Annotated in this window: 45 protein-coding genes, 1 tRNA gene and 1 CRISPR repeat array (2 of these 47 only partly in view); of the genes, 25 read left to right on the top strand and 21 right to left on the bottom strand. The window is 68.5% G+C overall.

What is annotated here, in order from left to right; genetic code table 11:
* On the top strand, positions 1-2043 hold the 3' portion of the coding sequence (locus C7443_RS08320; protein ID WP_170123546.1) for a bifunctional diguanylate cyclase/phosphodiesterase. 384 nt of this gene lie to the left of the window's left edge; only the last 2043 of its 2427 coding nucleotides appear in the window; the start codon falls outside the window, past its left edge; its stop codon occupies positions 2041-2043.
* Here C7443_RS08320 and C7443_RS08315 read toward each other — a convergent pair.
* A complete protein-coding gene (locus tag C7443_RS08315) occupies positions 1989-2660 on the bottom strand; it encodes a sensor histidine kinase (protein ID WP_110018137.1) in 672 nt (223 codons plus the stop codon). The genes C7443_RS08320 and C7443_RS08315 overlap by 55 nt on opposite strands.
* 19 nt (positions 2661-2679) lie before the next feature.
* Positions 2680-3354 carry a response regulator transcription factor gene (locus tag C7443_RS08310; RefSeq protein ID WP_110018136.1) on the bottom strand — a complete coding sequence of 225 codons (675 nt, stop codon included), beginning with the start codon at positions 3352-3354 and terminating at the stop codon, positions 2680-2682.
* Positions 3355-3476: 122 nt separating this feature from the next.
* Between C7443_RS08310 and C7443_RS08305 the strand changes: the two genes are divergently transcribed.
* Positions 3477-5003, top strand: coding sequence for a potassium transporter TrkG (locus tag C7443_RS08305; protein ID WP_110018135.1), 1527 nt, complete (start codon positions 3477-3479; stop codon positions 5001-5003).
* 6 nt (positions 5004-5009) lie between these two features.
* Here C7443_RS08305 and C7443_RS08300 read toward each other — a convergent pair whose 3' ends face one another.
* Genes C7443_RS08300 through moaB form a run of 3 tightly spaced genes read right to left on the bottom strand, consistent with a single transcriptional unit; the run spans position 5010 to position 7190 of the window.
* Entirely contained in the window at positions 5010-5711 is a 702-nt protein-coding gene (locus C7443_RS08300; RefSeq protein ID WP_110018134.1) for a sulfite exporter TauE/SafE family protein, read from the bottom strand.
* Complete coding sequence (rssA, locus tag C7443_RS08295; RefSeq protein ID WP_110018133.1) at positions 5708-6658, bottom strand: patatin-like phospholipase RssA; 951 nt, start codon at positions 6656-6658, stop codon at positions 5708-5710. Before rssA ends, C7443_RS08300 begins: the two co-directional genes overlap by 4 nt.
* A 10-nt stretch (positions 6659-6668) precedes the next feature.
* A complete protein-coding gene (moaB, locus tag C7443_RS08290; protein WP_110018132.1) occupies positions 6669-7190 on the bottom strand; it encodes a molybdenum cofactor biosynthesis protein B in 522 nt (173 codons plus the stop codon).
* A gap of 161 nt (positions 7191-7351) precedes the next feature.
* Here moaB and C7443_RS08285 point away from each other — a divergent pair, with 161 nt between their 5' ends.
* The 3 genes from C7443_RS08285 to C7443_RS08275 are packed head-to-tail and all read left to right on the top strand — an operon-like array spanning position 7352 to position 10238.
* Positions 7352-7801 (top strand): Hsp20/alpha crystallin family protein, encoded by a 450-nt coding sequence (locus C7443_RS08285; protein ID WP_110018131.1) that lies wholly within the window; start codon positions 7352-7354, stop codon positions 7799-7801.
* A gap of 60 nt (positions 7802-7861) precedes the next feature.
* A complete protein-coding gene (locus tag C7443_RS08280; RefSeq protein ID WP_110018130.1) occupies positions 7862-8824 on the top strand; it encodes a DnaJ C-terminal domain-containing protein in 963 nt (320 codons plus the stop codon).
* Between the two features lie 31 nt (positions 8825-8855).
* On the top strand, positions 8856-10238 hold the full coding sequence (locus C7443_RS08275; RefSeq protein ID WP_110018129.1) for a DegQ family serine endoprotease: 1383 nt from the start codon (positions 8856-8858) through the stop codon (positions 10236-10238).
* Between the two features lie 74 nt (positions 10239-10312).
* Here C7443_RS08275 and C7443_RS08270 read toward each other — a convergent pair whose 3' ends face one another.
* From C7443_RS08270 to hemC, 3 genes are read right to left on the bottom strand one after another with little or no spacing between them, the layout of a single operon-like run.
* Positions 10313-11551: a heme biosynthesis HemY N-terminal domain-containing protein gene (locus tag C7443_RS08270; protein ID WP_110018128.1), complete on the bottom strand. Its 1239-nt coding sequence runs from the start codon at positions 11549-11551 to the stop codon at positions 10313-10315.
* Positions 11548-13626 (bottom strand): uroporphyrinogen-III C-methyltransferase, encoded by a 2079-nt coding sequence (locus tag C7443_RS08265; RefSeq protein ID WP_110018127.1) that lies wholly within the window; start codon positions 13624-13626, stop codon positions 11548-11550. The genes C7443_RS08270 and C7443_RS08265 overlap by 4 nt, the downstream gene beginning before the upstream one ends.
* 8 nt (positions 13627-13634) lie before the next feature.
* Positions 13635-14567: a hydroxymethylbilane synthase gene (hemC, locus tag C7443_RS08260; protein ID WP_110018126.1), complete on the bottom strand. Its 933-nt coding sequence runs from the start codon at positions 14565-14567 to the stop codon at positions 13635-13637.
* Positions 14568-14691: 124 nt separating this feature from the next.
* On the opposite strand from hemC, the gene C7443_RS08255 reads away from it, so the two are divergent.
* The 10 genes from C7443_RS08255 to cas2 all read left to right on the top strand — a co-directional run bounded on the left by C7443_RS08255 (position 14692) and on the right by cas2 (position 29308).
* Positions 14692-15663: an LpxL/LpxP family acyltransferase gene (locus C7443_RS08255; protein WP_110018125.1), complete on the top strand. Its 972-nt coding sequence runs from the start codon at positions 14692-14694 to the stop codon at positions 15661-15663.
* A gap of 19 nt (positions 15664-15682) precedes the next feature.
* Positions 15683-16144 (top strand): YbaY family lipoprotein, encoded by a 462-nt coding sequence (locus tag C7443_RS08250; protein ID WP_110018124.1) that lies wholly within the window; start codon positions 15683-15685, stop codon positions 16142-16144.
* A 54-nt stretch (positions 16145-16198) separates the two neighbouring features.
* The gene (gene argH / locus C7443_RS08245; protein ID WP_110018123.1) at positions 16199-17587 is read left to right on the top strand and encodes an argininosuccinate lyase; all 1389 of its coding nucleotides are present in this window, start codon (positions 16199-16201) and stop codon (positions 17585-17587) included.
* A gap of 136 nt (positions 17588-17723) precedes the next feature.
* On the top strand, positions 17724-18740 hold the full coding sequence (locus C7443_RS08240; protein WP_110018122.1) for a helix-turn-helix transcriptional regulator: 1017 nt from the start codon (positions 17724-17726) through the stop codon (positions 18738-18740).
* Positions 18741-19010: 270 nt separating this feature from the next.
* Complete coding sequence (gene cas7g / locus C7443_RS08235; protein WP_110018121.1) at positions 19011-20231, top strand: type I-G CRISPR-associated RAMP protein Csb1/Cas7g; 1221 nt, start codon at positions 19011-19013, stop codon at positions 20229-20231.
* Between the two features lie 16 nt (positions 20232-20247).
* Complete coding sequence (gene csb2 / locus C7443_RS08230; RefSeq protein ID WP_110018120.1) at positions 20248-21726, top strand: type I-G CRISPR-associated protein Csb2; 1479 nt, start codon at positions 20248-20250, stop codon at positions 21724-21726.
* A 335-nt stretch (positions 21727-22061) separates the two neighbouring features.
* A complete protein-coding gene (cas3g, locus tag C7443_RS08225; protein WP_110018119.1) occupies positions 22062-25067 on the top strand; it encodes a type I-G CRISPR-associated helicase/endonuclease Cas3g in 3006 nt (1001 codons plus the stop codon).
* Complete coding sequence (locus C7443_RS08220; RefSeq protein WP_110018118.1) at positions 25060-26085, top strand: type I-G CRISPR-associated protein, Cas3-extension family; 1026 nt, start codon at positions 25060-25062, stop codon at positions 26083-26085. The genes cas3g and C7443_RS08220 overlap by 8 nt, the downstream gene beginning before the upstream one ends.
* Positions 26086-27317: 1232 nt before the next feature.
* The gene (cas4g/cas1g, locus tag C7443_RS08215) at positions 27318-29009 is read left to right on the top strand and encodes a CRISPR-associated endonuclease Cas4g/Cas1g (protein WP_110018117.1); all 1692 of its coding nucleotides are present in this window, start codon (positions 27318-27320) and stop codon (positions 29007-29009) included.
* Positions 29010-29014: 5 nt separating this feature from the next.
* Positions 29015-29308 carry a CRISPR-associated endonuclease Cas2 gene (gene cas2 / locus C7443_RS08210; RefSeq protein WP_110018116.1) on the top strand — a complete coding sequence of 98 codons (294 nt, stop codon included), beginning with the start codon at positions 29015-29017 and terminating at the stop codon, positions 29306-29308.
* A gap of 197 nt (positions 29309-29505) precedes the next feature.
* Positions 29506-32744: direct repeats of the CRISPR family, unit length 36 nt; unit sequence GTTATCCGCGGCGTAATGCCGCGGCCTTATTGAAGC.
* A gap of 45 nt (positions 32745-32789) precedes the next feature.
* Here cas2 and C7443_RS08205 read toward each other — a convergent pair.
* The 5 genes from C7443_RS08205 to betI form a co-directional block, all read right to left on the bottom strand.
* Positions 32790-34505, bottom strand: coding sequence for an AAA family ATPase (locus tag C7443_RS08205; protein ID WP_110018115.1), 1716 nt, complete (start codon positions 34503-34505; stop codon positions 32790-32792).
* Between the two features lie 159 nt (positions 34506-34664).
* Positions 34665-35186: a GNAT family N-acetyltransferase gene (locus tag C7443_RS08200; RefSeq protein ID WP_110018114.1), complete on the bottom strand. Its 522-nt coding sequence runs from the start codon at positions 35184-35186 to the stop codon at positions 34665-34667.
* Between the two features lie 273 nt (positions 35187-35459).
* A complete protein-coding gene (gene betA, locus C7443_RS08195) occupies positions 35460-37139 on the bottom strand; it encodes a choline dehydrogenase (RefSeq protein ID WP_110018113.1) in 1680 nt (559 codons plus the stop codon).
* A gap of 58 nt (positions 37140-37197) precedes the next feature.
* Positions 37198-38664: a betaine-aldehyde dehydrogenase gene (betB, locus tag C7443_RS08190; protein ID WP_110018112.1), complete on the bottom strand. Its 1467-nt coding sequence runs from the start codon at positions 38662-38664 to the stop codon at positions 37198-37200.
* A 5-nt stretch (positions 38665-38669) separates the two neighbouring features.
* Positions 38670-39257: a transcriptional regulator BetI gene (gene betI, locus C7443_RS08185; RefSeq protein WP_110018111.1), complete on the bottom strand. Its 588-nt coding sequence runs from the start codon at positions 39255-39257 to the stop codon at positions 38670-38672.
* Between the two features lie 166 nt (positions 39258-39423).
* Here betI and C7443_RS08180 point away from each other — a divergent pair, with 166 nt between their 5' ends.
* From C7443_RS08180 to C7443_RS08165, 4 genes are all read left to right on the top strand, one after another.
* Entirely contained in the window at positions 39424-40371 is a 948-nt protein-coding gene (locus tag C7443_RS08180; RefSeq protein ID WP_110018110.1) for a choline ABC transporter substrate-binding protein, read from the top strand.
* Between the two features lie 68 nt (positions 40372-40439).
* A tRNA-Arg gene (locus tag C7443_RS08175) sits at positions 40440-40516 on the top strand.
* Positions 40517-40672: 156 nt separating this feature from the next.
* Positions 40673-40801, top strand: a complete 129-nt coding sequence (locus C7443_RS20610) for an SEC-C metal-binding domain-containing protein (protein WP_425467075.1) — start codon at positions 40673-40675, stop codon at positions 40799-40801.
* Entirely contained in the window at positions 40798-41943 is a 1146-nt protein-coding gene (locus C7443_RS08165; RefSeq protein WP_110018108.1) for a DUF3800 domain-containing protein, read from the top strand. The genes C7443_RS20610 and C7443_RS08165 overlap by 4 nt, the downstream gene beginning before the upstream one ends.
* A gap of 21 nt (positions 41944-41964) precedes the next feature.
* On the opposite strand, the gene C7443_RS20105 is transcribed toward C7443_RS08165, so the two are convergent.
* Positions 41965-42105, bottom strand: coding sequence for a hypothetical protein (locus C7443_RS20105; RefSeq protein ID WP_170123545.1), 141 nt, complete (start codon positions 42103-42105; stop codon positions 41965-41967).
* Between the two features lie 235 nt (positions 42106-42340).
* The gene (locus C7443_RS08160; protein ID WP_110018107.1) at positions 42341-42970 is read right to left on the bottom strand and encodes a TetR/AcrR family transcriptional regulator; all 630 of its coding nucleotides are present in this window, start codon (positions 42968-42970) and stop codon (positions 42341-42343) included.
* 111 nt (positions 42971-43081) lie between these two features.
* Here C7443_RS08160 and C7443_RS08155 point away from each other — a divergent pair, with 111 nt between their 5' ends.
* Positions 43082-44263 (top strand): FAD-binding domain, encoded by a 1182-nt coding sequence (locus C7443_RS08155; RefSeq protein WP_110018106.1) that lies wholly within the window; start codon positions 43082-43084, stop codon positions 44261-44263.
* Positions 44264-44532: 269 nt separating this feature from the next.
* Here the strand turns inward: C7443_RS08155 and C7443_RS08150 are convergent, their stop codons facing one another.
* From C7443_RS08150 to C7443_RS08130, 5 genes are all read right to left on the bottom strand, one after another.
* Entirely contained in the window at positions 44533-45285 is a 753-nt protein-coding gene (locus C7443_RS08150) for an ABC transporter ATP-binding protein (protein ID WP_110018105.1), read from the bottom strand.
* Between the two features lie 3 nt (positions 45286-45288).
* Positions 45289-46071, bottom strand: coding sequence for an ABC transporter ATP-binding protein (locus C7443_RS08145; protein WP_110018104.1), 783 nt, complete (start codon positions 46069-46071; stop codon positions 45289-45291).
* Positions 46068-47252 carry a branched-chain amino acid ABC transporter permease gene (locus C7443_RS08140; protein ID WP_110018103.1) on the bottom strand — a complete coding sequence of 395 codons (1185 nt, stop codon included), beginning with the start codon at positions 47250-47252 and terminating at the stop codon, positions 46068-46070. Before C7443_RS08140 ends, C7443_RS08145 begins: the two co-directional genes overlap by 4 nt.
* Positions 47253-47254: 2 nt before the next feature.
* On the bottom strand, positions 47255-48175 hold the full coding sequence (locus C7443_RS08135) for a branched-chain amino acid ABC transporter permease (protein ID WP_425467073.1): 921 nt from the start codon (positions 48173-48175) through the stop codon (positions 47255-47257).
* A gap of 258 nt (positions 48176-48433) precedes the next feature.
* Positions 48434-49603 carry a branched-chain amino acid ABC transporter substrate-binding protein gene (locus C7443_RS08130; RefSeq protein ID WP_110018102.1) on the bottom strand — a complete coding sequence of 390 codons (1170 nt, stop codon included), beginning with the start codon at positions 49601-49603 and terminating at the stop codon, positions 48434-48436.
* 337 nt (positions 49604-49940) lie between these two features.
* Between C7443_RS08130 and C7443_RS08125 the strand changes: the two genes are divergently transcribed.
* The 4 genes from C7443_RS08125 (at position 49941) to C7443_RS08110 (ending at position 55837) form a co-directional block, all read left to right on the top strand.
* Positions 49941-50831, top strand: coding sequence for a LysR family transcriptional regulator (locus C7443_RS08125; protein WP_110018101.1), 891 nt, complete (start codon positions 49941-49943; stop codon positions 50829-50831).
* A gap of 276 nt (positions 50832-51107) precedes the next feature.
* Entirely contained in the window at positions 51108-52304 is a 1197-nt protein-coding gene (locus C7443_RS08120) for a hypothetical protein (protein ID WP_146213266.1), read from the top strand.
* A 928-nt stretch (positions 52305-53232) separates the two neighbouring features.
* Positions 53233-54042 carry a formate/nitrite transporter family protein gene (locus C7443_RS08115; RefSeq protein WP_110018099.1) on the top strand — a complete coding sequence of 270 codons (810 nt, stop codon included), beginning with the start codon at positions 53233-53235 and terminating at the stop codon, positions 54040-54042.
* A gap of 61 nt (positions 54043-54103) precedes the next feature.
* On the top strand, positions 54104-55837 hold the full coding sequence (locus tag C7443_RS08110; RefSeq protein ID WP_110018098.1) for a bifunctional protein-serine/threonine kinase/phosphatase: 1734 nt from the start codon (positions 54104-54106) through the stop codon (positions 55835-55837).
* A gap of 6 nt (positions 55838-55843) precedes the next feature.
* On the opposite strand, the gene C7443_RS08105 is transcribed toward C7443_RS08110, so the two are convergent.
* Positions 55844-56641: an AraC family transcriptional regulator gene (locus C7443_RS08105; RefSeq protein WP_110018097.1), complete on the bottom strand. Its 798-nt coding sequence runs from the start codon at positions 56639-56641 to the stop codon at positions 55844-55846.
* Positions 56642-56740: 99 nt separating this feature from the next.
* On the opposite strand from C7443_RS08105, the gene C7443_RS08100 reads away from it, so the two are divergent.
* A protein-coding gene (locus C7443_RS08100; protein WP_110018096.1) for a DMT family transporter crosses the window boundary here: on the top strand, positions 56741-57671 show its 5' portion. The gene runs 11 nt beyond the window's last position; 931 of the gene's 942 nt are visible here — the first part of the coding sequence; the start codon lies at positions 56741-56743; the stop codon falls past the right edge of the window.

The raw sequence follows: 57671 nt of genomic DNA, 5'->3' as shown, positions 1-57671 counted from the left end.
GGCAACCGCAACGTCGGCCTGCTGCGCCTTGAGCTGAGCCGGCCTGACAACAGCAATAATCTGCTGCTGTTGCAGAGCCTGCTGTTCGTCCTGAGCGGCGGCACGCTGACTGCGGCCTCCGCGCTGCATCTGATGCACCGGCGCCGCCAGGCCCTGGCGAATGTCCAGAGTGCACTCGAAGCACTCGGTCGCGACGATTTCAGCACACGCCTCGGCCCACTGCCCGGCGAACTCACCGCCCTCGGCGAAGCCACCAACCGCCTGGCGACGCGTTTCGGCGAACGCTTCAGCAATACCAGCAATCAGCAGCTGCACCTGCAGCAACGGGCACGCCGTCTCGGCCTGATGCTGCGCGGCATCGGCGCGGCCGTCTGGGAAGCCGACCCACGCAGCGGCCGCTTCATCGATGTCAGCAGCGAAGCCATCGTTCTGCTGTCACGACCGGCACGCGACTGGCTGAGTGCGGACTTCATCGATACCGTCTGCCACCCCGAAGACCGGTCCTGGGCACACAGTTTCCTCAGCGACACCGGCCACTCGGTGCGCAGCCATGTGCTCGACCTGCGCCTGCTGCACAGCAGCGGTGGCTACCGCTGGCTGCGCCTGATCGCTTCAACTGAGCAGACGGAGGATGGCCCGATCCTGACCGGGCTGGCGCTGGACGTCACCGAGGAAAAGCTCGGCGAGGAACGTGTCGCCTGGCTTGCCGATCACGACTCCCTGACCGGGCTGATCAACCGCCATCGCTTCCAGAACGTGCTGCAGACCGACATCGAAAATGCCCGGGTACAGGACTCGCACGGCGCGCTGCTCTACCTCGATCTCGATCAGTTCAAATACATCAACGACACCTACGGCCATCTGACCGGTGACGAATACCTGCGTCAGGTGACACAGCACTTGAAGGATGCACTGCTCGACGGGCAGACCCTCGGCCGCCTGGGAGGCGACGAGTTTGGCATCATCGCGCGCAACGTCGATCTGGGGGCGGCGCAGGCCTTGTGCCGTCAGCTGCTGAGCACGCTCAATCATCACGAGTTCTTCCACCAGGGGCAGAGCACGCCGTTCTCGGCCAGCATCGGCGTAGCGCTGTTTCCACGCCACGGGGTCGAAACCGGCGATCTGCTGGCTAACGCCGATGCGGCGATGTACGAGGCCAAGGCCCAGGGGCGCAACACCTATCGCCTGTTCGGCGGCGGCGATGAAATGGCGCGCATGCGCGACAAGATCCACTGGGAAGACCGCATCCGCTCGGCCCTCAAGGAAAACCGCTTCAAGCTGGTATTCCAGCCGATCGTCGATCTGCGCAGCCGCCACATCCACCACTACGAGACCCTGTTGCGGATGGTCGATGAGAATGGCCAGCTGATCGGTCCCGGCGCGTTCATGGCCGTCGCCGAGCGTTTCGGTCTGATCCGCGATCTCGACCGCTGGGTCGTCGAGCACGCCATTGCCACGCAGGGCCGCAGCCGCCAGGAGGGTCGCCCGGTCAGTCTGACGATCAATCTGTCGGGTGGTCACCTCGGCAGCCCGGAGCTGCTGGCACTGATCCACGAGGCCTGCAGCCGCTATCAGGCCGATCCAGCCTGCATCGTCTTCGAAGTGACAGAAACCGCCGCCGTCGAGAACTTCTCCGTCGCCCGGCAGTTCATCACCACACTGCGCAACGCCGGCTACCGCTTCGCGCTCGATGACTTCGGTTCCGGTTTTTCCTCGTTCCACTATCTGAAGAATCTGGTCGTCGATTACGTCAAGATCGACGGCAGCTTCATCCGCCACCTCACCAGTGACCGCAGCGATCGCATCTTCGTCAAAGCCATCAGTGAGATGGCTCACGGCCTCGGCATTGGTACGATCGCCGAGTTCGTCGAGAACCGCGAGACCGTCGGCCTGCTGCTCGAACTCGACGTCGGCTTCGGCCAGGGTATCTATTTCTCCGAGCCGAGGGAGAAGTTCTTCAGTGGCGACATGCCGCAGATCGCCGGCACTCAGGCCGGTGCTGGAAAGCTCAGCAGCACGCACAGCCCGCTGCCGGAGACCTGATCACCGAGCCTCAGCTGAATGCCGTGGGCGCGCACCACCGCGCGCACCAGGGCGAGGCCGAGGCCGTGTCCAGGCAGCGCCTCGGTCGCCGGCAGGCGCACAAAGCGCTCGAACACCCGCTCGCGCTCCGCTTCGGGAATACCAGGACCACTGTCGTCGATCTGCAACTGCCAGCCCTGCTCCGCATGCCGCAGCCGCAGACCTACGCGGCCCCCTGTCGGCGTGAACTTCAGGGCGTTATCGAGCAGATTGGCGATAGCCTGCGCCAGCAGGCGCTGCACGCCGAGCATGCTGACCCCGGTTTCGATCTCGACGACAAAGGCGATACCGCGCTCATCGGCCAGCGCTGCATAGACCTCGGCGACCTCGGCCACCAGCTCGCTCAGATCGACCGGCTGGATGTCGCGCAGCGGTTCACCGGTCTGTGCCCGAGCGATGTCGAGCAGGGCATTACACGTCGCCACCAGCACGTCGACATCCGCGGCCAGCGCGTCCAGCGTCGCCCGCCACGCCTGCTCCTCGAAAGGCCCGCGCCGGGCCTGTTCGATCCGACTGCGCAGCCGCGACAGCGGTGCGCGCAGATCGTGCGCCACGGCTTCGGACCAGTGTCCCGGCATGCCCGACACACCCCTGCGCCTAGGGCGCATCACCGAGCATGTAGCCGCGTCCGCGCAGGGTATGGATCAAGGGCTGGGCGGCACCTCGATCGATCTTCGAGCGCAGCCGGCTGATGTGCACGTCGATGACATTGGTCTGCGGGTCGAAGCCACAGGCCCAGACGTTTTCGAGCAACATCGAGCGGGTCACCACTTGTCCGGCATGGCGGGCCAGGAACTCCAGCAGGCGAAACTCGCGTGGCTGCAGCCGCACCGGCTCGCCGGCGCGTGTGACCTCGTGTGCGATCAGGTCGAGTTCGAGATCACAGACCCGCAATCGCACCGGCGTTTCCTGATTGCGCCGCGTCAGCGCTTCCAGACGGGCGACCAGCTCGACGAGTTCATAGGGCTTGGTCAGGTAGTCGTCACCGCCACGGCGCAGGCCGCGCACCCGTTCGTCGACATCGACCAGCGCCGACAGCACCATGATCGGCAGATCGAAACCCTCGACGCGCAGGCGATCGATCAGTTCCAGGCCGTCATGACCTCCCGGTAACATGCGATCGACGATCAGGGCATCGTACCAGCCGCGGCGCACCCGTTCGTAAGCTTCATCGATATCCGTGACATGCTCGGCAGCATGTCCGTTTGCTTTCAGCCCTTCCACCAGCATTCCTGCGGCGGCGGCATCGTCTTCAATGACGAGAATGAGCATGGTCAACGCAACTCCGCGTCAAACAACAAAGATGGTCCATCAACTCTGATGCACGTCGCCGGATGATAGTTGACTAGCGCGCTCTTGTAATGTCCGCCGCCGCCCACGCCCGAGGTCGCCCGATGAGTTCCCTGCCGCCGCGCAGCACTGCACGCACGCTAGACCCTCATCCGCACAAGGGGGCGGGGCTGCCGCTGCCGCTCGCGCCGCTGAAGGCGAGCCTGCAGTTATTCGGCCTGCTGCTGGTGATGTTCAGCATGACCATGCTGCCGCCGCTGCTGGTGGCGCTGTACTACGACGACGGCGCCCTCGAACCGTTCGCCGACAGCTTCGCGATCACGCTGCTCAGCGGCCTGGTGTTCTGGCTGCCGCTGCGCAGGCACAAGGTCGATCTGCGCAACCGTGACGGCTTTCTCGTCGTCGTCGCCTTCTGGTTCACGCTGTCGCTGCTCTCGGCGATCCCCTTCATGCTGGCCAAAAACCCGCACATGCCGCTGGTCGATGCCGTGTTCGAAGCGGTTTCCGGGCTGACCACCACCGGCGCCACGGTGCTCTCCAACATCGACGCCCTGCCGCATGCGATCGTCTACTACCGCGCCCAGCTCAACTTCTTCGGCGGCATGGGTATCGTCGTGCTGGCCGTGGCGCTGCTGCCCATGCTCGGGGTCGGTGGCATGCAGCTCTATCGCGCCGAGACGCCCGGCCCGATGAAAGACGAAAAACTCACGCCACGCATCACCGAGACGGCGAAAAACCTGTGGATGCTCTACGTCGGCATCAATGTGATCTGCACGCTGTCATTCTGGCTGGCGGGCATGGAGCCGTTCGATGCGATCTGCCACAGCTTCGCGACCATCGCACTCGGCGGCTTTTCCACCCATGACGCCTCGATCGGCTACTTCAAGAGCCCGGCGATCGAACTGGTCGCCGGGCTTTTTTCGATCATCGCGGCGGTCAACTTCGCGCTGTTTTTCTTCGCCTGGCGACAGAAGAGCCTGCGGGCGATCTTTGCCGACGAGGAATTCCGCTTCTTCCTGCGCGCGATCGGCGCAATCATCGTCTTCGCCATCGGCTGGCTGTACTGGAGCGGGACCTTCCCGCTGTGGGAAGCGATCTACCACGGTTTCTGCCAGACCGCCTCGATCGTCACCGACAACGGCCTAGTCACCGCCAACTACCCGGACTGGCCGCTGCCGGTCACCCTGCTGCTGCTGCTCGGCAGCTTCCTCGGCGGCTGCGTCGGTTCGACCTGCGGCGGCATCAAGGCGATGCGCTTCCTGCTGCTGTACCGCCAGAGCGTGCGTGAAATGAAGCTGCTGATCCGGCCGACGGCGCAGATCCCGGTCAAGCTCGCAAACCGCACGGTCCCCGAGCGGGTGATGCAGGCGGTGCTGGCGTTTTACTTCCTCTACATCTTCGCCTACTGCGCCTGCTCGGTCGGCGTCGCCGCCACCGGCGTCGATCTGGTCACCGCCTTCGGCTCAGTCGCCGGCTGCATCAACAACATGGGCGTCGGCCTTGGCGATACCGCCGGCAACTTCGCCCCGCTCAACGACGCCGCGACCTGGATCCTGACGCTGTCGATGCTGATCGGCCGCCTCGAAGTCTTTCCGCTGGTGCTGCTGTTCGTACCGGCGTTCTGGCGCTAGCGCTGCTCAGAGCAGCGCCCGCAGCGCCCAGCCGAGCTGCAGCGCGCCGAAGGCGACCACCAGCGCCCCGGCCAGCCGGCGCACGCCGGGGCGACGCACGAAGCCGCCAAGCGCCGCCGCCGCAGTCCCCATCGCCAGCAGCACCGGCAAGGTACCGAGGCCGAAGGCCAGCAGCAGCAGAGCGCCCTCACGGGCGCTGCCGGCCGCGATGGCCCACACCACCACGCTGTAGACCAGACCGCAGGGCAGCCAGCCCCACAGCAGGCCGCAGGCCAGCGCCTGCAGCGGCGTGCGCACCGGCAGCAGGCGGCGGGCGACGGGCTCGATGCGCCGCCAGACGACGCCACCGACGCGCTCGATGCGGGTGATCCCCGCCCACCAGCCGGCGAGATACAGCCCGAGCGCGAGCATGAAGGCCCCGGCCAGCGCCTGCAGACCGAGCTGGGCATAGCGCACCGAGAGCAGATGCGCCGCCCAGGCGCCGACACCGCCGGCCAGCGCGCCGGCCAGCGTATAGCTGACGATGCGCCCGCTGTTGTAGGCCAGCAGATACGGCAGCAGCCGGGCGCCGGTGCGCTGCTCGGCCGGCAGGCCAAGCGTCAGTACGCCGACGATGCCGCCGCACATGCCCACGCAGTGCACACCGCCGAGCAGCGCGACGACAGCGGCGGCGAGATAGGGCGGCAGATCGGCTGCGAGTTCCATCATTCCTCCTCCAGCGGCCGGCCGACCAGGTCGAGCAGCGCCGCACGGTTGTGCTCCACGGCCAGGCGGCCGATGGCGATGGCCTCCTCGGCACGGTGGAAATCGAGCAGTGCCAGATGACCGAGCCGCGGCGCCAGCAGCACATCGGGCGGATCGCCGGCCATGCGCGAACGGGTGATGCGATCCTGCATCACGTTCATCGAGCTGACGACGATCTCGAACAGGCTTGGTGGCGACGCCGGCGGTGCATCGCCGTCCTCGTCCGTGTCATCGCGACCGAGCAGCCCCTGCAGGCGCTGGGCGAACGGTTCGAGCAGCCGTGGCGCGCGGGCGCGGCGGCGCAGCAGATAACGGCCGACCAGGTCGCCGTTGAGATTGACGGCGATGACGCGTGTCGCGCCCTGCGCGCGCGCCAGCGAGACCGGCACCGGGTTGACCAGGCCGCCGTCGACCAGCCAGCCGCTGCCGCCCGCCACCGGATGCAGGATGCCGGGCAGCGCGATTGAGGCCCGCACCGCGGCGAGCAGACTGCCTTCCTGAAACCAGACCTCGCGCCCCTGCGCCAGATCGGTGGCGACGCAGGCAAAGCGCCGCGGCAGATCCTCGATGCGCGGGTTGCCGATGCGCTCGGCAAAGGCCTGCAGCAGGCGATCCCCGGCGACCAGCGCTCCGGCGCGGAAATCGACGAAGCGCAGGATCTGCCACCAGTCCATGTCGCGCGCCCATTCCTCCAGCGCATCGAGCCGCTGCGCCGCCCAGGCGGCGCCGACCAGCGCGCCGATCGAACAGCCGGCGACGAAGTGCGGCTCGATGTCGAGCTCCTCCAGCGCGCGCAGCACGCCGATGTGCGCCCAGCCGCGCGCCGAGCCGCTGCCCAGCGCAATGCCCAGCCCGGGCACATGGCCATCGGCCGTCGCCGCCGCCTCGGCAGATATCGGTTCATCGGTCATCGCCGCGCGCTCAGCGTTCGAGCAGGCGCGGCATCAGCTCGACGAAATTGCACGGCCGGTGCCGGTAGTCGAGCTGCTCCTGCAGGATGCGGTCCCAGGCGGTGCGGCAGGCGCCGCTCGAACCCGGCAGCACGAACAGATAGGTGCCGTTGGCGACACCGCCCAGCGCCCGCGACTGCACCGTCGAGGTGCGGATCTCCTCCCAGGAGAGCATGCGGAACAGCTCGCCGAAGCCTTCGATTTCCTTGTCGAGCAGCGGCTTGATCGCCTCCGGCGTGCCGTCGCGCCCGGTGACGCCGGTGCCGCCGGTGCTGATCACCACCTGCACCGCCGCATCGGCGATCCAGCGCGAGACGACGGCGCGGATCTGATAGACGTCGTCGCGGCAGATCGCCTTTTCGATGCAGCGGTGACCGGCCTCCTGCAGGCGCTCGACCAGCGTGCGGCCGGAGACGTCGTCGGCCTCGCTGCGCGTGTCGGAGACGGTCAGCACGGCGATGTCGAGGGGAATGAACTGGCGCTCGGCACTCATCGGCGATTCCTTTTGAACGGGGCGGACGGGAGGCCGCTAGATACCCCATCCGCGGCAGCAGAACCAGCCTGCAGGCCCTTGAAACGGCAGCGGCCACCCCTATCTAGCGGACAACGGCGACAGCAAGCGCCGCCGGCCACAACCCGATGGAGGAACCGACCATGAGCATCACCCGCTACGATCCGTGGAACCGTTTCAACCAAATGCAGAAAGAACTCGAACGTTTGCTCGACCCGCGCCTCGGTGGCGCCAGCGATGACAGCTCCAGCGTCGCCACCTGCGACTGGGTGCCGGCGGTCGACATCAAAGAAGAAGCCGACCGCTTCGTCATCCATGCCGACATCCCCGGCGTCGATCCGCAGAACATCGACATCACGATGGAGAACGGCGTACTGACGCTCAAGGGCCAGCGCATGTCCGAGCAGAAGGAAGCCGGTGAGGGCTACAAGCGCGTCGAACGCGCGCGCGGCACCTTCTACCGCCGCTTCGGCCTGCCCGACACCGCCGATGCCAGCCGCATCAGCGCGCACGGCCAGCACGGCGTACTGGAAATCGTGATTCCGAAGCAGGAGCGCGCAGCGCCCCGCAAGATCACGGTCGAAACCCGGTAAGCTCTCGGGGACGGCGGCCACACAGGCCGCCGTCCTGTTTCCGGAATCGGACCTCAGGCGATGGAATTCAAGGATTACTACGAAGTCCTCGGCGTGTCGCGCACGGCCACCGCGGACGAAATCAAAAAGGCTTATCGCCGCCTGGCGCACAAGTACCATCCCGACGTCAGCAAGGAGCGGGATGCCGAAGAGCGCTTCAAGGCGGTGTCGGAAGCCTATGAGGTGCTGCACGACGCCGAAAAGCGCCGGGCCTACGACCAGTTCGGCCACGACTACCGTGCCGGCGACGAATTCCGTCCGCCGCCCGGCTGGCAGTGGCAGCCGCACACCGGCGCCCACGCCCGCAGCCATCGCGGCCCGAACCCGGCCGAAGGCTTCTCGCAGACCGATTTCAGCGAGTTCTTCAGCAGTCTGTTCGGCGAGGGCGGCTTTGCCGGCTTCGGCGAGCGCGCGCAGCAGCACGCCCGCGGCCGCCACAGCCACGCCCGCCACGGCGAGGATGTCACCCGTCCGCTGGAGATCACGCTGGAAGAAGCCTTCGCCGGCGGCAACCGCGCGCTCAGCGTCGACAACGGCAGCGAACGGCGCACGCTCAACGTGCGCATTCCGGCCGGCATCGCGCCGGGGCAGAAGATCCGCCTCGCCGGCCAGGGTACGCCCGGCAGCAACGGTGCCACGGCTGGAGACCTGTACCTGGAAGTGGCCTACCGGCCGCACCCGCTGTACCAGGTCGACGGCCGCGACCTGACGCTCGAACTGCCGCTCGCACCGTGGGAAGCCGCCCTCGGTGCCAAGGTCGAGGTGCCGACGCTCGGCGGCCGGGTCACGCTCGCCGTGCCCGCCGGTGCGCAGAGCGGGCAGAAGCTGCGGCTGCGCGGTCGCGGTCTGCCGGGCAAACCGGCCGGCGACCAGTTCGTGCGCCTGAAGATCGTCAATCCGCCGGCGGACACACCGGCTGCCCGCGAGCTGTTCCAGAAAATGGCCGATACACTGCCCTTCGATCCGCGCGCCGGGCTCGGCTGAGCCCGCCCGCCCCCGCTGACCGGAGCCGCCGATGAAGACGACACCCCGCCTCGCCCCGCTGTTCGCCGCCCTGCTCGCCGCCAGCCTGCTGGCGCCACCGGCGCAGGCGGCGCTGCCGTGGGCAGTCGACGGTCAGGAACTGCCGACGCTGGCGCCGATGCTCGAAAAAGCCACGCCGGCGGTGGTCAACATCAGCACCGAAAGCCGCGTGCGCGTGCAGCGCAACCCGCTGCTCGACGACCCGGTGTTCCGCCATTTCTTCAATATCCCCAAGCGCCAGCGCGAGCGCACCACGCAGTCGCTCGGCTCCGGCGTCATCGTCGACGCCGCCCGCGGTTACGTGCTGACCAATCACCACGTCATCGACGGGGCCGACAAGATCAGCGTCACGCTGCGCGACGGTCGCCAGCTGCAGGCCAGGCTGATCGGCTCCGATGCCGATTCCGACGTCGCCGTGATCCAGATCGAGGCGAAGAACCTCACCGCGCTGCCGCTCGCCGACTCCGACCGCCTGCGCGTTGGTGACTTCGTCGTCGCCATCGGCAATCCCTTCGGTCTCGGCCAGACGGTGACTTCCGGCATCGTCTCCGCGCTCGGCCGCAGCGGTCTCGGCATCGAGGGCTACGAGGACTTCATCCAGACCGACGCCTCGATCAATCCCGGCAATTCCGGCGGCGCGCTGGTCAACCTGCGCGGCGAGCTGGTCGGCATCAACACCGCGATCCTGGCGCCGAGCGGCGGCAACGTCGGCATCGGCTTTGCGATCCCCAGCAACATGGCCCACCAGCTGATGGAGCAGCTGGTGCGCTACGGCGCGATCCGCCGCGGCCTGCTCGGCGTCTCCACCCAGGACCTGACGCCGGAACTGGCACAGGCCTTCGCGCTGGAGCGCAGCGGCGGCGCCGTCGTCGCCCAGGTCAGCCCGCGCTCGGCGGCCGAGCGCGCCGGCATCCGCCAGGGTGATGTCATCACTGCGATCAACGACCGTCCGGTGCGCGACTCGTCCTCGCTGCGCAACAACATCGGCGTACTGCGCGCCGGTGACGCGGTGCGCGTCGAGCTGATCCGCGACGGCAAACCGCTGACGATCAGCGCCACCCTCGGCGATAACCAGGGCGGCAGCCGCAGCGCCCTGCCGGGCGGGGCATTGAACCGCCGCCTCGACGGCGCGAGCTTCACCGAACTGCCCGCCAATCATCCGCTGGCCGGGGAAATCGACGGCGTGCTGGTGGCCGGAGTCGACGCCGGCTCGGCGGCGGCACGCGGCGGCCTGCGCCCGGGCGATGTGATCGTCGCCGTCAACCGCCAGCCGGTCGGCGACCTCGACAGCCTGCGCACCGCCACCGACGGCGCCCGCTCGCTGCTGCTGCAGATCGTGCGCGGCAACGGTTCGCTGTTCCTGATGCTGCGCTGACCGCACCACCGCAGAAAGACCATAAAAAAGGCCGGGCAGCGAGCCCGGCCTGATGATACGTGCGGTGTCAGCGCTCAGGCGCTGAGCGCCTTCTCCGCCGGCAGTGCGACACCTTCCTTGACGGTCTCGTGGCCGCTCAGCAGGTGCAGGCCGGCGCGGTAGCAGGCAATCGCGGCACTGGCGTCGTTGGCGCCTTCGAGCAGCTCGCCGAGCACCTGATAGGTATCGCCCATCGGCATCAGCTTCAGGCTCTGCTCCAGATAGCCGCGGGCCTTGTCCGCCTTGCGCGCACGCACCGCCAGACGGCCGAGCGTCAGCAGCAGGTAGGGATTGTCCTTCTGCGCCGCCAGCCAGCTTTCGGCGCTCGCCAGCTGGGCGTTGGCATCGCCGCGCGCGAGCTGGCCGTAGGCGACGCACAGCGCGTTGCTCCAGTGCTGGCCGATGGCCTGCTTGAGCAGTGCCTCGGCCGGCTCGGCGGCATCGAGCTCGCGCAGCTGGCCGACGTAGTCGATCAGCAGCGACTCGTCGCTGCGCAGCGCCTTCGGCACCTCGCCCCACAGCCGCTGCAGATCGGCCAGTTTGCCCTGACGCGCACAGGCGGCCAGACGCTCGCGGTGCACCTGCAGCTGGGCGTCGCGGAAACCGTCATCGTCGAGCAGCTTGCGCTTGCGCAGCTGCGGCAGCAGGCGCAGCGCGTGTTCCCAGTCGCCGAGGCGGCTGGCGATGTCGAGCTGCAGTTCGAGCACGCGCGGCTGGTTCGGCGCCAGGATCTGCACGTCGTGCAGCACCTTGGCCGCCTGCTCGGCGTCATCGTCTTCGAGCAGCAGCTCGGCGCGGGCGATGCCGACCACGGCGACCGTGTCGCGCGGCAGTTTGGCGGCCTGCTCCAGATAGCGGTCACGACGATCCTTGGCACCCTGGCGATGCGCGGCGCGGGCGGCGCCGACCAGATACAGCGCCTGATTGTGCGTACTCAGCGCCAGCCCCTTCTGGAAGGCGGCTTCGGCGGCGGCCGGTCGGCCTTCGGCCAGCGACTTGGTGGCGGTGGCCAGCAGACGGCTGGCGCGGCGCTCGCGGCGGCGGCGGCCCAGCTCACCGAGCGTGCGCGGCATGCGCAGCAGGCGGCCGGTGTAGCGCAGCAGCTTGTAGCCGACGAAGAAGCCGAGGATGACGATCACCAGCGCTGCGGCAACCGAGGTTTCGATCGTCCACGAGCCGACGGTGACCAGCACGTAGCCGGCGTCCTGGCGCACCAGCCAGGCCAGGCCGACGGCGGAAAACAGGGCAACGACGAGACCGATCAGGATCTTCACTGCGAAGCCTCCCCGGTGACGGCGCCGGCGCGCTGCTCGTCAGTGACGGTGGCCGAGCGCACCGGCTGACGCCGCGAAAGGATCTCGCCGAAGGCCTTCACCGTGCCGTGGATGTCCGGCACGTAGGGCTTGAGCTGCACCGCGGCGAGCGCCTGCACGTCCTTGGTCAGCTGCTGCACGTCGGCGTCGGACTGATCGAAGTACTGGCCGAGCCAGGCAACCACCAGCTGCGCCGATTCCTGGTAGGCGACGGCATCGTCACGCAGCAGCGCCAGGCGCATCGCTTCGAGGTTCAGGCGCAGGTTCTGATGCAGGAAGAAGGATTCCTTCGGCGTCATCAGCGGCTGCGTGTGAGTGCGCTCGTGGCGGATGACGACGATGTCCTTGACCTGATTCCAGGCATTCTCGGCCATGCGCTCGTACCACGGCGCCTCGCCCTCCGGCACGGCGCTGTCGAGCTGCGGCTTGACGCGGGCCTTGAGGTTTTCGACCTGGATGTCGGGCTTGACGGCGAGCACGTCGACGCGGCCTTCCAGCTCGATGATGCGGTGCGCGATGCCGGCGTAGTCCGGCAGCTTGACGCCGCGCACCGTGGCGATGTTCTCGGCGAGCATCTTCTGCACGCCGGCAAAAGCCAGCTCATTGGCCGCGGCCAGCCGCTGCTCGGCCACCTGCAACGCCTCCAGCGCGCCGGCGGGGTCGGCCTCGAAATGCAGCTTGTGGTCGGCCACGCGCAGCAGGTAGCTGACTTCGGAGAGCGTCAGCGCATTGAGATCGCCCTTCGCCGCCGCCGTCTTCGCCGCTTCGACCTCGGCCAGCAGGCCGCGCTGACCGAGCACCAGACCTTCGACCTTGTCTCCCATGTCCTTGAGCTTGCCGGCCTGGGCGTCCGCAGCGCGCTGCGCCTGCGCCGCCAGCTCGCTGCGCGCGGCATCGAGTTCCGACTGCAGCTTGGCGACCGCCGACGAGGTGTCGGCCGCGCCCTTCTGCAGAGCCGCGGCGATGCGCGCGTCGATGTCGGCGACCTGCTGCTGCTGCGCCGCGCGCCCCTGGTACCACTGGTAACCGAGGAAGCCCGCGCCGCCGGCCGCCGCCAGCGCCACCAGCAGCGCCAGCCCGCCGAGCGCTCCGCCACCACCCGCGGCCGGCTTGGCCGGCGGCGGGGCAGCCGGTGCCGCCGGCTTCTTTGCCGCGGGCGCCGGCGGCTGCTTCGGCGGTTCCTTGTCGGGTTGGGCTTGATCGCGCGTCTTATCCGTCATGACGGGTCCTCTGGTGCGGTTTGGAGTATCGGCCGCGGCGCCGGCGCGCCACTCGACGAGCGCCGCGACGACTGCAGCGTCGGCCGCCCCCGTAGCGATGATGGGGGGATGATGAAAACCGAGTTTGACGGCCAGCTCGGCGCCTCGCGGGCTGACCACGAGCAGCCGGGTCGAGAGCAGGGATTCTCGCCCCGCCTTGCCGAGCAGTTCAAAGAGATTCGTCAGACTGGCGTTGCTGGTGGTGGTGATGACATCGATCTGCCCGGCTTCGAGCCGCGCCCGCACCGGGGCGAGGTGGGCATCCGGCGGCAGCGCACGGCGATAGCTCTCGGCCAGCATCACCCGCGCACCGCGCTCGGTGAGCGTCTCGGCGAGCAGTTCACGGCCGCCTTCGCCGTGCACGATCAGGATCTGCTGATCGTCGACGTCCTGCAGCGCCGGCAGGCCGAGCAGCGCCTCGCTGCGTTCGTCGTCGGCCGGCGGCTGCAGGTCGACCGGTACACCGATGCTCTGCAGCGCCCGCGCCGTCGCCGCACCGACCGCCACCACCCGCACCCCCTGCGGCCAGCCGCCGAGCGCGGCCAGCGGATCGGCGATGCCGTACACGGCATTGGCGCTGGTGAAGATCGCCAGCTCGCAGCCGGGCAGCGCGGCGAGCGCTTCTTCGAGGCGCTCAGGCGAACGCGGCGGCAGGATCGCCAGCGTCGGGAAGCGCAGCGCGATGCCGTCTTCGGCCTCGATCGCGGCGACCAGTCCCTCGGCCTGCGCCTCGGGGCGGGTCACCAGAATGTGCAGTCCTGCCAGCGGTCCGGCCATTGCGCGCCTCAGTTCCGGTTGCCGAAAACGCGGGCGAGAATCGCGTCCGCACCGCGTGCCAGCAGCTCCTCGGCCAGCTGCACGCCGAGCGCCTCGGCCTCGCTGGCGGCACCGCGCCGCTCGCCGCAGATGACGCGGCTGCCGTCCGGCTCGCCGACCAGGCCGCGCAGCCACAGGGCATCACCGTCGAGGATCGCGTGGCCGCCGATCGGCACCTGGCAGCCCCCCTGCAGGCGGGTGTTCAGCGCCCGTTCGGCGCGCAGCCGGGTATGCGTCGCGGCGTCGTCGAGGACATCGATCAGCGCCCGCACGCGGGTATCGCCGCTGCGGCATTCGATGCCGATCGCGCCCTGACCGATCGCCGGCAGGCTTTCTTCCGGGCTCAGCACGCAGCGGATGCGCGCAGCAAAGCCGAGCCGCTTGAGGCCGGCGGCGGCAAGGATCACCGCGTCGAACTCACCGCTGTCGAGCTTCGCCAGCCGCGAATTGACGTTGCCGCGCAGACTGCCGATGAGCAGATGCGGATAACGCGCGGCGAGCTGGCACTGGCGGCGCAGGCTGGAAGTGCCGACGCGGGCGCCGGGCGGCAGCTCTGAGGGATGGGCGTAGCGGGTACTGACGAAGGCATCGTGCGGGTCCTCGCGTTCGAGGATCACCGGCAGGCACAGGCCGTCGGGGAAGTCGACCGGCACGTCCTTCATCGAGTGCACGGCGATATCGGCCCGCCCGTCGATCATCGCCAGTTCGAGCTCCTTGACGAACAGGCCCTTGCCGCCGACTTTGGCCAGCGGCGCATCGAGGATGCGATCACCCTGCGTGCTGAGGCCGACCAGCTCGACCTCCAGCCCCGGATGCGCCGCGCGCAGGCGCTCGGCGACGTGTTCGGCCTGCCACAGGGCCAGGGGGCTTTTGCGGGTTGCGATGCGGAGGCGCTCGGTCATGGGTGGGGTTCGCGCAAATAGGCGGCAGGGTAAGGGATAGCCCCTGCGAAGTCATTACCCGAAGTCAAGCCGTCGCGCGGCATTCTGCAAGGTGCAGCATGGCTTTGCGCTAGACTGCGCCGCCATGTCCGCTCCGCCCCCGAAAACCGCCCCCACCGGGCTGCCCCGCTTCCAGCGCGCCTGGCTCGCGCCGCGCCACTGGGGCAGCTGGATCGTCGCCGGCCTCGCCTGGCTGCTGTATCGCGCGCCGCGCCGCTGGCGCGACCGGCTGGCCGCCACCGCGACGCCGCTGGTACAGCGCCACGCGCGCCGCCAGCGCCGCATCGCCGAGATCAACCTCGGTCTGTGCTTCCCCGAGATGCCCGCCGCCGAGCGCGATGCGCTGATCGACGCGCATTTCGCGCTCGCCGTGCGCATCACGCTCGATTACGGCCTGCTCTGGTTCGGCCGCGGCGAAGAAATCCTCGCCGCGGTGCGCAGCCACGGCGAAGAGCACATCGCCGCGGCGCAGGCCCGGGGGCAGCGCGTCATCGTGCTGGTCGCACACGCGCTGGCGCTGGACATGGGCATCTGCGCTTTCGGCGTCAGTTACCGGGCGCTCGGCCCGTACAAGGCGCTGGAGAATCCGGTCATCGACTGGCTGATCGCCCGCGCCCGCACGCGCTTTCGCGGCACCGTGTTCGAACGCGAGGAAGGCATCCGCCCGGTGGTGCGCGGTTTTCGCGACGGTCAGATCCTGGTCTACCTCGCCGACGAGGATCTCGGCCCGCAGAGCGCGGTGTTCGTGCCCTTCTTCGCCGAGCCGAAGGCGACGCTGACCACGCTCGGCCGCCTCAGCCGGCTCGGCAAGGCGGTGGTGATCCCCGCGGTCACGCGCTGGAACGCCGCCGACGGCGTCTACGACTGCTATTACTACCGGCCGCTCGCCGATTTTCCGAGCGGCGACGATGCCCTCGATGCGTGCACGATGAACGCCGCCGTCGAAGCGCTGATCCGCCCGGACCCGGCGCAGTACATGTGGACGCTGCGCCTGTTCAAGACGCGCCCGCCCGGCCAGCGCAAGCTCTACAAGAACCTGCTGGAAAAACGCGACTGATCCGACCGGAGATGCCCCGATGTCCGCTGTCCCGCTGCGCTGCGCTGCCGCTTTCGGCCTGGCCCTGCTGCTTGCCGCCTGCGCCGGCACACCAGACGCCAAACCCGGCGGCCCCGCGCTGCGCCCGCTGCTGACCGCCTACCGCGAAGCCCGCCCCGGCGTCGTCACCGGCAGCGTCAGCTACCTGCAGCGCGTCGCCCTGCCGCCCGATGCCGAACTGCAGGTGCAGCTGGTCGACGACACCCGCGCCGATGCACCGGCCGCCGTGCTCGCCGAACGCCGCTACAGCGAGCTCGGCAAACCGCCGTTCGTCTTCGAGCTGGCCACCGACCCGGCGCGCATCGACCCGCGCCATCATTATTCGGTGCGCGCCGGCATCCGCAGCGGCGGCCAGCTGCATTTCGTCAATCACCTGGTCTATCCGGCGCTGACCCGCGGCGCGCCGGCACACCTCGACCTGATCGTCGAGCCAGTGCGCTGACGTACACCGCTATAATCGCCGCCCCTGTCCTCTTCATCCCCGGCAGACCCGACCATGAGCCAAACCAACCAGCAGTGGGGCGGACGCTTCACCGAATCCACTGACGCCTTCGTGCAGGAATTCACCGCCTCGGTGCAGTTCGACCAGCGCATGTACCGCCAGGACATCGCCGGCTCGATCGCCCACGCGACGATGCTCGCCGAAGTCGGCGTGCTCTCCGCGGCCGACCGCGACGCCATCGTCGCCGGCCTGGAAGCAATCCGCGGCGAGATCGAGCGCGGCGAGTTCACCTGGTCGGTGGCACTCGAAGACGTGCACATGAACATCGAGGCGCGGCTGACCGAGCGCATCGGCCTCGCCGGCAAGCGCCTGCACACCGGACGCTCGCGCAACGACCAGGTCGCCACCGACATCCGCCTGTACATGCGCGACGCCATCGACGCCGTGCTCGCCGAGCTGCGCCGGCTGCAGGGCGGACTGGTCGAGCTCGCCGAGCGCGAAGCGGCGACCATCATGCCCGGCTTCACCCACCTGCAGGTGGCGCAGCCGGTGACCTTCGGCCATCACCTGCTGGCCTGGTTCGAGCAGCTCAAGCGCGACAGCGGCCGCTTCAGCGACTGCCGCGCGCGGCTCAACGTCTCGCCGCTCGGCGCCGCCGCGCTGGCCGGCACCACCTACCCGATCGACCGCCACCGCAGCGCCGAGCTGCTCGGCTTCAGCGCGCCGAGCGAAAACTCGCTCGACTCGGTCAGCGACCGCGACTTCGCCATCGAATTCTGCGCCGCCGGTGCGCTGCTGATGACCCACCTGTCGCGCTTCAGCGAAGAGCTGGTGCTGTGGTCGAGCGCGCAGTTCGGCTTCGTCGACATCCCCGACCGCTTCTGCACCGGCAGCTCGATCATGCCGCAGAAGAAAAACCCCGACGTGCCCGAGCTGGTGCGCGGCAAGGTCGGCCGCGTCAACGGCCACCTGATCGGCCTGCTGACGCTGATGAAGGGCCAGCCGCTGGCCTACAACAAGGACAATCAGGAAGACAAGGAACCGCTGTTCGACACCGTCGACACCGTGCTCGGCAGCCTGCGCGCCTTCGCCGACATGGTGCCGGCGCTGCGCGCCCGCCCCGAGCGCATGCGCGCCGCCGCCCAGCAGGGCTTCGCCACCGCCACCGACCTCGCCGACTACCTGGTGCGCAAGGGCGTGCCCTTCCGCGACGCCCACGAGATCGTCGGCAAGGCCGTGCGCCTCGGCGTCGACACCGGCCGCGACCTCTCGGCCATGTCGCTGGAAGAACTGCGCGGCTTCAGCGCCGCGATCGAGGCCGACGTCTTCGACTGCCTGACGCTGGAAGGCTCGGTCGCCGCCCGCAACCACTTCGGCGGCACCGCGCCGCATCAGGTGCTCACCGCCTGCGCCCGCGCCCGCGCCTGGCTCGGCCTGAGCTGAGGCAACCGCGCCGGCGGCCCGGCCGCCGGCGTGATCCAGCGCACACAATTCCCCGCCGCCCCCGCGCCGGCCCAGCCGGCGCCTGCACTAAGCTGCCCTGCGTATCGCCGGTGATCACGCCACGCAGAGGCCACGGATGTCGCGCTGGGACAAGGTCTGTCAGCTGCACCGCCTGCTCGACAGGCGTCGCCAGCCGCTCGACCGCAACACGCTCTGCAGCGAACTCGACTGCTCGCCAGCCACCCTGACCCGCCTCATCGCCACCCTGCGCGATGAATTCGGCGCCCCGATCGAAAACCTTCCCGGCGCCGGCTGGCGCTACGGCGCCGACGTGCGCGGCCGTTTCGAGCTGCCGGGTCTGTGGCTGTCCGACGACGAACTGCACGCACTGGCCCTGCTCGACCAGCTGCTCGGACAGATCGGTCCCGAACTGCTCGGCCGCGCGCTGGCACCGGTGCGTGAACGCATCGCCCAGATGAAAGCCCTGCTGCCCGATGACGGTCACGGGCTGGAGCGCCTGCGCCTGCTGCCGCAGGGCCGGCGCGAGGTGCGCGGCACCATTCTCGGCACCCTCGCCCGCGCCGTCGTCGAACGCCGCCGGCTGCACTTCGAGTACCACTCACGCGGCAAAGACGAGCACACCCAGCGCGAGGTCTCACCGCAGCGCCTCGCCTACTACCGCGACAATTGGTACCTCGACGCCTGGTGCCACAAACGCCGCAGCCTGCGCCGCTTCGCCGTCGACCGCGTGCGTCGCGTCACCCTGCGCGACAAAGCCGCCAGAATCGTCAGCCCCGACGAACTGCAACGCCACCTCAACGCCGCCTACGGCATCTTCGCCGGCCTCGCCCGCCACACTGCCATCCTGCGTTTCAGCGCCGCCCGCGCCCGCTGGGTCGCCGAAGAACTCTGGCACACCCGCCAGCACGGCCAGTGGCTGCTCGACGGCCGCTACGAACTGCACGTCCCCTACGGCGACCCGACCGAACTGCTGATGGACCTGCTGCGCCACGCCCCCGAAGTCGAGGTCGTCGCCCCGGCGGCATTGCGCGCGGCATATGTGGAGCGGCTGCAGGCGGGGCTGGGCGTGCACGAGATCACCAACGCCGAGCAGGCTGGTATTCAACACCCCGATGAAATAGCGCCCCCATGAAAGACCCGACGCCCCGGGACGCGCCCGCGCACGCCATCGAATGAGCATCCACGTTCGGGCATGCGGGGCACCGAGCGCCCGGCGCTGTACCGCCGTGCAGGAAAGCCCTTTCGTCAGCGTTTGGCTCAACACGGCAGCCCACCCCCAGGCTCAGCTTTTGAGCCTGCCACCTGCGACGCTGTGCTCTACGCCCGCGACTAGCTAGCCATCTGTGCGCTTGCCTGCACCGGGCGGGCAGGCTTGGCCCAGTTTTGATACCGGAGGTTTGCGATGGATACCGGATTAGCCGTTCTCACCCTCGATCAGCTGCAGACAGCCGTCGCGCAGGCGGCGGCGATCCGGCTGCGGCAGGCGCTGGCGCCGGCGGGCGGGCCGGGCAGCAAGGTGTTTCCGCCGACGCACGAGGGCGGGCAGTACGCCTGGGAGACACGCCGCGTCGAGGGGGCGGAGGTGCGCTGCGTGCTGCTCGACTCGGTGCAGTCGCAGGCCAACCGCTGCGAGCTGGCGCTGCTCGATGCGCTGCGTGAAGGGCGCCTGACGCTGCCGCTGATCGAGGCCGACTTCGCCGAGTTCCCGGATCTCGGCACGGTGAGCACGCTGGAAGCGCCGCACCGCATCGCCGATGCGATCTTCCGCGACTCGACGCTCGACGGCGTGCCCTTTCGCGACAGCCCGATCGGCCACGCCTTCACCGAATCGACGCTGCGCGACGCCAACGGCCTCTACCGCTGGTGCCCGACGGCGCTGGTGTTCGGCCTGTGGGATTCGACCGGCAGCGTCGGCGGCCTCGGCACCAAGTTCGCCCGGGCACTGAGCGCCGAGATCGTCGGCTACGGTGCGCAGGCCGGTGTGCACACCTCCTCGCGCATCGACCCGCTCGGCACCCGCAGCATCGATGTCTACGTCACCGCGGACGGCAGCTGGACGCTGGCGGCCAGCGAGGCCAAACAGAGCAAATCCGGGCCGGTGACCGCCAAGCCCTCGGAGTTCAATCACTCCAACATCCCGCCGACGCTGGATCTGGCCGACAGCGACCTGCCGACGGCGAAAAAGGGCACGCCGCTGCGTGGCGGCGTCAGCCTCGATCGCGCCGAGCTGTGCGCGGTGCTGTCGCTGCCGGGCCTGCGCAAGCTGCGCTTTCCGCAGGAGGACGGCCGCCCCGACGGTGCGCGCAATGCCGCGGCGCGCACGGTGCTCGCCGCGCTGGCGCTGGCGGCGCTGGCGCTGCAGCGCGAGCAGGGCTTCGACCTGCGCTCGCGCTGCCTGCTGATCCCGCAGGGCGCGGCGGCCTACGAGCTGATCGCCGCCGATGGCAGCAACACGCCGTTCACGCTCACCGCCGATGCCGCCTGTGCGCTGCTCGCCGCCGCCTGCCGTGCGGCCGAGCGCTGCGGTCTGGAATGGCCCGGCGCGCCGGTGCGGCTGCAACCGCAGAGCAAGCTGCTGGAGCTGGTGCGCCGCAGCCGCGCCGCCACCGGCACCGAGGACTGAGAGGCAGGAGGCCACCATGCTCGCGCTCGAAGTCGAGTACCTGATGGGTCGTGTGCTGGCGACGGCGCGCGATGAGCGCAGTGCGGCGGAATGGCCGCCGCACCCGGCGCGACTGTTCGCGGCGCTGCTGGCGACGCTGCACGAAGCCGATCTGAGCGCTGCCGAGCAGGCCGCTGGCCGTGCCGCGCTCACCTGGCTGGAGACGCTGGCGCCGCCGGCGCTGGCGCTCGATCCGCCGCTCGCCGAGGCGCAGCAGGCGCGCAGCGCGCTGGCCTGCTGGGTGCCGGTGAATCCGACGCCGGCCGAAGTCAGCGACGTGCGCAACACGCCGCGCGCCTTCATCGAAGGCATCCGCCTGCCGCGCAAGCGCGCCGAGCGCCACTTCCCGAGCTACGCCCCGAGCGAGCCGAGCGTGACCTTCATCTGGCAGGCCGACGCCGAGGCCATCGCCCGCCACGCGCCGGCGCTCGACCGCCTGGCGCGGGCGCTGGTCTGCCTCGGCCATTCGGCGAGCCCGGTGCGCGCCCGGCTGCTCGATGCAGCACCGCCGGCGCAGCTGCTGCCGAGCGAACGCGGCGAACTGGCACTGCGCGTGCCCGGACCGGGGCGGCTGGCGCGGCTCGAAGCCTGCCACGCCCGCGGCCTCGAACTCGGCCGCCGCATCGAAGCGCCGCCGGGACGCATGCAAGCCTACGCGGTACCGGCGCCGGCGGCGGACACGCTCGCCCGCAGCGGCTACCGCATCGCCGCGATCTACCGCCGCAGCAACCGGGAGGCCGCGCTGCCGGCCGAGGGCCTGCCGCTGCTGGTGCAGACGGTGCGCAACAACCTGCTGCGGCTGGCCCCGCAGCCAGTGCCGGTGCTGGTCAGCGGCCACGAGGCCGACGGCGCGCCGACGCGGGCGATGCACCTGGCGATCGCGGCGCTGCCGCGCGTCGGCGATGCCCACGCCGACGGCGCGCCGCTCGGCTTCGCCGTGCTGCGCCCCGCCGAACTCGCCACCGAAGAACACGCCCTGCTCGCCGAGCTGCTCGATGCGCTCGCCGCCACCCCGCTGACGCTCGGCCGTCATGGCGTCTGGCAGCTGCAGCGGCTGGGGGCCGCCGAGCTGGCGCAGGCGGCGCGCACGCTGCAGCCGCAGACCTGGAGCGGGCCGGCGCAGCGCTGGGCCTCGGTGACGCCGCTGGTGTTCGGCCACCATCCGCGCCCCGGCCGCCCGCACCGCGATGCGCTGGCGATCATCAGCCGCCACTGCCGCGACCTCGGCCTGCCGCCGCCGCTGAGCGTCGCCTACGGCCCGCTCAGCCTGCTGCGCGGCGCAGCGCCGGCCGCCGCGCTGGCGCAGGGCGCACTGGCCGCGCGCTGGCACGGGCAGTTCATCGCCCATGCCGTCATCGACTTCGCCGAGCCGGTCGCCGGACCGCTGCTGCTCGGCGCCGGCCGCCACTTCGGGCTCGGCCTGATGCGCCCGCTGACGCCCCGGAGGCCGGCATGAACGCCCCTGCCCTGCCGGCGCTGTGCGCCGCCGACTTCGCCGACGACTTCCGCGCGGTGCACGGCGACAGCCCCTTCCCCATGCGCCCACGGGCGCCCCGGAGGCCGGCATGAACGCCCCCGCCCTGCCGGCGCTGTGCGCTGCCGACTTCGCCGACGACTTCCGTGCGGTGCACGGCGGCAGCCCCTTCCCCATGCGCCCGCGGGCGCCCCGGAGGCCGGCATGAACGCCCCCGCCCTGCCGGCGCTGTGCGCTGCCGACTTCGCCGACGACTTCCGCGCGGTGCACGGCGACAGCCCCTTCCCCATGCGCCCGCGGGCGCCCCGGAGGCCGGCATGAACGCCCCTGCCCTGCCGGCGCTGAGCGCCGCCGACTTCGCCGACTACTTCCGCGCGGTGCACGGCGACAGCCCCTTCCCCTGGCAGCAGGCGCTGCTCGAACGTCTGGCGTGCGGCGCCGGCTGGCCGGCGGCGCTCGATCTGCCGACCGCGGCCGGCAAGACCGCCGCGCTCGACGCCGCGCTGTTCCATCTGGCCCTCGAAGCCAGCCTGCCGCGCGAGGCACGGCGTGCGCCGCTGCGCATCGCGCTGGTGGTCGACCGCCGCCTGGTGGTCGATGGCGCCTGCGAACGGGCCCGACGCATCGCCGCCGCCCTGCAGCAGGCCGAGTGCGATACCGCGGCCGCGCCGGTGCTGCAGGCCGTCGCCGCCCGCCTGCGCGCACTGGCCGCCAGCGCCCGCGGCGACGGGCCGGTACTCGCCGTCGAGCGCCTGCGCGGTGGCGTGCCGCGTGAAAACGCCTGGGCCGAATCGCCGCTGCAACCGCTGCTGCTGCTCGCCACCGTCGACCAGCTCGGCTCGCGGCTGCTGTTCCGCGGCTACGGCCTGAGCGAGTACGCGCAGCCGCTGCACGCCGGCCTGCTCGGCGAGGACACGCTGATCCTGCTCGACGAGGCGCACCTGTCGCAGCCCTTCCTCGACACCGTGCGCGCGGTCGGCCGCTACGCCGGCGGCGACTGGCGGCAGACGCCGCCGCTGCGGCCGCTGCAGATCGTGCCGCTCAGCGCCACGCAGCAGCACGTCGCCGGCGCGCTGCTGCTGAGCGCGGCCGACCGGGATACGCCGGTGCTGGCCCGCCGCCTGCGCGCCGCCAAGCCCGCCGAGCTGCTCGAATGCAAGGCCGAGCAGCTGATCGAGCGCCTCACCGACGGCGCCCGCCGCCTGCTCGCGCAGTGCACGCCGGCGGCACACGATCTGTTCACCCCGGGCGCGCCGCACGAGCCGGTGATCGGCATCGTCGTCAACCGCATCGCCACCGCCCGCGCCGTACACGCGCGGCTGCGCGCCGAGGCCGACACCGATGCGCTGCTGCTGATCGGCCGCATGCGCCCGCTCGATCGCGAGGCACTGATCGCGCAGGCGCTGCCGCGCATGCGCGCCGGCCGCGCCGAAGGCGACAACCCGCGTGCGCTGTACGTGGTGGCGACGCAGACCGTCGAGGTCGGTGCCGATCTCGACTTCGACGCGCTGCTGACACAGTCGGCGCCGCTGGATGCGCTGCGCCAGCGCTTCGGCCGCCTCAACCGCCTCGGCACGCGCGCCGGCGCGCCGGCGGCGATCGTGCATGTGCGCGATGCCGACAAGGACGACCCGGTCTACGGCGGCGCGATCACCGCCTGCTGGCAGTGGCTGGGCACAGTCGCCGTGCCGCCGCCGAAAAAGCGCGGCCGCGGCCAGCCGGCGGCGGCCGCCAGCGTCGACTTCGGCATCGATGCGCTCGACGCGCGGCTGCGCGAAAGCGCGGCGGCAGACACCTGCTTCAGCCCGCGTCGGCAGGCGCCGGTGCTGCTGCCAATGCACGTCGACCTGCTCGCCCGCACCAGCCCGCCGCCGGCGCTCTCGCCCGAGCCGGCCCTGTGGCTGCACGGGCCGCAGGCGGCGCCGGCCGAGGTGCAGCTGATCTGGCGCGCCGAGCTGCCGACCGATGTCGACGGTGCGATCGAGGACGACGACGAGCGTGCCCTCGACACCGTCCGCGCCGCGCTCACCGCGCTGCCGCCGTCCTCGCTCGAAGCGCTGTCGCTGCCGATCTGGCAACTGCGCGCCTGGCTGGCCCAGGCCGAGACGCTGGACGAAGGCGCCGACATCGAAGGCGAACGCGCCCCCGACGAGCCGCCGCAGCGCAGCCGCGCCGTGCTGCGCTGGGACGGCAGCGATGCCCGCCTGATCAGCAGCGCGCAGATCCGCCCCGGCGACACGCTGATCGTGCCGACGCGCTGGGGCGGGCTGGATGCGCAGGCCGGCTGGGCGTGGAACCCGGCGGCGCGCAGCGAAGTGCCGGACCGCGCCGAAGCCGCCAGCGCCATCGGCCGCCAGCGCGCCGTGCTGCGCCTGAGCGCCGCCTGCATCGAGCACTGGCGGCTCGACGCCGGGGCCGCGCCGGCGACCGTGAATGAGGCCATCGCTGCGGCGCGCCAGCAGCTCGACGCCCTGTTCAGCGACGCCGCCGACGCACCGCCGGAAGCCGGCGCGCTGTGCGCCACCCTGCAGGCGATCGACGGCCTGCCGGCGGCGGTGCAGGCGACGCTGGCCGCGCTCGCTCAGCACGGTGCGCGGCTGCTGCGCTACGGCCGCGACGGCCGCGCGCTGATCCAGCAGCGACCGGCGCGGGTCGCAGCCGATGACGGTGACGAGTCCTCGCTGACGCTGCGCGTCGGCCTGGAGGCGCACTGCCGCGGCGTCGGTGCACAGGCGCGGGCCTTCGCTCGCGCGCTCGGCCTGCCGCCGGCGCTGGTCGACGATCTCGGCCTGGCCGGCGACAGCCACGACCTCGGCAAAGCCGATCCGCGCTTTCAGGCCTGGCTGTACGGCGGCACGCGGCCGGCCGGCGCGGCGCTGCTGGCCAAATCCGGCCTCGACGCCCGCGACCGCTTCGCGCTGACGCTGGCCCGTGCGCAGGCCGGCTACCCGCGCGGCGCGCGCCATGAATGTGCCTCGGTGCAGCTGCTGCGCGCCCACCCGCAGCTGCTCGCCACGGCGCACGACACCGAGCTGGTCGAGTACCTGGTCGGCACGCATCACGGCCGCGGCCGACCGTTCATGCCGCTGGTCGACGATGCCGGCGCGGCAACGCTCGATGCCCGCTTCAGCGTGTTCGGCCAACCGCTGCGCCTGCGCGGCGGGCACGGCCTGCAGCGGCTCGACGCCGGCTGGGCCGAGCGCTTCGCCAGCCTGCAGCGCCGCTACGGCTGGTGGGGCCTGGCCTACCTCGAAACCCTGCTGCGCCTCGCCGACCACCGCCGCTCGGCCGAAGAACAGCGCCAAGGAGGCAACGATGCCTGACGCCACCCACCCCGCCGCGCCGGCCGCCATCGCACTGAGCGGCCTGATCGGCAGCCACCCGCTCGGCGCCCTCGCCGCCTTCGGCCTGCTGCGCTGGAGCGCGGACATCCCGGCGCTGCGCGGCGCGCGGCTGCACTGGGAGCAGCAGGACGACTGGGTCGCGGTGCTGACGCCGCCGACGCCGCTGACACCCGAAGCGCTGTGCCAATTGCTGCTCGATGCCCACGCCAGCGGCGGCTGGGTGCACCTCGACGGCCCGCCGACGCTGCGCATGCCGGCGGCCGAATTCCGCGAACGCTGCCTGAACGATGCACTGTCCGCCCGCCCCGCCGCGCGCTTCGCCGCGGATTTCGACGCCGCCTGCGGCTGCGAGGTGATCGCCGACGACAAGGGCCGGCTGACGCCGACGCGGCTGCACATGACCTCGGGCCAGCAGCAGTTTCGCGGCGCGCTCGCCGATCTGGCCGCCTCGCTGGTCGTCGACAGCCGCCCGCGCGGCCGCCAGACGCCGGCGGCGCTGCTCGACGCCGCCCGCGAGGCGCTGTTCGGCCCGTGGAGCTACCCCGACGCCGAGCACGCCCTCGGCTGGGACCCGGACGCCGAACGCCTGCACGCCCTGCGGCCGCTGGCGCCGACCGCCGACAACGCCAACAAGAGCGTGCGCTTCGCCGTCTGGCTGGCGCACCGGGCGCTGGCGCTGCTGCCGGCGCTGGCGCAGGGCACGCGCCTGCAGACCAGCGCCTTCGTCGTCGAAGCCCGCCGCGCCCAGTACCGGCTGCGCTGGCCGCTGTGGGAGACCGCCCTCGGCCTCGACAGCCTCGCCGCGCTGCTCACCTGCCGCGAGCTGACCGGCGACGGCAGCACCATCGCCCGCCTGCACGCACGCGGCGTGGTCGCCGTCTACGAATCCACCCGCCACGAATTCGGCCAGGGCTACGCCGTCCTGCGCCCCGCCCGCCTGATCCCGCCAGGGCCTGACGAGCGCCCCGCAGCAGCGCCGGAGGTGATGATTTTCTAAGCCAAAACCGCCGACGCCCGCTCCGCCCCCAAGAGGGAGAGGAGCAACACGGACAAGGTCACGCCGCCAGCGGCCGTCCCTCGCGGAGCAAAGACCGGGATGAGGACCGGCCTTCAGCGAACGTGCCACGAGTGAGCGGCGAACCCGCTCCCCGCCCCCGCCTACGGCGAGCAGGTATGGAAACGAGGCCCGCACCTCCGGCGTTTTTCTCCCCGCGGGAGACGGGCCGGGCATGCGGAAAGCACGCCGTGAATGAACAGGCGAGGCCCCCTCACCGAGCGACTCCACTCGGGGAACGGGCATGAAACAGACGAGGCCCGCGCCGCCAGCGGCCTTCTCCCGGCGGGAAAAAGGCCGGGGATGGAGCCGGACATTGAGAGAACGCACCGCGGATGAGCGGGCGAGGCCCCCTCACCGAGCGATTCCGCTCGGGGAACGGGCATGAAACAGACGAGGCCCGCGCCGCCAGCGGCCTTCTCCCGGCAGGAGTAAGGCCGGGGATGGAGCCGGACGCTGAGAGAACGCACCGCGGATGAGCGGGCGATGAACCCTCGCCCCGCGATCCCTCTCGGGAAGCGGGACTGACACAGACGAGCCCCGTGCTTTCGGCCCCACGCCTGCGGGACGCGGTCGGGAATGGAGCCGGACATTGAGAGAACACACCGCGAATGAACGGGCGATGAACCCTCACCCCGCGATCCCGCTCGGGAAGCGGGCATGAAGCAGATGAGGCCCGCGCCGCCAGCGGCCTTCTCCCGGCAGGAGTAAGGCCGGGGATGGAGCCGGACATTGAGAGAACGCACCGAGGATGAACGAGCGAGGCCCCACACCGAGCGATTCCGCGTGGGGAGCAGGAATGAAACAGACAAGTCCCGCGCCTACAGCCGCCTTCTCCCAGCGGGAGAAAGGCCGGGGATGGAGCCGGACGCTGAGAGAACGCACCGCGGATGAGCGGGCGATGAACCCTCACCGAGCGATTCCACGTGGGGAGCGGGCATGAAACAGACGAGTTCCGCGCCTACAGCGGCCTTCTCCCGGCAGGAAAAAGGCCGGGGATGGAGCCGGACGCTGAGAGAGCGCACCGCGGATGAGCGGGCGATGAACCCTCGCCCCGCGATCCCCAGCCGGGCGCGGGGCTGACACAGACGAGCCCCGTGCTTTCGGCCCCGCCCCTGCGGGACGCGGTCGGGAATGCGGGCACGGAATTTCCTATCGACCGGGGAGGCTACCCGATGGATGAGCTGAGGCAGGGGGTGGAGGCCGGGTTTGCGGCGGTGCCGCCGTTGCCGGCGCGGATGGTCAATGAGTACGTCTACTGTCCGCGGCTCGCCTACCTGATGTGGGTGCAGCAGGAGTGGGACGACTCCGCCGAGACCGTCGACGGGCGGCGTGTGCATGCGCGCGTCGACCAGCCGGGCGGCGAGCTGCCGGCCGAGCCGGTCGAAGGAGAGCGCATCCACGCGCGTTCGGTGACGCTGGAATCGGCGACGCTCGGCGTGATCGCCAAGCTCGATCTGGTCGAGGCCGACGGCCGCCGGGCGACGCCGGTCGACTACAAACGCGGCAAACGGCCGCACGCCCCGCGCGGGGCGCATGCGCCGGAGCGCGTGCAGCTGGCGCTGCAAGGGCTGCTGCTGCGCGAGCACGGTTACGACTGCGACGGCGGCGTCCTCTATTACGCCGGCAGCCGCGAGCGCGTGCCGGTGCCGCTCGATGCAGCGCTGGAGACGCAGGCGCGCGAGGCGGTCGCCGGGCTGCGGGCGCTGGCCGCCGGCGGGCGCCTGCCGCCACCGCTCGACGACAGCCCGAAGTGCCCGCGCTGCGCGCTGGTCGGCATCTGCCTGCCGGACGAAACCCAGCGCCTGCACGGCAGCGGGCGTGTGCCGCGGCCGCTCGCCGTCGCCGCCGACACCGCGCTGCCGCTGGTGGTGCAGGCGCCGTTCGCGCGCATCGGCCGCGACGGTGAAACGCTGAGCGTGGCGGTCGAGCAGCAGCCGGCGCGCAGCGTGCGGCTGATCGATGTTTCCCAGCTGGTGCTGCTCGGCAACGCCAGCGTCAGCGCCGCCGCGCTGCACGAACTGATGGCGCGCGAGATCCCGGTGAGCTGGCACAGCTACGGCGGCTGGTTCGTCGGCCACACCATCGGCACCGGCCATCGCAACGTCGAGCTGCGCACCGCGCAGTACCGCGCGAGCTTCGAGGCGGGCCACTGCCTGGCGCTGGCGCACGGCCTGGTGGTGGCGAAGATCGCCAACAGCCGCACGCTGCTGCGACGCAACTGGAAGCGCGGCGAGGCGCCGGCCGCGCTGCTCGCCGCCCTCAAGCGTGATCAGGACAGCGCGCGCGAAGCCGCCTCGCTGGAGCAGCTACTCGGCGTCGAAGGCAGCGCCGCGGCGCGCTACTTCGGCGCCTTCGGCGAGCTGCTGAACGCGGTCGGGGCCGAGGAGGCAATGAGCTTCGATTTTCACAACCGCAACCGCCGGCCGCCGCGCGATCCGGTCAACGCACTGCTGTCCTTCGCCTACGCCATGCTGACGCGGGCACTGACGGTGACGCTGTCGGCGGTCGGCTTCGACGCCTACCGCGGCTTTTATCACCAGCCGCGCTACGGCCGCCCGGCGCTGGCGCTCGACGTGATGGAGCCGTTCCGGCCGCTGATCGCCGATTCCGTGGTGCTGCAGGTGATCAACAACGGCGAGATCCGCCCGCGCGACTTCGTGCGCGCCGGCGGCGGCGTCGCGCTCACCGCCGACGCGCGCAAAGCCCTGATCGGCGCCTTCGAGCGACGGCTGTCGCACGAGATCACCCATCCGCTGTTCGGCTACCGCGTCAGCTACCGCCGGCTGCTGGAACTGCAGGCGCGCCTGCTCGGCCGCCACCTGCTCGGCGAACTCGCCGAATACCCCAACTTCACGACCCGGTGATCGCCATGGCCATCGAACATCTTTACGTCGTCGTCTACGACATCCGCGACACCAAGCGCTGGCGGCGCGTGTTCCGGCTGATGAAAGGCTTCGGCGACTGGGTGCAGCTGTCGGTGTTCCAGTGCCGCCTGAACGCGGTGCGCCATGCCGAGCTGGTGCAACTGCTCGACAACCTGATCCTGCACCAGCGCGACCATGTCATCCTCATGGACATGGGCCCCGCCGACGGCATCGCCCCGCGCGTCATCAGCCTCGGTCAGCCCTACACTCCAATAGAGCGCGGCCCGGCGATCTTCTGACCAGCGCCCCGCGAGCGCTGCCATGCCACGCCCGGGCCGGCCAGCGCTCGCAAACGCAATGCTCCTTGTCAATCAGGCACTTGAAACATGGTCCACGGCACTTCCCGTCTTGCCGGAGGCAAACTGCCGGCGCAAACTGGCAGCGCTCGCAAACCCGCACGCAAGCTTGCGGCAGCACAGGGATTTTCGAGCGGTCCGTTATCCGCGGCGTAATGCCGCGGCCTTATTGAAGCATGGCACGGATGCAAATGGTAATGGCGATAAAGTGGGGTTATCCGCGGCGTAATGCCGCGGCCTTATTGAAGCTCAGCCTTCGCCAGCGCCAGCACGGCCGGCAGCGTAGTTATCCGCGGCGTAATGCCGCGGCCTTATTGAAGCTTCGGATGAGGTGGGTGCGGTTTCTGAGGCGCGGGTAGGTTATCCGCGGCGTAATGCCGCGGCCTTATTGAAGCGCTGGATTCCGGTTTAAGCTGGGGGCTCGACGTGCGTTATCCGCGGCGTAATGCCGCGGCCTTATTGAAGCCGGCCGCTGAGCGCGTCGGCGTCGTCCAGCACGAGGTTATCCGCGGCGTAATGCCGCGGCCTTATTGAAGCCAGAGCATGGTCATTTGGTAGGCGAGGATGGGCGCAGTTATCCGCGGCGTAATGCCGCGGCCTTATTGAAGCCCTGATATTGCGCGGACGCGGGACGGCCGCGCAGCAAGTTATCCGCGGCGTAATGCCGCGGCCTTATTGAAGCGGTCGAATAGCACTGAGACGCGCGCTTGAAGCGCTCGTTATCCGCGGCGTAATGCCGCGGCCTTATTGAAGCAAGCGCTCCAAATCGCAGCATCGAGCTGCACCGGGCGTTATCCGCGGCGTAATGCCGCGGCCTTATTGAAGCGATTTGGGCGCTGTGTTTTATATACGGTGTCCGCGTCGTTATCCGCGGCGTAATGCCGCGGCCTTATTGAAGCTGGCGGTCTGGTTGTCTCGTCGGCCCGTTCCTGGGGTGTTATCCGCGGCGTAATGCCGCGGCCTTATTGAAGCGCTGGCCACGCTGACCGTGCCGCTGATCCCCTCGCCGTTATCCGCGGCGTAATGCCGCGGCCTTATTGAAGCCGATCTCGGTCGGCTTCGGCGAACTGTAGCTGTCGAGGTTATCCGCGGCGTAATGCCGCGGCCTTATTGAAGCCGGCGACCATGCCGCCGGCGCCATCGTCACGCAACACGTTATCCGCGGCGTAATGCCGCGGCCTTATTGAAGCCGCTGTTGCCACCGCCGGCACTCCAGCTGTCAATCGTTGTTATCCGCGGCGTAATGCCGCGGCCTTATTGAAGCAAAAGGATTTGGATGCGCTGTCTTATTTGGGGGGGTTGGTTATCCGCGGCGTAATGCCGCGGCCTTATTGAAGCTCAGGATAGCCAGACTTGGCCAGCACGATGTATGCCGTTATCCGCGGCGTAATGCCGCGGCCTTATTGAAGCGGTTTGAGTGTTGTTTTATCGGCCTATTTGGCGCGTGTTATCCGCGGCGTAATGCCGCGGCCTTATTGAAGCAGGCTGAGTCAATCAACCAGGTCGACGCGCATCACTGTTATCCGCGGCGTAATGCCGCGGCCTTATTGAAGCGGCGGTCGCGTCGACCCGATCAAATACCTCTCGAAGGTTATCCGCGGCGTAATGCCGCGGCCTTATTGAAGCTTGGGTCGCAGTGGCACGCAGTGCCCTGGCGAACCTGGTTATCCGCGGCGTAATGCCGCGGCCTTATTGAAGCTCCGTGCAGGTCAGGTCCGTGTACGCCCAGGTCGTGCGTTATCCGCGGCGTAATGCCGCGGCCTTATTGAAGCCCGGCGTCGTGTGCGCCGGTGACGAGCTGGCAGCGCCGTTATCCGCGGCGTAATGCCGCGGCCTTATTGAAGCACTAATGAAGACCCAGCACAAAGTTCCCTCTCCAACAGTTATCCGCGGCGTAATGCCGCGGCCTTATTGAAGCTCGGCTTCCATCAAAAACCACGTACAAGGAGATAAGAGTTATCCGCGGCGTAATGCCGCGGCCTTATTGAAGCCCGGCGTCGTGTGCGCCGGTGACGAGCTGGCAGCGCCGTTATCCGCGGCGTAATGCCGCGGCCTTATTGAAGCCTGGCGTCACGCTCGACACGATCTGCCGGATGACGGTGTTATCCGCGGCGTAATGCCGCGGCCTTATTGAAGCGGCATTTGCCAGCAGCCGACGACGTCAGTGAGGTGGGTTATCCGCGGCGTAATGCCGCGGCCTTATTGAAGCCTAACCGGGCGCAGCTTTTTGTGCACAACAAACTGCAGTTATCCGCGGCGTAATGCCGCGGCCTTATTGAAGCTCATGAATTCGCATCCAACGCGCGCCCTGCTCGCGTTGTTATCCGCGGCGTAATGCCGCGGCCTTATTGAAGCCGCCCGGCCAGCGCGTCGGCGTCGTCCAGCACGAGCAGTTATCCGCGGCGTAATGCCGCGGCCTTATTGAAGCCATCTCTCGCCACCTCTGCAGGGATCTCCGCAATCACGTTATCCGCGGCGTAATGCCGCGGCCTTATTGAAGCTTCGTGGCGCCTACCAAGCGGCTGCAGGTGCAGGACCTGGTTATCCGCGGCGTAATGCCGCGGCCTTATTGAAGCTTAGTCAAGACGGCTCCCTGACCCCGTAAAACTCGGTGTTATCCGCGGCGTAATGCCGCGGCCTTATTGAAGCTTGCTCAAGACGGCTCCCTGACCCCGTAAAACTCGGTGTTATCCGCGGCGTAATGCCGCGGCCTTATTGAAGCACGATCACGTCGAGGCTCAGGGCCCCGTCGCTGCCGCGGTTATCCGCGGCGTAATGCCGCGGCCTTATTGAAGCGCGCACTTTGCCCCGGACCATCTGCGTGATGCTGTTCGGTTATCCGCGGCGTAATGCCGCGGCCTTATTGAAGCCTGGTCCCGGCGAGCGCGAGCATGTGACCCGCGGCGTTATCCGCGGCGTAATGCCGCGGCCTTATTGAAGCGGCGCGGATGCCTTTGCGCCGCTGAGTGATCATGCAGTTATCCGCGGCGTAATGCCGCGGCCTTATTGAAGCAGCGCCCAGCGCTCGCTGATCGCGTCACGATTGGTCAGGTTATCCGCGGCGTAATGCCGCGGCCTTATTGAAGCCGTATCTCGTTGGTTTTGTTGCGCACCGTGACCGAGTTATCCGCGGCGTAATGCCGCGGCCTTATTGAAGCCCCTCGGCCGCCGGTGGCGGCACCGTCACGGCAGCGCGTTATCCGCGGCGTAATGCCGCGGCCTTATTGAAGCCCACTCGTTCTTCATTCTGTTCAGGTCTGCCGTCAGCCCCGTTATCCGCGGCGTAATGCCACGGCCTTATTGAAGCGCCTGCCAAACCTCCAGGTTCACGTCCTGCTGGTTGGTTATCCGCGGCGTAATGCCGCGGCCTTATTAATGCACGCTGCCCGCGGCATCACGCCGCGGCCTCTTTCCCGCTCCGCGTTTACGCCTCCGCGGTCTGTGCCGGGCGCTCCATGCCGCGGAAGATGGAGCATTTGACGAAGGCGTCGATGCTCGGCGGCTGTTGTTTCTGGTGGCAGAACTTGGCGGTGAGTTTGGCCAGGCCCTTGATGTCGCGGCCGGTGGCGTGGGGGAAGCGTTCGGCGAGTTCGCTGATCAGGGCGGGGGCGAGGCCGAGCTCGAACTGTTCGCTCATGACTTCCCAGATGCGGCAGCGGGCGGCGGTGTCCGGCGGGTCGTAGCGGATCAGGGCGATGCAGCGCGAGACGATGGCGTCGTCGATGTCGTCGATGCGGTTGGTGGTGAGGAACAGCAGGCCGTTGAAGTATTCGAGCACGCGCAGGAATACGCCGACGACGGCGTTCATCGTCATGTTGTCGTCGCGGCGCTTGATGTAGACGTCGGCCTCGTCGATCAACATCACCGCGCCCCAGCGCTGGGCGCGGGTGAGCACGTCCTTGAGGGCGGTTTCCATCGCGGCGACGTTGAGGCCGAGCTGGCCGGAGTGCACGCGGTAGAGCGGGCGGCGGACGATTTCGGCGTAGACCTCGGCGGTCAGCGTCTTGCCGACGCCGGCCGGGCCGGCGCAGAGCACGGTGGTGCCGCCGGACTTGCCGGCGATGACGTCGTCCATCAGCACGTCCATTTCGGCGGTGAGGATGTCGATGAGGTCGGTCTGCTCGGGCGGCAGCACCAGCTTCTGCTTGAGCGCCGGCTGGTAGGCGTAGGGCGTCATGTCGTCGACGTGCACCCACAGGTAGTGATGCAGGTCGAGGTGAAAAACAAAGATGTAGCCGTGCACCGGCAGCTCGGTGAACAGACCGCGGCCGACGTCGGCCTGTGCCGCCTCCACCGCGCGCTCGACGCCGCTGTCGTAGCGCGCGCTCTTGGCGGCCTTGCGCAGGTAGCGCGAGAAGATGTCGCCGGTGAGGTCGCCCGACACCACGCGCTCGCCGATGATGCCCTCGTCGTTGACCACCCGCGCCTGGCCACCGCTCGCCGAGAGGATGACGACGTCCTTGCGCGACCAGTCGGTGCTGCGGTGGGTGGCGGTCGGGTCTTCGGCGTAGAAGCCGATGCCGCTGGCCGAGAACTGCTCGCCGTAGCGCGCGCGCCAGTCGAAGTAGCGTTCGGCGGTTTCGTCGTAGGCGGCGATCAGCGCCGGGGTTTCCTTCAGCCAGCCTTTGGCGGCGAGGATTTCGCCGATGGTCTTACCGGCGATGTCGCGGCCGGTGATCATGATCGTCGCCTGCGCCAGCTTGGCCTTGGCGTTGGCCTTGAGCTCGATCAGCACGCGGGCGCTTTCTTCGTTGCCGGGCGGGGTGTAGTCGAGGCGGGCGACGACGTAGGCCAGCGCGCGACCGGCGACGTTGGCGCGGAACAGCCAGCCGCGGATGGCGTCGGCGTTGAGAAACCGCGCCAGCGCCGGCACGACGTTTTCGAGTTCGTCCTCATCCTCGAAGCGCTCGCCGTCGACATCGAGCGCGTGCAGCAGCGTCGCCAGCTGCGCGACCTGACCGGCCAGCCGCGGCCCGGCGGCGACGTAGAGATCGTGCAGAAAGCCCAGCTCGCGCGCCGAAAGCTGCTCGAAAGCCACCTCCGCCTTAGTGCCGAAGCGCAGCTGCTCGTGCAGTGACGACAGGTGCGGAAAGGCGTCGACCAGCGCTTCGACGTAGGGGCGTTCGATCTGCAATTTCATCGCGGGCTCCGCAGGCAGGACGGGAATGAAAACCCCGTGCTGCAATTGCGATGCCCCCGCAGCGACTGCGCCAAATCATTGCCGGCCGGGCGTTTTCATCGCAGGGCAGCCTGCAGCGAATACGACAATGTCGCGGGCCGGCGCACGCATCGGAACGCCTCAGCCGTCGACCGGCTGCGCCGGCCCGGCGAGCAGGCGCTGCACCAGCACCAGATCGAGCCAGCGGCCGAACTTGAAACCGACCTGCGGCAGCAGGCCGACCCGCGCGAAGCCGAGCTGCGCATGCAGCGCCAGGCTGGCGGCGTTGTCGGCATCGATCGCGCCGATCAGCGCATGCCTGTCCTGCGCCTGCGCCGCGTCGATCAGCGCGCTGAGCAGCACCCGCCCGAGGCCGCGACCGCGGAACTCGCGCTGCACATATACCGAGTGCTCGACGCTGTACTTGTAGGCCGGATACGCGCGAAACGTGCCGTAGCTGGCAAAGCCGGCCAGCGTGCCAGCCTCGTCCTCCAGCCCGAGCACCGGAAAATCCCCCGCCACCTTCGCCGCAAACCACGCCGCCATGCTCTGCGGCGGCCGTGGCAGGTAATCGTAGAGCGCGGTCGAATGCACGATCGCATCGTTGAAGATGTCGAGAATCGCCGCGGCATGACGCTGCGGCGTGCAGTGGACGAGCTTCATCGCAAACTCCGGGGCAGGCGGGACCACCAACGTAGCGCGCCGGCGCCGGTCTGGGCAGCGCCCCTCCCGCCAATAGAGGGCGGCCACGCCCTGGACTCCTGCCCGCCTCCCCACGGGAGCAAAGCCGGTTTCGCGATCTCCATGCAACCCGGGCACTCCGGCCCTTTTCCGGTCCCTGCAGGGCCGATGGCGGCGCGCTGACCGGCATCTCTCCGCGCAGTCCGGGCACTCCGGCCCTTTTCCGGCCGTGCAGCGACCGCCCGGCCTTAACGCTCAGGCGCGGTGGCGGGCCGGAGCGTTGCCGGCGACGTAGTAGTCGGCGGTCGACGGCGGCAGCGGGCTGCGGCCGCGGATGGCGTCGGCGAGTTTTTCGGCGAGCATGATCGTCGGCGCGTTGAGGTTGCCGGTGGCGATGCGCGGCATGATCGAGGCGTCGATGACGCGCAGGCCGTCGAGGCCGTGCACGCGCCCCTGCGCATCGACCACTGCCAGTGGATCGCTCGCCGCACCCATCTTGCAGCTGCAGGAGGGGTGGTAGGCGGTTTCGGCGTGGGCGCGCACGAAGGCGTCGATCTCGGCGTCGGTGCGCACGCTCGGGCCGGGCTTAAGTTCTTCGCCGCGGTAGGCGTCGAACGCACGCTGGGCGATGATCTCGCGGGTGATGCGCACGCCGGCGCGGAATTCCTGCCAGTCCTGCTCGCAGCTCATGTAGTTGAAAAGGATGCGAGGATGTACACGCGGGTCGCGCGAGGCCAGGCGCACGCTGCCGGTGCTCGGCGAGCGCATCGAGCCGACGTGGGCCTGGAAGCCATGGCATTCCACCGGGTTGCGGCCGTCGTAGTTCATCGCGATCGGCAGGAAGTGATACTGGATGTTCGGCCACGGCACGTCGTCGCCGGTGCGGATGAAGGCGCCGGCTTCGAAGTGGTTGCTGGCACCGAGGCCGCGGCCGAGGAACAGCCATTCGGCGCCGATCTTCGGCTTGTTCCACCACTTCAGCGCCGGGTACAGCGTGATCGGCTGCCTGCAGGCGTACTGGATGTACATCTCCAGATGATCCTGCAGATTGCGGCCGACGCCGGGCAGGTCGTGGACCAGCGGGATGTCGAGCGCGCGCAGCTCGTCGGCCGGGCCGACGCCGGAGCGCAGCAGCAGCTGCGGTGAGGCGATCGCGCCGCCGCACACCAGCACTTCGCGCGCCGCCTGCGCCGTGTGCAGCTTGCCGCCCTGCAGGTAGTCGACGCCGATGGCGCGGCGGCCGGCGAAGCGCACGCGGTCGCTGAGCGCGCGGGTGCGCACGGTCAGGTTGCCGCGCCGGCGTGCCAGATCGAGATAGCCGCGCGAGACGCTGCAGCGGCGGCCGCTGGCCGTGGTGGTGCGATCCATCGGCCCGAAGCCTTCCTGGCGATAGCCGTTGAGGTCGGCGGTCTCGGCGAAGCCGGCCTGCCGGCCGGCCTCGATGAAGGCGCGGTACAGCGGGTTGTTGTCGGCCTTCGGCGTGGTGACGTGCAGCGGACCGTCGCCACCGTGGTAATCGTTAGCGCCGCGGTCATAGGTCTCGGCCTTGCGGAAATACGGCAGGCAGTGGCGGTAGTCCCAGTCTTCGAGGCCGGGGTTCTGCGCCCAGCCGTCGTAGTCGAGGGCGTTGCCGCGGATGTAGCACATGCCGTTGATCGTCGAGGAGCCACCGAGCGCCTTGCCGCGGCCGCAGCTCATACGCCGGTGGTTCATGTACGGCTCGGGCTCGGTCTCATAGGCCCAGTTGTAGGTCGTGCCCATCAGCGGATAGGCCAGCGCCGCCGGCATCTGCGTGCGCCAGTCGAGGCGGTAGTCGGGGCCGCCGGCTTCGAGCAGCAGCACGCTGACGCCGGCGTCTTCGCTCAGGCGTGCGGCGAGCACGCCACCGGCCGAGCCGGAACCGATGATGATGTAGTCGAAGGTTTCAGTGGACATGGCGGTATTCCGGCCCGCTCGGCGGTGAGCGGGCATGCAGGCGATCAGCGGGGGCGGATCAGGCGTAGGGGCAGGCGACGTCGCCGAGTTCGACGTACACGCTCTTGAGCTGCGTGTAGTGCTCGATCGCCGCCGAGCCGTTTTCCCGGCCGAGGCCGGACTGCTTGTAGCCGCCGAACGGCATTTCGATCGGCGTGATGTTGTAGTTGTTGATCCAGCAGGTGCCGGCCTGCAGGCGGGCGATGACGCGGTGCGCGCGCTGTACGTCGCGGGTGAACACGCCGGCGGCGAGCCCCATGTCGCTGGCGTTGGCGCGCCGGATCACCTCGGCCTCGTCGCTGAACGCCAGCACCGACATCACCGGGCCGAAGATCTCCTCCTGCACGATGCGCATGTCGTCGCGGCAGTCGGCGAAGATCGTCGGCTCCATGAACGCCCCGGCGGCGCAGGCGCCGGCGCTGTAGCGGCGGCCGCCGCAGAGCAGGCGCGCGCCCTGCTGCACGCCGCTGTCGACGTAGCCGAGCACGCGCTCCAGGTGTGCCGTCGAGATCAGCGCGCCGACCTGGGTGTCGGGGTCGAGCGGATCGCCGATGCGCAACTTGCGCGTGCGTTCGAGCAGGCGCTGCAGGAAGGCTTCGCGGATCGGCGCCTCGACAAACACCCGTGTGCCGTTCGAGCAGATTTCGCCCTGGGTGTAGAAGTTGGCGAGCATTGCCGCGGACACCGCGTTATCGAGGTCGGCATCGGCGAAGACGATCAGCGGCGACTTGCCGCCGAGTTCCATCGTCACGTGCTTGAGCGAACTCTGCGCGGCGCGCGCGGCAACGAGCTTGCCGGCGGCGACCGAGCCGGTCAGCGACACCTTGGCCACACCCGGGTGCTCGACCAGCTGCGCGCCGGTGCTGCGATCGCCCGGCAGCACGTTGAACACGCCGGCCGGCAGCCCGGCCTCGGTGAAGATCTCGGCCAGCGCCAGCGCGCTCAGCGGCGTCAGCTCCGAGGGCTTGAAGATCATCGCGTTGCCGCAGGCCAGCGCCGGCGCGGCCTTCCAGCAGGCGATCTGGATCGGGTAGTTCCAGGCGCCGATGCCGACGCAGACGCCGAGCGGCTCGCGGCGGGTGTAGGCGAAGGCCGAGCCGAGGTCGATGTGCTCGCCGTGCAGGCTGGCGGCGAGGCCGGCGAAGTATTCGAGGCAGTCGGCGCCGGAAAGCACGTCGACGGCCTCGGCCTCCTGGATCGGCTTGCCGGTGTCGAGCACTTCAAGCTCGGCCAGCTCGCGGTTGCGTGCGCGCAGCAGCGCCGCGGCGCGCTGCAGGATGCGTCCGCGCTGTGCGCCGCTCAGTGCCGACCAGACGGCAAAGCCGGCCTGCGCCGCGCTCACCGCGGCTTCGACCTCGACAGCGCCGGCGAGCTGCACGTCACACAGCGTGGCGCCGGTGGCCGGATTGACGGTGGCGAAGGTCTCGCCGGTCTGGGTGGCGACGTAGCGCCCGCCGATGTACGGCTGGGGAACGGGGAGCGGCATGGGGTTCAGGTCTCCTGGCGGGAGTCGAGCAGGTGGGAGAGGTAATCGCGCACGGTGGCGCGGGCACGGGTGACGTCGTGCTGGCCGCTGAGCGCGGCGCGCAGCCACAGCCCGTCGATCAGCGCGGCCAGCCCGGCGGCGGCGGCCTCGGCACGCGCGGCCGGCAGCAGCTGGCGCAGTGAAAACAGCAGGTTCGATTGCAGGCGGCGGGCGTTGACCCGCTGCAGCCGCGCCAGCTCCGGCACGTGCGGCACCTGCGCCCAGAACGACAGCCAGGCGGTGATGACGCCGGGCTCGAACTGGCGGTCGGAGAAATTGCCGTCGACGATGGCCTCGATGCGCGCGCGCGGCTGCGTCTCGCGCGCCATCGCCGCACCGACCAGCGTGTGCAGCTCGCGCAGCAGCGTGCGCATCGTCGCCTCCAGCAGTTCGTTCTTGCCGCCGAAGTAGTGGTGGATGATGCCGGCGGACACGCCGGCGACCTTGCTGATGCGTTGCACCGTGGTTTCGGCAATGCCGTGCTCGCTGATCGTGGCGATCGTCGCCTCGATCAGCTGCTGACGACGGATCGGCTCCATTCCGACTTTGGGCATGACGCGCACTTCTCCTGTTCGGGCGACACATGGGCTTGCGTCGTAATTTAATTGATCGTCCAATCAAAAAAAAGCTAGGCTTAGCTCAAGCCGTTCGGAACCGCCCTCCCCCGCTACGGCCGCCTGCCATCAAACCTTCTCCATCGCTGTCCGGAGACCTCGCCTCATGAGCCAGTCCCGCACCCTAGCCCTCGCCTGCGCCGCCAGCCTCGCCTGCTCTTCCGCCGCCTTCGCCGCCGGCGATCCGTCGAGCTGCAAGACCGTGCACTTCGCCGACGTCGGCTGGACCGACATCACCGCCACCACCGCCGCCACTTCGCTGATCCTCGAAGGGCTCGGCTACAAACCGAAAACGCAGATCGTCTCGGTGCCGGTCGCCTTCGTCGGCCTGCAGAAGAAGAACATCGACGTCTTCCTCGGCAACTGGATGCCGACGATGGAAACCTTCATCAAGCCGTATCTGGCCGACAAGAGCGTCGAAGTGGTGCGCGCCAACCTCGAAGGCGCCAAGTACACGCTGGCGGTCAGCCGCGCCGCCTACGCAGGCGGCCTGCACGACTTCAAGGACATCGCCAGATTCAAGGACAAGCTCAGCGGCAGGATCTACGGCATCGAAGCCGGTAACGACGGCAACCTGCTGATCGAAAAGATGATCAAGGACAACGCCTTCGGCCTCGGCGACTTCAAGCTGGTCGAGTCCAGCGAAGCCGGCATGCTGGTGCAGGTCGGGCGCGCCGAAAAGAGCGGCGAATGGGTGGTGTTCCTCGGCTGGGAGCCGCACCCGATGAACTCGCAGTTCAAGATGGACTACCTGACCGGCGGCGATGACTACTTCGGCCCCAACCTCGGCGGCGCCACCGTCTACACCAACACCTCGGCCGGCTACGGCGCGCGCTGCCCGAACGTCGGCAAACTGCTGAAGAATCTGGAATTCACGCTGCCGATGGAAAACACCATCATGGGTGGCATCCTCAACGACAAGCAGAAGCCCGAAACCGCCGCCGCCGCCTGGCTCAAGGCCAATCCGCAGGCGCTCGGCCCGTGGCTCGACGGCGTCACCACCATCGACGGCAAGGACGGCCTCGCCGCGGTGAAGAAGTACCTCGGCGTCTGATCTTCGCCCCCGCGCGGCGCAGGCATGGACGCGCCGCAGCGCGCGGGGTAAGCTTCACCCCCTGTCACGCGCCCGTAGCTCAGCTGGATAGAGCGCTGCCCTCCGGAGGCAGAGGTCAGGGGTTCGAATCCCTTCGGGCGCGCCATTTCAGTACAGAACTGCGAACGCCGATGGCTGCCGATTCCACGCTCGAACCGGAGACAAGGGGTTGAAGCAGTTACGATTTCGCCCCCATGATGCGAACATCGTCGTCGGCGACTTCGACGCCCCCCCGCAAAGAACGGTGGTTATTCCTCCGGCGATGAAGGAACTTTTCGCGGCCCGCAACGGGCAAGCGGCGTCACCCCAGCAGCGTCGGACCAAAATTGGCAGAAATGGGCGGTACCCCTGCCAATCAGGCCGAAAATACAAGCATTGTCACGGCCGATGATCGACAACGACATTCACCTGTCGTCGAGCACTACCGTGGATCGCTATTTCCTCGACGAAAGCGGCCACGGTGGTGATCTCGCCTCGGCGAAGGCTCTCGATTTCGCAGGCCAGCCGTTCTTCGCACTGGCCTGTGTCGGAGTGGGTGATGCTGCGCTGTTGGCCGCTAAGCTGGATCGGCTGCGGGTGCATCACGCCTGCGGTGACGGCGAGCTGAAATCGACCAAATTAGGAAAGAAGCTGACGCCAATCGCAGATGAACTGGTCACCTTCCTGGGGCAGCATCGATGGCCGCTCTTCGTGGAGCTGGTGGACAAACGGTTCTTCGTTGCAATCCACATCGTCAACCACCTGCTTTGCGGCCCCTACGAGTTCGATGATGTCGACATGGCGAGCCGCAATATGATCGCCGAGTTCCTCTCGGACGAGGATTCCGATGCAGTGCTGCTGGCCTACATCTCCGCCTGCAAGGCACTCTCGGTGACATCCGTGGCAGCCGTCATTGATTTGCTCTGGGACTGGTTGGACCGCTCTGACGCCAAGATCGCCCGAACAGCGCAGGTGCTGACGAAGTTCGCGCGGGACCGTGTGCGGAAACCGTCGGCGAAGGCCGAAGAATTTCTGCCGATCGCTGATGAGTCCGCCGCCGGGAAGAAGGTCTGGATGCTGCCCAACCTCCAATGCCTCACGAACATCTACGCCCGTATCAATCAGTCCCGCTCTGTGAATCTCGACGGGGTCCAACTCGTTCACGACGAACAGATGCAGTATGCGAAGGTGCTTGAGGACTCCAAAACGCTCATGGAGCAACTCGCGACCGAAGCCGCACTGCCGATCGTTCCGTTCGCCGACTATCGCTTGCGAGGGCATGGCGATCTTATCTTTGCGACGGGGAAGAACGAACCCTGCCTCCAAGCAGCGGACATCCTTGCGGGTTGCGCGATGCGTTTCGCACGGGATGGCAACGCTCAGAAGGGGCGCATCGAAAAGCAGCTCCGCACGGTGTTCCACCGGATGATAGATGCCGGCAGCCCCATGCAAGCGACCGGCATCAATCTGGTGATGAGCACCCGCCTGCTCGAAACGTTGGGTGTTCCACACATCCCGGCGGACATCTTGTATCAAATGTTCCCCTTGGCCTAGCGGCGCCCCGCGGCAGAGATTTCAGGTGACCAGGCGACGCTTTTCGTCATCGGCTTCATTCGCCGGCTCTCCCGTCGCCTTGGTCAGGAAGAAGTCACGCGCAGCCCGGCAGGAATCGTGATCCAGCGCGTAGGCGGTCTGCTTGAACGCCCTCAGACTCACCTAAAGAGGGCTGACATCGTTCTCATCTTCACCCTTCGGGCGCGCCAGCTTGCATTTGCGAACCGGCCGCCATCCGGCCCGTTCAGCGCCTGGCTCGAACTCTCTCCGCTTGTTGATGCACGGCTGCCACCGCGGCCGCCTGCTGCCATTTACGGGCGTTTGGTCCGGCTCGACTGTCCCCTGCCCTGTCGTGCTGTTTCGCGCCGGCCATCGCTGGTCGATCAGCGCCCGCCGCCTAGGCCGTAAGCAGGCGGCGGAACAGCGCAATGTGCTTTTGCGGCATGGCGTCTTTCTCCGCTCCCTCAAGCTGGCTCCAGTGGGCGACGACCCAGCGGTCGAGCGATTCGAGCAGCGACATCGTCGAATCGATCAGCAGCGATTGCGGCAGATCGGTCCGTACCACGCCCAGCGCCTGGCCGCGCTCGATGATGAGCGCGACCCAGCCTTTCATCGCCAGAAACAGCCGCCCGGTCGCCGAGCCCTGCCGCGGGTCGCTGCGCAGGCGGTAGAACATGCCGCCGAACTGCACCAGCCAGAGGTTTCTGTCGACGACCGCGATGGCGCGTCGATAAAGCGCCTCGAAGGTGCTCCAGAAGGTCTCCGCGTCGAGCGCCGCCGGGTCAAAACCGCCGATCTCCCGAAAGAGGACGCTCAGCGAGCGCTCGATCATCGTCGTGAAGAGATCCGCCTTATCGTCGAAGTAGTAATAGAGCGAGCTTTTGCTCATTCCTGACTTTTCGAGAATGCGGTTGAGAGAAGCACCGTCGAAACCGTACGCGGCAAATTCCTCCGCGGCGCTCTCGAACAGGCGTCTCTGGCGTTCAGCATCAAGCTTGTCTAGGCGGCGACTCATGGCCTTGACCATACCCCATCCGCGCACTACAAACCATGTTGTGTACCGTCGGTACACACTACGGTTTTGATTGATTGCTACTGGATGCGCGGCCGCTGCGCTGAAAGCAGAGGAGGTGTCGCCATGAAAATTGCCATCAGTGGCGCGGGGATCGCCGGGGCAACGCTGGCCTACTGGTTGCTGCGGGCCGGGCACCAGCCGTTCATGATCGAGCGCGCCCCGGCGCTGAGGACGGGTGGCTACATCATGGATTTCTGGGGAGTCGGCTACTCGGTTGCCGAACGCATGGGCATCCTCCCCGCCGTGCGTCAGGCCGGTTATCAGGTCGGGGAGATGCGCTTCCTCGCCGACGACGGCAGCAAGGCCGGTGGCTTTGCCGTCGATGCGCTCCACGATCTGATCAGGGGGCGGATGACGAGCGTGGCGCGGGGCGAACTGGCGGCGCAGATCTATCGCGCGCTGGACGGCCGTGTCGAAACGCTGTTCGACGACCCGATTGCCGCGATCAATGAGCACGCGGACAGCGTGCAGATCGTGCTGCAGAGCGGTGAGAAGCGCGACGTCGATATCGTCGTTGGTGCCGACGGGCTGCACTCGCGCGTGCGCGAGCTGATCTTCGGCAGCGAGGAGCACTTCGAAAAGGACCTCGGCTATCGATTCGCCGTGTTCCAGGCCAGCGGCTACGAGCCGCGCGACGAGAATGTCTACATCATCCATGCCGCGACATCACGCCAGATCGCCCGCTTCTCGCTGCGCGGCGAGCGGACGCTGTTCCTGCTCGTCTTCCGCAGTGAACGCCTGAACGGCGCCGAGCCGGGCAGCCCGGCAGAAACCCGCGCCCTGCTGAAAACCATCTTTGCCGACGCGGGCTGGGAGTCGGAGCGCATCCTCGCGGCGATGGAAACCGCGGATGACCTTTACTTCGATCGCGTCAGCCAGATACGCATGCCCTCCTGGCACCGCGGGCGGACCGTGCTCGTGGGCGATGCGGGCATGGCGGTGTCTTTTCTCGCCGGTGAAGGCGCCGGGATCGCGATGACCGGGGCCTACGTGCTGGCGGGCGAGATTGCACGCGCATCAGGCGATTACGCCAAGGCGTTCGCGGCCTATGACGCCCGGCTGCGGCCCTTCATCGAGGGCAAGCAGCACACTGCCGAGAGCGTTGCCTCCACCTTCGTACCGCAGACGGAGTTCGGCATATGGCTGCGGAATCAGGCGACCAAATTGATGGCGCTGCCCGGCGCCGCCAGTCTCATGCTGGGCAAAAGCCTCAGCGATGACTTTGCCTTGCCCGACTACCCGTGATCGAGGCTCGAAGACGCGGAAAACCGCCAGCCCGTGGCGCCGCCCGAGCGTGACGGCGGCACAGTTGAGGGCGGCGAAGACCGGCACGCCGGCAGCAGTGCGGTCCTGCGCCCCGTGACCTGCCCCTCGCCTGATCCCCGCCCGGCGGATACGGCGGCCGCATGCGCCACGGTCTTCCACGACCGGGCGCAGCACCCGCCGGCGCCTTCACGCCAACGGCGCCGCTGGCGGCTGGGGTGTAGCTCGCCGGCGGTGCCGTCGCCGGGCCTTCAGCCGAAATACGCTTCTTTCACCCGCGGATTGTCGGCCAGTTCGCGGGCGCTGCCTTCGGCGACGACGTGGCCCTGGGCGAGCACGTAGCCGCGGTGGGCGATGGCCAGCGTCTGGTGGACGTTCTGCTCGACCAGCAGCACCGTGCTGCCGAAACTGTGCAGGCGCTCGATGACCGCGAAGTTTTCCTTCACGTACAGCGGCGAGAGGCCGAGCGAGGGCTCGTCGATGATCAGCAGCTGCGGCGCGGCCATCATGCCGCGGCCGATCGACACCATCGCCTGCTCACCGCCGGACATGGTGCCGGCGAGCTGGCCGGCACGCTCGGCCAGGCGCGGGAACACCGCGTAGACGTGCTCCAGGCGGTGGGCGATTTCGCGGGCGCTGGGTTCGAGGTAGGCGCCGGCGCGCAGGTTTTCCTCGACGCTGAGCTTGGCAAAGACCTTGCGCCCCTCCGGGATGCAGGCGATGCCGCGGCTGACGATGCGGTGGGTCGGCAGGCGGGTGATGTCCTCGCCGTTGAAGCGGATGCGCCCGCGGTAGGCCGGCGTCAGGCCGAGGATCGAGCGGATCAGCGTGCTCTTGCCGGCGCCGTTGGCGCCGAGGATGCAGGTGATCTGCCCCGGCAGCACGCGCAGCGACACGCCGGTGAGCACGTCGACGCGGTCGTAAGTGGTGTGGATGCCTTCGATGACCAGCCCGTCGCTGGCCGCCGTGGCGGCGCTGGCGAAGTCGATGATTTTTGCGCTCATGTCTCAGCCCTGCCCCAGATAGGCTTCCTGCACCCACGGATCGGCGGCGATCGTGCGATAGCTGCCTTCGCAGATCTTGCGGCCGTAGTTGAACACCACGCAGCGGTCGGTGACGCGCTCGATCAGCCCCATCTCGTGCTCGATCAGCACGATGGCCAGCTCGCCGAGGCCGGCCCGCACGCGCAGCACGTCGGCCAGCAGCTCGTCGGCCTCGTCATGCGTCATGCCGGCGGAGGGCTCGTCGAGCAGCAGCAGGCGCGGGTCGCTGATCAGTGCGCGGCAGACCTCGATGCGGCGGCGGTCGATCATCGAGATCGCACCGACCGGCTGGTACAGGCGGTCGGCGAGCGCCGGGCTGAAGGTCGCCAGCAGCTCGCGCGCACGCCGCTGCAGGCGCGTGAGCTCAGCCTCGAAACGGCGCCGGCGCAGCAGGTTGAACAGCAGGCCGTGGTCGAGGTGGATGTGGCAGCCGAGCATCAGGTTGTCGAACACCGACAGCGGCAGGCACAGCCGTGAACGCTGGAAGGTGCGGGCGATGCCGGCCCGGCAGACCTGCTGCGGCGAGGCGCGGAACAGGTCGGTGTCGGCAAAGCGCACCTGGCCGGCGCTCGGCGCGTAGAGGCCGGTGATGACGTTGAAGAACGTGGTCTTGCCCGAGCCGTTCGGCCCGAGCAGGCCGAGCACTTCGCCGCGCTGCACGTCGAGGTCGAGCTCGTTGAGCGCGACCACGCCGCCGAAGCGCATGGTCAGGCCGCGGGCGCGCAGCAGGATGGTGGCGTCGTTCATGCGGCCTCCTCGGTACCGTAGCGGCGCAGCCGGCGCGGCAGCAGGCCGTCGGGCTTGAACAGCAGGATGGCGATGACCAGCAGGCCGTAGAGCAGGAAGCGGTATTCCTGGATGAACTGCAGCTTCTCCGGCACCAGCATCACGATCACCACCGCCGGCAGCAGCCCCCACTGGTTGCCGACGCCACCGAGCACGACGATCGACACCAGGATCAGCGAATCACCGAGGGTGAAGCTCGACGGCGCGACGAAGGCGATCATCACCGCATACATCGCCCCGGCCACGCCCATCAGGAAGTTGCCGAGCACGAAGGCGAAGATCTTCCAGCGCGTGAGCTGCACGCCGAAGGTCGCCGCGGCGGTCTCGTCGAGGCGCACCACGTCGAGCGCCAGGCCGATCCACGAGCGCTCCAGCCGCGACAGCAGCACGAACAGCCCGGCGACCAGCGCCAGCCCGAGCAGCGCGTAATTGACGTAGAACGACCAGTCGAGGCCGAACCACTCCGGCGGCATCGCCAGCGCCCAGCCGAACAGCGTCATGTCCGGCAGCTTGACGCCCTGCGGACCGCCGAAGGTGTCGTTGACCTCCATGAAGCTGCGGAACAGCACGCCGAAGGCGAGCGTCACCAGCGCCGCGTAATGGCCGCGCGTGCGCAGCACCGGCACCAGCAGCACGCAGCCGATCAGCGCGGCGCAGGCGCCGCCGAGCACGAAGATCAGCGCCGTCGGCAGCGCCGCGTGACCGGCCAGCATCGCCGCGGTGTAGCAGCCGATACCGAAGAACGCCGCGCCGGCGAAATTGACCACGCCGCAGTAGCCGAACTGCACGTTCAGCCCCATGCAGGCGGCGATGTGGAACAGCGCGGTGGCGAGCATCAGCAGCGCCAGATGCTCCTCGCGGAACAGGCCGATCAGGCCGAGCGCGGCCAGCAGTGCCAGCCAGGCGAACAGCCGCGGCCGCGCCCGCCAGGCGGTCTCGGCGCTGGCGAGCAGCGGCACCCGCGGTGCCGCCAGGCCAAGGGCGGCGGCGATCGCCAGCAGCACGCCGACTTCCCATTCGGATTCGGCGTAGAAGAAGGCACCGAGCAGCACCGCGACCACGGCCAGACCGAGCACGCCGGGCAGCCACGGCCGGGCGCCACGCGGCACCACGGTCAACAGATCGTTGGGAACGGCCGCCATGCTCAGACCCTCTCGCTGCTGCGTTCGGCGATCAGCCCGGTCGGCTTGATCGCGATGATGAGAATGACCACGGCGAAGGCGAACACGTCTTTGTAGGCGCTGCCGAAGGGCAGCGCGACGGCGCCGAGCGTCTGCAGTGCGGCGAACAGGAAGCCGCCGAGGATCGCGCCGTAGATGCTGCCGAGACCGCCGACGATCGCCGCGGAAAAGCCGATCACGGCGAGCAGCAGGCCCATGCCGAAGTTGATCTCGTTGTAATACAGCCCGTTCATCACCCCGGCGAGCGCCGCCAGGCCGGAGCCGAGCGCGAAGGTCAGCAGCACGATGCTCTCGAAACCGATGCCCATGACCCGCGCGGTTTCGCTGTCCTGGGCGACGGCGCGGATCGCCAGGCCGAGGCGCGTGTGGTTGATCAGCAGGTGCACGCCGGCGATCGCCGCGCAGCCGGCGGCGAACAGCAGCACGCTGTCGAGGCGCAGCGCGAAGCCGTCGAAGGCCCACTGCGTATCCGGCAGCAGCCGCGGGAACGGTTTGGGATTGGAACCCGCCGGGAAGAACAGGCGCACGCATTCGCGCAGCACCATGCCGGTCATCAGCGTGATCAGCAGGGTGTTGAAGGCCGGTGCGCCGCGCAGCGGCAGCACCACGAAGCGGGCGATCAGCGCGCCGACGCCAGCCATTGCCAGCACCGAGGCGATCACCACCAGCGCCAGCTGCAGCCAGCTGGCCTCGATGCCGAGCGCGCCGAGGCCGAGGTAGACGGCATAACCGGTGAACGCGCCGAGCATCAGCACGTCACCGTGGGAAAACTTGATCACGTCCAGCACGCCGAAGAACAGCGTGAAGCCGACGGCCACCATCGCGTAGATGATGCCGAGCATCATGCCGTTGACGACGTACTGCCCGAGCTGGGCGATATCCATCGGTCGTCTCCAGAAAGCGCGGGACGGTGCTGACCATCCCGGGGAAGCCTGCAGGCACCGGCGCCGGCTCACCGCCAGAGAGGCGGGGCCGCAAGCGCCGGGCGTTGGTGTGTCGTTTGCGACGGCCGCCGGCGGCGGCACCCGGAGTGAGGAAGCTCGCCCGCCTCACCCGCCCCGCCGGGGAGCCAAAGCGCCGCGGGCGACGCAGTCGCAGCCCCCGCCCCGCGGCAGACAACGGGGCCGGGGGCGCGCGGCGGCTCAGAGGTTTTTCAGCTTGCGCTTGCCGCTGGCGTAGTCGCTTTCACCCCAGGCCACCCACTTGCCGTCCTGCACGACATACATCGTCGTCATCGGCGTGATGTTCTGGCCGTGGTCGTCGAACTCGATCTTGCCGACGATGGAATCCTTGCCGTGGGTGTCGCGCAGCGCGGCGATGACCTTCTTGCGGTCCGGGCCGACCTGCTCGATGACGTCGAGCAGCAGGCTGGTGGCGGCGAAGGCATACGGGCCGTAGGCCTCGAAGCCCTCCTTGTAGCCGGCCTTGGCGTAGGCATCGAGGAAGAACTTGCCGCCCGGCAGCTGCTCCACCGGCGGCATGTCGTAGGTGGTGAACACGCCTTCGGCCTCGGCGCCGAGGCTCTTGATGAAGGCGTCACCGAAGATGCCCGAGGTGCCCTGGAACTGCGCCTTGATGCCGAGCTTGTCCATCTGCGTGATCACGCGCACCGCCAGCGGCGTCAGGCCGCCGAAGTAGATCACGTCGGGGTTGAGCTCTTTGATCCGGGTGAGCTCGGCGGTGAAGTCCTGCTGGTCGGAGCCGACACCGAACTCGGCGAGCAGCTTGCCGCCGTTGGCCGGCAGGTTCTCGGCGAAGTACTTGTGCATGCTCTTGCCGTAGTCGGTGGTGTCGTGGATCGACACCCAGGTCTTGTAGCCCTGCTCGACGAGGAACTTCGAACCGACCTTGTTCTGGTTGATCAGCGTCGAGCTGACGCGGTTGACCTCCTGGTAATCGTTGCCGTAGGTGATCTCCGGCAGCACCGCCGCCCACACCACCATCGGCATGCGGAACTTGTGGAACACGTCGACGGCGGCGATCGCCACCGCCGAGCAGTAGAACGGGATCGCCGCGACGATGCTCTTGTCCGACGCCGCCTTGGTCGCGACCTGCACGCCGACGTTCGGCTTGCACTCGTCGTCCATTGCTTCCAGTTCATAGGTGTACTTGGCGTTCGGGTCGGCGTTGCGCAGCTGCACCGCCAGCTCGGCGGAATTGCGCCCGCCGATCCCGTGCGCCGAAATGCCGCCGGTCAGCGGACCGATGAAGGCGATCTTCACGGTCTCCCTGGCGAAGGCGGCGGACTGGCCGAGCAGCAGGCTGCACAGGACGGCACCGGCGAGGCGGCGGAAGGCGGGGCGAATCCTCATGATCATTCTCCGGGGCGGCGGCTGGGGGTTCAGGGCCGGGCCCGCCGCCGGCGAAGGGGCGGCGGGCACGGTGGCTTCCCGCGCTGGCGCATCCCTGGTGCCTCCCCCGGTCGTGGCGGCGAACGGGGGGCACGGCCTTGTGCGTAAGACTCAAATAATGGGCGGCGTCGACCGTGGGCAGGGGGGCGGTCATACGCCATTCGGCGGTAATGGCACAGATGCTTGCGCATCGCGGGAAACCTGAAACGGAATCTGCATCATTTGGCAGCTTGCGAGAAATTCCGATCCGGGCCAGATTGATGCCCTCCCGGTTATCAATCTGCGAGCCAGCGCCCGCATGCGTCCCGACCTGCGCCAGATCCGCTTCTTCATCGCCCTCGCCGAGGAGCTGCATTTCAACCGCGCGGCCGAGCGGCTCAACGTCACGCAGCCGGCGCTGAGCCGTACCCTCAAGGAACTCGAAGCCGGCATCGGCGTGCCGCTGCTGCAGCGCACCACGCGCAGCGTCGAACTGACCGAGGCCGGCTCGGTGTTTCTCGCCGAATGCCGGCTGGCGCTCGGCCATCTCGAACGCGCCGTCAGCCTCGCCCGCCGCACCGCCGAGGGCCTCAGCGGCGAGCTGCGCATCGCCTACATGGACTTCGCCATCAACGGCCGTCTGCCGGAGCTGCTGCGCGCCTTTCGCAGCCGCCACCCCGGCATCCGCGTCGAGCTGAGCTTCATGCCGACCACCGCGCAGCAGGCGGCGCTGCTCGAACACCGCATCGACCTCGGCTTCATGATCGGCCTGCTCGATAACGGGCGCTTCGAGCACTACGCCTTCGAGCAGCAGCCCTACGTCGCGCTGCTGCCGGCCACGCATCCGCTGCTCGATGCGCCGAGCACCAGCCTCGATGCGCTGGCGCGCGAGCCGTTCATCCTCGGCAGCGGCGAAAACTGGACCGCCTACCGCAACCGCCTGTTCGCCATCTGCCACCGCCACGGCTTCTACCCGGACATCGTCCAGGAAGCCTCCAGCAGCGAAGGCATCTTCGGCCTGGTCGCCGGCGGCATCGGCGTCACCGTCTACGCCGGCTGCGCCCGCAACGTACTGCGCCGCGGCGTCGTCGTGCGCGCCCTCGACGACGTCCACGAGCACATCCCCGTCTGCGCCTGCTGGGACGCCGGCGGCGTCTCGCCGAGCCTGCAGCGCTTCGTGCAGTTCATGAAGTCGGTGTGGGGCGGCTGAACGGCGGCTGCAGCACGACTGCGATGCCATGGCGTTACGCAATAAAGCACTGTCGTGTCGGCATAGTCATCAGAAAGACAGATGCGCTCCGATGCATTTTTCAACCAATGACATCCAAATCAAACCGAATGGAGCGAAGCATCTGTGATGCACTTCACACATTAAATACAAAACTCTTATTTTAAATCTGCCAAGTTGGACAGTTTGAGTTAATTGACGCCAAGGAACATTTGGATGTGTCGGCTATTACGCATTGGACGGGTACTCGCATGTGGATTGCTGCTGTCATCCTCCGCCAGGGCAAGCGATGAGGTCACGCTCGTTATCAGTGTCGACGGCGGAACGGATCGCACGCAGGCACTGCCTGCATTTGACATTCGAGATTCAGCGAGCATCGCGGGGCTGGAAACATCGTTTCGCTCGCTCGCACCGGATTATGTCGTCGGCGTCTCGGCCGTCGATGCTTCCGTCTATGTACGCGGACTGCCCGCAACCGCACGATTTGCATCGAACTCGACCCGGCTGAGTTTCAGCGTTCCTGCACTCGGCATCGATCTGAGCTTTGACGGAAGCACCCGAACCCAGAGCCGGGACCTGTTGCTGCACTACCTCGCCGCACAGGGTGAGTTCATCTACACGCAGCTCCAGCAGAATCCGGCGCGCACGCAACCTGCCGATCCGATCGCCGGTAACCCGACGAGCCTGATGGCAGTGATGGGTGCTCAGGATTTCGCCATTGCGAGCGCCAGCGAAGGCTACGGCGGGACCGGTGGCGGCAGTCACTTCGGGATCGTCAGTGCCGGCTTCAGCGGGGAGCGCTGGCAACTCGGCGACATGCGCCGCTCCAGCAGCAAAACCCCTTTCGGCTACACGCTGGCCTTGCGCGACGGCTACAAGCTAACGCTGTCCGGTCTGCTCGATCGCGGAGAAGGCGACGGCGGCCAGTCGTTTACCTACGGCGGTGGCGCCGCACTGCACATGCCGATCTCACCTGGCTGGACGCTGATTCCCGCCGTGCGCTTTGGTGCGGGTGGCTCACGGGAGAATCAGGGTAGCGCCTATCTGTACTCCGCCTCGCTCACCAGCCGTACACGCTGGTACGACCGCAGCACCGGCATCGAATTCGGCATGAGCAACCAGCTCACCGAATACCGCTCTCGCACCAGCGATGGCGGCGTTTATGACGTCGATTACGACCTGAGCAATCACGCCATGCGTAACGGCTTCGACATCGCCGGTCCATTACACGACACCTTCCTCGGCCGCGGCGCCCGCTGGCGCGCCTGGATCATCGACACCCGCTTCAATGGCGACCCGCTCTATTGCGAACGCTGGCAGGACTTCGGGATTTCCATCGGCACCCGAGTGCAAGCGGGACAGTTTGTTTATGAAAAACTCGAATTGGGGCTCACCTATACACGAGGAGAAAACGACGTAGAGGGAATGAATTTAAATTTTGGCTATAGATTTTAAAAATGATCAAAAGGCAGAACCATGGGCATTAACACTCGCCGCTGGCAGACAAGGGTATGTCAATCAAGGAAAAACGCCGGCCACGCGCAACATTGATTACTTACAATGGATCAAAGCATTGGGCATCAAAGCCAGCGACGCTTTTTAGCCAGCCACTACGACACTCCACTGCAACAGCTGAATCAAGCTCGTCATAATCATGGAAATCAAGGCGGACGATGTATTTTGCATCGCCGTTTACGGCTTATATGCGGAACGACTACTGAACGCATAAACGACGGGATATTCGCTATGACGCACCCAAAGATTGAATACCATTTTTTATTGGCCTTCGGCCAAGTCCCCCTTACTGGCGCCCCCACATGAATGCACATGTTGTGAAATGCTGGACATCGCGCCCTCCAGTCTTCGCCTGTCAGCCTGCGTCCAGCTGCGACGCCCCCGCGCGGTAAATCCTCGCCTGTGCACCACGGCCAAATGCGCCAGTGAAGTTTGTCGATGCAGCACCAGCGCCCAGTTCGTGCGCCTGCGAGTGTCGCGCACCGCATGGGGGCGGGAAAACCCGCTGCTGCACCGCCACAAAGCGCGCAGCCATGCCGACGCCATGCCAATTACCACAACCAATACACGGGCTTAGCCCCAGTCGGCAGGCCAATGACAGCCTTTTGCCGAAACCACTGCCTCTTTAGAGATCGGACGGCATAACCCCTTGGGGGTAATCGGCCGCATGGCACGCGCAGCTGGCGCGATCCCTGCCTGAGTGGCTGCGGTTCCGCCTGTCACGGAATCGCCCCGCCGGTCCGCCAGCGGACGCGGGGACCTTCCGCCCCGCCGGCCCGCTGCGGTCGGTGGTTTGCAGACATCCGCCCTTTTTTTGGACCGCCGCCTCAGTGCAGGACGCCTTTTGCGGCCCACGGAGACCAGAGACATGTCCTACGTAGCACCAGCCGAATTCGTCACGAAGATGGTCGATGCCGGCGAATCCAAGATCTACATGTCCACCCGCGATACGGTGATCCGCGCCTACATGGCCGGCGCGATCCTCGCGCTGGCGGCGGCATTCGCCGTCACCATCACCGTGCAGACCGGCCAGCCGCTGGTCGGTGCGATCCTGTTCCCGGTCGGTTTCTGCATGCTGTATCTGCTCGGCTTCGACCTGCTGACCGGCGTGTTCACGCTCTGCCCGCTGGCGCTGCTCGACAAGCGTCCGGGGGTGACGCTCGGCGGTGTGCTGCGCAACTGGGGGCTGGTGTTCATCGGCAACTTCGCCGGCGCGCTGACCGTGGCGCTGTTCATGGCGATCATCGTCACCTTCGCCTTCTCCACCGAGCCCAACATCGTCGGCCAGAAGATCGGCTCGATCGGCGAGAGCCGCACCGTCGGCTACGCCGCGCACGGCGCCGCCGGCATGCTGACGCTGTTCATCCGCGGCGTGCTGTGCAACTGGATGGTGTCGACCGGCGTGGTCGGCGCGATGGTGTCGACGGACGTCACCGGCAAGGTCATCGCCATGTGGATGCCGATCATGGTGTTCTTCTACATGGGCTTCGAGCATTCCGTGGTCAACATGTTTCTGTTCCCCTCGGGGCTGATGCTCGGCGGCAATTTCTCGATCTACGACTACATGGTCTGGAACGAGATTCCGACGGTGCTCGGCAATCTGGTCGGCGGCATCACCTTCGTCGGCCTGACGCTGTACTCGACCCACGTGCGCACCGCGCCCAAGCGCGTGCTGTAACACCCCGGCGCAGCGGCCCGCGCAAAACGGGCCGCTGCACGGCCGGCGGTAAGGAGGTGCGATGTCCGCAGCCCTGCGGGTGACGATCGGCCAGCACAGCGACAAGGGCCGCAAGGCGATCAATCAGGATTTCCACGGCGCCTGCGTGCCGGCCACGCGCCAGCTCGACACCAAGGGCATCGCCATCGCGCTGGCCGATGGCATCAGCAGCAGCGCGGTGGCGCATGTCGCCAGTGCCGCGGCGGTGCGCAGCTTCCTGGAGGATTACTACGCCACGGCGCAGGCGTGGACGGTGAAAAAAGCCGCGCAGCGGGTGCTGATGGCGACCAATTCCTGGCTGCATGCACAGACCCGCAGCAGCCCGTACCGCTACGACCGCGACCGCGGCTACGTCTGCACGCTGAGCGCGCTGGTGCTGAAGGGCTGCCGCGCGCACCTGTTCCACGTCGGCGACAGCCGCATCTACCGCCTGCGCGGGCAGGAGCTGGAACAGCTGACGCAGGATCACCGCGTCTACGTCACCCGCGAGCAGAGCTACCTCGGCCGCGCGCTCGGCCTCGACGCCCATCTCGACATCGATTACCTGAGCCTCGCGCTCGAAGTCGGCGACGTGTTCCTGCTCGCCACCGACGGCGTCTACGAATACCTCGATGCCGCCACGCTCATCGCCGCGCTGGCCACCGGCGAGGATCTCGACGCGCTGGCGCAGCAGCTGGTCACCGCGGCCTTCCGCCGCGGCAGCCCGGACAATCTGACGCTGCAGCTGGTGCGCATCGAGGCGCTGCCGGCGCAGGACGCCGAGGCGGTGCGCCAGCAGATCGCGGAATGGCCGCTGCCGCCGCTGCTCGACACCGGCCGCGACTTCGACGGTTACCGCATCCTGCGCGAGCTGCACGCCAGCGCACGCAGCCACGTCTACCTCGCCGAAGACCGCGACAGCGGCGCGCGGCTGGTGCTCAAGATCCCGCCGCCGAGCCTGCGCGACGACGCCGCGCACCTCGAACGCCTGCTGCTCGAAGAATGGATCGCGCGGCGCATCGACAACCCGCACGTGCTCAAGGCCGCCGCGCAGCCGCGCCCGCACCATTTTCTGTACGTGACCTTCGAGTACCTCGAAGGCCAGTCGCTGCGCCAGTGGCTGCTCGACCACCCGCGCCCGCCGCTGGAAACCGTGCGCGGCATCGTCGAGCAGATCGCCAAAGGGCTGCGCGCATTTCACCGGCTGGAGATGCTGCATCAGGATCTGCGCCCGGATAACGTCATCATCGACGCCCACGGCACGGTGAAGATCATCGACTTCGGCGCGGTGCGCGTCGCCGGCCTGCTGGAAACCGCCGCGCCGCTGGCCGGCGAGGCGATCCTCGGCACCGAGCAGTACACGGCGCCGGAATACTTCCTCGGCGAAAACGGCTCGCTGCGCTCCGATCTCTACTCGCTCGGCGTCATCACCTACGAAATGCTCAGCGGCCGCCTGCCCTACGGCACCGCGGTGCCGGGGGCGCGCACGCCGGCGGCGCAGCGCCGGCTGCGCTACCGCAGCGTGCTCGACGAGCAGCGCGAGATCCCCGCCTGGCTCGACGCCACGCTGCGCAAGGCGGTGCAGCCGAACCCGCAGCTGCGCTACGCCGACGTCGCCGAGTTCGTCCACGACCTGCGCCGGCCGAACGCGGAATTCCTGCGTGCGACGCGGCCGGCGCTGATCGAGCGCCATCCGGCGGCGTTCTGGAAAGGCGTCTCGGCGCTGCTGGCCGTACTCATCGTGCTGCTGCTGGTCGGCGGCCATCTGCGCGGCTGAAACAGCCTACTGCGTGCGGGCGACGAAGCGCGCCGGGCTGCTGCCGGTCAGGCGGTGGAACATGGCGATGAAGGCCGAGGACGTCGCGTAGCCCAGATCCAGCGCGACCGCCTCGACGCTGTGCCCGGCGCACAGCCGCGGCAGCGCGCGCACCACGCGCAGGCGCTGGCGCCATTCGGTCAGCGACATGCCGAGCTCGCGCTGGCAGCGGCGCATCAGCGTGCGCTCGCTGAAGTGAAACGCCGCTGCCAGCTGCGCCAGCGAGCGGTTGTCGGCCGGCTGCTCGCGCAGCGCCTGCAGCACCGCGTCGAGCTCCGGGTCGGCGCTGTGCGGAATGTAGCTGCCGGCGGTGGCGCAGCCCGCCAGCTGGTCGACCAGCACGCGCAGCAGCCGCGTGCGCTCGGGGCTGTCCGCCGCGTCCGGCAGCGTGCGCAGGTGCGTGAGGATCGCGCGCAGCAGCGGCGACACCAGCACCACGCAGGACTGCGCCGGCAGCGCGGCGCACAGCGCCAGGCTGACATACACCGAGCAGTACACCGTCTGCTGATGGTTGAGGCCGGTGTGCTCGGTCTGCGGCGCGATCCAGACGCCCTGCTGCGGCGGCACCAGATAGTGCTGCGCACCGGCCTTGACCTCGGTGACGCCGCTGAAGGAGTAGACGAACTCGCCCCAGGGATGGCGCATCGGCGCATAGCGGGCGTGCGCCGGCATGTGCTCGGTGCGGCAGAACACCGGCGCCGGCAGCGTCTCGGTGAACGGCGGGGTGCACAGGTGCGGCCCGGCTGCGGTGTCGCGGTTTTTCATGGCGCTGGCAGTTCCTCACCATCGGTTGGCAGCTTCAAGCTATATCACCTCACCCCGCCGCACCGATGCTGGCGCGCCGCAACGACGACGAGTTCGACGATGAGACGCGCTGTAGACGCAAGTGCCGCCGCCATCATGGTGGTGCTGTGCCTGATCTGGGGCCTGCAACAGGTCGCGATCAAGGCGGTGGCCACCGAGGTGGCGCCGCTGCTGCAGGTGGCGCTGCGCTCCGGCGTGGCGGCGCTGCTGGTGTGGCTGTTCAGCCGGCTGATCGCGCGCGACCGCTGGCTGCCCGGCGTCGCCCTGCGCTCGGGGCTGGTGGTCGGCCTGCTGTTCGCGGCGGAGTTCCTCTTCGTCGCCGAGGGCCTGCGCTGGACCAGCGCCTCGCACATGGCGGTGTTTCTCTACACCGCGCCGATGTTCGCCGCGCTCGGCCTGCAGCTGCGCCTGCCGGACGAACGCCTGAGCCGCCTGCAGTGGCTGGGCATCGGCATCGCCTTTACCGGCATCGCCATCACCTTTCTGCTGCCGAGCCTGCACGGCGGCAGCCCGCGCTCGGCGCACTGGCTGCTCGGCGACCTGATGGGCCTGTGCGCCGGCGCCGCCTGGGGGCTGACCACGGTGGCGGTGCGCAGCAGCCGGCTCAGCGAGGCCCCGGCGGCGCAGACCCTGTTCTACCAGCTGGCGATCGCCAGCCTGGTGCTGCTGCCCTGCGCCTGGCTCAGCGGCCAGGCGCAGTTCCACGCCACGCCGCTGGTCTGGACCAGCCTGGGCTTCCAGAGCGTCATCGTCGCCTTCGCCAGCTACCTGATCTGGTTCTGGCTGCTGCGCCGCTATCTGGCCGCGCGGCTGGGTGTGCTGTCGTTCATGAGCCCGCTGTTCGGCGTGGCCTTCGGCGTGCTGCTGCTGCACGAGCGCCCCGATACCGCCTTCCTGATCGGTGCGCTGCTGGTGCTGGTCGGTCTGCTGGTGGTCAATGCCCAGGTCTGGCTGCCGTCATGGCGGCAACGCCGCCGGCAGCGCGCGGCCA

Origin of the sequence: Plasticicumulans acidivorans, from assembly GCF_003182095.1 — a bacterium.
GTDB lineage: Bacteria > Pseudomonadota > Gammaproteobacteria > Competibacterales > Competibacteraceae > Plasticicumulans > Plasticicumulans acidivorans.
This window is presented reverse-complemented; position numbering and strand designations above follow the sequence as displayed.

Excerpts from the sequence above, each read along its gene's own strand:
- C7443_RS08315 (WP_110018137.1), bottom strand. The coding sequence starts at position 2,660 with ATGCCGGGACACTGGTCCGAAGCCGTGGCGCACGATCTGCGCGCACCG.
- C7443_RS08310 (WP_110018136.1), bottom strand. The coding sequence starts at position 3,354 with ATGCTCATTCTCGTCATTGAAGACGATGCCGCCGCCGCAGGAATGCTG.
- C7443_RS08305 (WP_110018135.1), top strand. The coding sequence starts at position 3,477 with ATGAGTTCCCTGCCGCCGCGCAGCACTGCACGCACGCTAGACCCTCAT.
- C7443_RS08300 (WP_110018134.1), bottom strand. The coding sequence starts at position 5,711 with ATGATGGAACTCGCAGCCGATCTGCCGCCCTATCTCGCCGCCGCTGTC.
- rssA (WP_110018133.1), bottom strand. The coding sequence starts at position 6,658 with ATGACCGATGAACCGATATCTGCCGAGGCGGCGGCGACGGCCGATGGC.
- moaB (WP_110018132.1), bottom strand. The coding sequence starts at position 7,190 with ATGAGTGCCGAGCGCCAGTTCATTCCCCTCGACATCGCCGTGCTGACC.
- C7443_RS08285 (WP_110018131.1), top strand. The coding sequence starts at position 7,352 with ATGAGCATCACCCGCTACGATCCGTGGAACCGTTTCAACCAAATGCAG.
- C7443_RS08280 (WP_110018130.1), top strand. The coding sequence starts at position 7,862 with ATGGAATTCAAGGATTACTACGAAGTCCTCGGCGTGTCGCGCACGGCC.
- C7443_RS08275 (WP_110018129.1), top strand. The coding sequence starts at position 8,856 with ATGAAGACGACACCCCGCCTCGCCCCGCTGTTCGCCGCCCTGCTCGCC.
- C7443_RS08265 (WP_110018127.1), bottom strand. The coding sequence starts at position 13,626 with ATGGCCGGACCGCTGGCAGGACTGCACATTCTGGTGACCCGCCCCGAG.
- hemC (WP_110018126.1), bottom strand. The coding sequence starts at position 14,567 with ATGACCGAGCGCCTCCGCATCGCAACCCGCAAAAGCCCCCTGGCCCTG.
- C7443_RS08255 (WP_110018125.1), top strand. The coding sequence starts at position 14,692 with ATGTCCGCTCCGCCCCCGAAAACCGCCCCCACCGGGCTGCCCCGCTTC.
- C7443_RS08250 (WP_110018124.1), top strand. The coding sequence starts at position 15,683 with ATGTCCGCTGTCCCGCTGCGCTGCGCTGCCGCTTTCGGCCTGGCCCTG.
- argH (WP_110018123.1), top strand. The coding sequence starts at position 16,199 with ATGAGCCAAACCAACCAGCAGTGGGGCGGACGCTTCACCGAATCCACT.
- C7443_RS08240 (WP_110018122.1), top strand. The coding sequence starts at position 17,724 with ATGTCGCGCTGGGACAAGGTCTGTCAGCTGCACCGCCTGCTCGACAGG.
- cas7g (WP_110018121.1), top strand. The coding sequence starts at position 19,011 with ATGGATACCGGATTAGCCGTTCTCACCCTCGATCAGCTGCAGACAGCC.
- csb2 (WP_110018120.1), top strand. The coding sequence starts at position 20,248 with ATGCTCGCGCTCGAAGTCGAGTACCTGATGGGTCGTGTGCTGGCGACG.
- cas3g (WP_110018119.1), top strand. The coding sequence starts at position 22,062 with ATGAACGCCCCTGCCCTGCCGGCGCTGAGCGCCGCCGACTTCGCCGAC.
- C7443_RS08220 (WP_110018118.1), top strand. The coding sequence starts at position 25,060 with ATGCCTGACGCCACCCACCCCGCCGCGCCGGCCGCCATCGCACTGAGC.
- cas4g/cas1g (WP_110018117.1), top strand. The coding sequence starts at position 27,318 with ATGGATGAGCTGAGGCAGGGGGTGGAGGCCGGGTTTGCGGCGGTGCCG.
- cas2 (WP_110018116.1), top strand. The coding sequence starts at position 29,015 with ATGGCCATCGAACATCTTTACGTCGTCGTCTACGACATCCGCGACACC.
- C7443_RS08205 (WP_110018115.1), bottom strand. The coding sequence starts at position 34,505 with ATGAAATTGCAGATCGAACGCCCCTACGTCGAAGCGCTGGTCGACGCC.
- C7443_RS08200 (WP_110018114.1), bottom strand. The coding sequence starts at position 35,186 with ATGAAGCTCGTCCACTGCACGCCGCAGCGTCATGCCGCGGCGATTCTC.
- betA (WP_110018113.1), bottom strand. The coding sequence starts at position 37,139 with ATGTCCACTGAAACCTTCGACTACATCATCATCGGTTCCGGCTCGGCC.
- betB (WP_110018112.1), bottom strand. The coding sequence starts at position 38,664 with ATGCCGCTCCCCGTTCCCCAGCCGTACATCGGCGGGCGCTACGTCGCC.
- betI (WP_110018111.1), bottom strand. The coding sequence starts at position 39,257 with ATGCCCAAAGTCGGAATGGAGCCGATCCGTCGTCAGCAGCTGATCGAG.
- C7443_RS08180 (WP_110018110.1), top strand. The coding sequence starts at position 39,424 with ATGAGCCAGTCCCGCACCCTAGCCCTCGCCTGCGCCGCCAGCCTCGCC.
- C7443_RS20610 (WP_425467075.1), top strand. The coding sequence starts at position 40,673 with ATGAAGGAACTTTTCGCGGCCCGCAACGGGCAAGCGGCGTCACCCCAG.
- C7443_RS08165 (WP_110018108.1), top strand. The coding sequence starts at position 40,798 with ATGATCGACAACGACATTCACCTGTCGTCGAGCACTACCGTGGATCGC.
- C7443_RS08160 (WP_110018107.1), bottom strand. The coding sequence starts at position 42,970 with ATGGTCAAGGCCATGAGTCGCCGCCTAGACAAGCTTGATGCTGAACGC.
- C7443_RS08155 (WP_110018106.1), top strand. The coding sequence starts at position 43,082 with ATGAAAATTGCCATCAGTGGCGCGGGGATCGCCGGGGCAACGCTGGCC.
- C7443_RS08150 (WP_110018105.1), bottom strand. The coding sequence starts at position 45,285 with ATGAGCGCAAAAATCATCGACTTCGCCAGCGCCGCCACGGCGGCCAGC.
- C7443_RS08145 (WP_110018104.1), bottom strand. The coding sequence starts at position 46,071 with ATGAACGACGCCACCATCCTGCTGCGCGCCCGCGGCCTGACCATGCGC.
- C7443_RS08140 (WP_110018103.1), bottom strand. The coding sequence starts at position 47,252 with ATGGCGGCCGTTCCCAACGATCTGTTGACCGTGGTGCCGCGTGGCGCC.
- C7443_RS08135 (WP_425467073.1), bottom strand. The coding sequence starts at position 48,175 with ATGGATATCGCCCAGCTCGGGCAGTACGTCGTCAACGGCATGATGCTC.
- C7443_RS08130 (WP_110018102.1), bottom strand. The coding sequence starts at position 49,603 with ATGAGGATTCGCCCCGCCTTCCGCCGCCTCGCCGGTGCCGTCCTGTGC.
- C7443_RS08125 (WP_110018101.1), top strand. The coding sequence starts at position 49,941 with ATGCGTCCCGACCTGCGCCAGATCCGCTTCTTCATCGCCCTCGCCGAG.
- C7443_RS08115 (WP_110018099.1), top strand. The coding sequence starts at position 53,233 with ATGTCCTACGTAGCACCAGCCGAATTCGTCACGAAGATGGTCGATGCC.
- C7443_RS08110 (WP_110018098.1), top strand. The coding sequence starts at position 54,104 with ATGTCCGCAGCCCTGCGGGTGACGATCGGCCAGCACAGCGACAAGGGC.
- C7443_RS08105 (WP_110018097.1), bottom strand. The coding sequence starts at position 56,641 with ATGAAAAACCGCGACACCGCAGCCGGGCCGCACCTGTGCACCCCGCCG.